Here is a 57,671-nt window from a genome sequence, read left to right as displayed (position 1 = left end):
TCTTCAGTTTTAAAAGCTTTTAACTCTATAGTTTGGTTACTTGTAAACTCCTTTATGCATTTGATTGTCACTTCATAATCATTCAAAGATATTTTCTTTTTCCCTTTTATCTCTATTTTATTTGGAGTAAAAGTAAAATAATCAGACTTTGTAAATTCCAAATAATCAGCCTCCTGTTGAATTTCTGCAAAAAAAGTGATCTTAACTTCTTTATCTTTTATAATGGACAACCATGGTATAAAATATTCTTCCGGAATATCTTTTCCAGTATTTTTATCTTTTTTCGTTTTCCATAAAATAGAGAAAGGATTATATTCTTTTTTAAGGTTATTAAACATTGTTTCATCAATCTTAAAATATCCCTTATATTTATTACCATCTTTTACTTTCGTAGTAAATTTAGCATCCTCATACTGATAAGCTATAATATCACTAAACTTTTGATCATTAAAAAGACTGGTATCACCTATTCTCATCCAATCAAACCCAAATTCTCCTTTCCACCCCTTATTAGGTCTGAACTGAACAATAAGTTGAATGGGCTGAGGAGCTAATGGAGGAGATTGTGGCGTATTATGACTCACTCCTTTATCATTACCCTTTTCAGAAATCCATTTCATGGCACGTGAAATAATACTCTCCTGAGAATACATATTATGATTTTCATGAGAGATTTTGTTGTAGGTGCCTTTTACAATTCTCGTTCTGCTCATAATTAATAGGCTTTAGATCTTTCTCCGCTGTTGTTTTGTACTTCTTGCTGGGCGTGTTTATTGATGGAAGCATTGGAGGTAATGTTAATTTCTTTTTCAGAAATTTCATTTCTTTCCTTCTTTGTTTCGCTGTATACATCTCCTTCAATAATTTCAGTAAGTTTACCCGTAATGAATGTACTTACATTTCCTATAACCGAAGTAAGTTTCATAGCGCCTACAGTCTCAGTATTATTTAATCCGATACTATCAGACTTATTCATTCCCACCGTCGTCGTCATATTCTCTCCTACATTAATATTCATATTCTTACAGTTCAGGGTCATGGTTTCCGGTGCCGTGATATTGATATTACTGCCCGTCGTATCCAGATGGATCTCATTGCCGCTTTTGTCTGTAATAATGATACTTTCATCTTCTGTGAAAACGATTCTGTGGCCGCTTCTTGTCTGAATAGATTTCACACGGTTGTCAGCTCCTCCACCAAGGCCTACTCCGCCATGAAACATTCCTCCCATTACAAATGGTCTGTCCGGATGACTGTGTACGAAATTAACCATCACCTGATCGCCTACCTCGGGAATAGCTACATAACCACGATTTTGAGTGATCTGATCGGTTCCTCCTGCATCGGGGCTCATTACTCTTACAAAGTGAGTGGTATCATTCATCTGCCAGTCGAATCTTACCTGAACTCTTCCCTGTCCTTCCGGATCAGTATTGGAAATTACCGTTGCAATCTGTGGCTGAGCAGCCGGTACCGTAAATTCCGGTTTGGGCAGAAAACCCGTGTCTGCTGCAATGGATTCGAAAGTTCCTGTGTAATGTCCGATCGTATCAATTTCATGAACGGCTTCTGTCACCATAACCTTCGTAAAATAAGATGTTTCACTGCTGTCCGGTTTTCTCATATGAATATCAGCAATACATCCGGGATGCAAAAAAGGAACGGTTGTAGATCCGGAAACCGAAAATACATTAACCGCTTCACTTCCTGACGCGCTTCTTTGAGAATGCTCCACATCCAGGTGTGTTGTTGCTTTAATAGGTGCAACCTGCAGTGCCGGAGTTTTATATATTTTATTGTTATGGCTATATGCTGTACGGGCCAGATCACTTAAATGGTCAACCGGAGTTTCCCCGGAAGTCAGTTTTTCATGTTTACTGCTGTTATAGCCATAATACTGAGGTTTTGTATGAACCGCTTTTAGTTCTACCCTGATATGATCCGCATTGCTCCCATATAATAATTTTATAGGTTTATTTTGTGGAGGAAGCTTTCCAAAATGCAAAACTTCGCCATCATAGTAAAATTGTTCTCCATAAGCTTCTGCCATTCTCGACAGATAATTATAATGGGTTTCGTTATACTGGCTGCTGTAAATGATCTGGGAATAATCATTGGTATCGACTCTTATATCAAACCGTTCTTTATCTATTCCCTGCTGTATTACTTCTTTGGCTATGATTCCCATATTAACGGGCTGGCTGCCGCCAAAGCTCTGGATATGCGGAGCACCGTCCAGCAGAATTGTCGGGCTGTATCCGGAAAGCACAATATTTCCCAGACTCATTTTTTCCTGACTGAATCCTACTTTGGTAATAACCCCAACAAAATTCCTTTCCGGACTTTTCTCAATATCTTTGTAGGAAATAACAGCTGTAAGACGTTTTCCCAGAAATTTATTGGCTTCCTCAAGGGTATGGCTCTGCCAGTCTCCCAAAGCATCGTGAGCAAGAATAAGGTTGAATTCGTGATGGTGACCCGCCTTCTGTTTAAGAGTGAAATGCTTATAGTACTTAATAATTTTACCTTCTACAACCAGTGATAATTTGACCAGCCGGTTGATCCCTGCGTGATGATTCGCGGATATCCCGTCTGCATTCTGAGATGGGCGGAAAGAAGATCCTTTGGTCTTTGATTCGGTTTTCATATGCTTTGTGTTTGTGTTTGGTATTAAAGATAACAAAATTTATGTAACAGACACTATATAAATATGTTATAAAATAAAATTCTCAGGTTATAATTTTTCTTTCAGGCAAAAAAAGACCGTCTTAAATAGGGACAGTCTTTCTTCTTATGAATGTTGATAATGTGTGTCAGTATTTAGCTGGATGGCCATAGCCCAGCGTATTGAGAAGTACCATAGTCTATTGTTTCAGCACTGATTACGAAGCTGATCAGCATACTGTTGCTGTCGATAGCATCGAAATCTACCTGATGCTGGATTACATATCCGTTCTGCCATTTCAGTGTAATCAATGTACCTTCTTCATGAGATTTGTTAAAAGTAATCTCTCCTACAGTCGGCTTATATTTACCGTTCAGCAAACTTTCAAGGATATCTGATTTTTCAGTAGCTTCTACTGTAACCTTGATTAATGCGTTGGAAGGATCTGATGCTACACGTCCTGAAACATCTGTAGATCTGGAAACGCTGTAATTCATTTTTAACAGCTTTTGCCCTTCTCCATTATTGAATTTTAAGATTCCTCTTGAATTTCTTTCAGCCATGATTAGTAAATTTAATCGTTAGTAATATTTTGTGATTTGGTGATTGTGTTAGCAAATATAGAGGCTCTTTTCCGCTAAAAAAAACTTTTCCCTATAAATCTGAGATTTTGTAGTAGTTCTACGATTTCTTGTCGTAATTCTACGACAATGGATTTATCAACCTTACGATAACAACCATAAATACAACGTTTTAAATTATTTCTCTTTTTTTAGATAAAAAATAATTTTACACATCAAAGAGAAATAATGAAGGTTCAAAGTTTAAAAATTTAAGATTTAAGGTTTGTTGATCTGTTTTTATACTACAAAAAAAAGCAGAAGTATGTACTCCTGCTTTTGATATAACAAAAAAATGTTTTTAATGCTTTGTGTATTCCGGTTGTTCTGTTGGAATTCTGGATGGTGTAAAATACTCATTAAGCCAGTAGAAAGTCTGCCCATTCTGCTGAATTTTTACAGCAGGGTTGTTTCTGTTGGCAAGCATTCTGTCCGCTAAGTTTTTATAGTGCTGGAAATAATTTTTTACCGTTTCACTAGGAACGACTTTTGATTTTTTCCAGCCTTTCAGCTTATATTTAGCCATCAATTCTTCTTCAGAAAGATCAAATCCGGTACTCATTCCGATCGCATAAGACATTGGCAGCTCATAAAGTGCTCCTTTATCCAAGAATTTTATCGTAGGATTGTACTTCTTCAGTAATTTAACATACTCTTTAATGGCTCTTCCCTGATTAAAATCTGCACGGTCTGCCTGAGTATTTCTGTATACTTCCGTGTAGAAAGCTTTTAAGTTATCATATTCCGATTCAGAAATAAGGATTCCCTTTTCTATTGCCGGAGTAAAATCTTTCAGATCTTTTGGAATATATCCTTTTACAAGGAATGGGCTTCCATAGTTGATCAGCTGTGCGGCAATTCCTGCAGAAACCGGATTGGTAAGTCCCGGATACAGGTATTTATATTTTAAATCCACATCTGTTCTACCTGCTCCTACGGATGAATGGAAGTATTCATTAAGAGATTTATCAATAGTCTGATTATCCAGAGTAACCTGTGCAATAAGGCTGTCAACAGATTTTTTCAGGAATCCCGGAGTCGTAATGTCTCCTTTCTTAGGGAAAATAACGAATCCCTGAGACATACTCTGTTTAGGGTAAGCTAAAGAGAAGAATCCTGTATCTCCTTCCACAAGGCTGAAATTATTCTTGGTAAGCACATCATTTTGGTTGATGATCTTTTGTTTTTTAAGTTCAGCAATATTTTTGGCTGTATTGGTAACCACATTTTCCGCCATCAATACAAAATCATTGTAGGTATCTGATGATCTTGCACTGGTCTGGAACATGATCAGTCTTGCCTGAGCCTGCGTAAGAGAACTGATTACACTGTACATATTTCCGCTTTGGTTGGCAGAAGTTCCTACAGTAACAACGATATTGGTTTCATCAGGAACGTTTGAAAGAAGGTTTCCTGCTGCCGTAAGAGCCTCTCCTACCGGCTGATAACCGCTATTGCTGGCACAGTTCATTTCATTCGTTTTCTGATCAATAAATGATGAAATCTTACTGTAATCTGTGCTTAAGCTGGATACAGAAACATTATCTCCGCAAGGATTGTTCTTGTATAAAACCGCTCCATATTTAACATTGCTAAAATAGGAAGGCTTTTCAAACCTAAGCTGAAGATCCTGTAACAATGATTTTACAATAGGTGCATAAGGCGCATTACCGGCACTTACATCCAATGCAAAAACAATATTAATGTTTTTATCTTTTTCCGTGATCTCTCTGTAACGGTCGAAATAAATCGGTTCACCCAGTACATTGGATACGAAATTCTTACTGTAATCTAAAATATTGGTGAAATATTTTGTCTTGGTATCAGGTGTTGGAGCTTCTTCTAAAGGAAGATTTACTGGGAAGATATTTTCCAGCTGTGTTCTCTTATTCACATCGGTAAGAAGAATAGCTGTTTTGTTGGACGCATCTGATGCTGATCCACCCGGATGTCCTTCATGAATTCCCAGCGTTGTATCGGTAATTCCTGTTGTATTTTTAAGTCTGATAGCGGAACGTTCTCCCCAGGTGGAGATTACATTGGAGCTTACCCAGCCGTAAAGTCCTTTATTGATACTGTCCATATCAACAGATGGTTTTTTACCTACCAGAAAACGTTTATTATTTTCGGCCATTTTGTACACATATACAATTTGTCCGTTAGGAATTTTTACATTGGCTGTTTCAATAAGGCTTGGTGAGTTGAACACCATAATAGAGTCGTTTTTATAGTATCTTTCAGCATTTCTGATGACTTCGCTGTTATTAGGTACTACTGCCACTCTTACAGGATAACCTGTCTTTTCACTTTTTAAAGCGTTATTCCAGAGAAGGAGATCAGACTCCTGAATCCAGCCATATGTTTTGATCGATTTTGACGAAACTTTCTTCATTAAAGCATCCGGAACATATTCCGCTACTTTTACCATTCCGTCTCTATGTTTTAAAACCATTAAAGGTTCAAGGAATTTTACTTCTTTGTAAGACTTCTCATCATCTTTATCCAGATAAGCCGTATTTCTTGACCGGTCTGAAATAACGATCCATGGCACTGACTTTTTCGGATATCCGTTAACGACAGGGGATGCATCCACCTGCCCATACTGTGAAGGCTCCGGGGTTTTCTTTGACGGCAGTTTTACCTGACAACTCGTCAATAATACTGTTAACCCTATATAATATGCTGCTAGAGGAAATTTATTTTTCATCCTATTTAATCTTTTTATGATTGGTACATCCGTAAGACCGGATGAAATTATTTGCTTTGATTAATATCTACTTTAGTTACACAGTTCTGTGTGTCGTCCAGGTTTACTTTTACCGTCTGAATCACTGTATTCTTGTCAAACTGAAGGCCTGCACAATACATGTAGAAGTTATTCACTTTGCTGTCATTTACTTTTACCACTGTATTTTCATTGTTACACAGATAGGTTTTCAGCAGGTAATTGTAGTGCATATTGAAACTGTTTCCGTTGGCAATCTGCTGCAGGTGATATTTAAAATCATTATCTACTTTGGCATAAGAGTCTTCCACTGAAACTTCATCTTCAGCAAGAGCATCATAAGCAGGAAGAATTTTAATACGGTGATAAATAGGATCCTGGCTTTGTTCTGTGTAAAGAGTCACCAGATACTCTCCAGGTTTTTTATAGGAATAGATGGTAAATTTGTCCTTAGCATCTGTATTTCCGGACTCACCGAATTTCCATGCAAACTGTTTTGCATCAGAAATAGCACGGAAGGTCACGTTTTCATTTTGCATTGCCTGACTTACGGCTTCGATCGTTGTTTTTGCCGTTGCAGTATCTTTTGGTTTCTGAACGCTTCTTGCGCTTACCATTACAGGGAAAGATTTCGTGTACTTGTTGTCGACGATCAAAATCACCTGATAATATCCCGGTTTATTATAGAAGTGAATACCACTGTTTTTATCTGAAGTTGTCCCATCTCCGAAATTCCATCTCTTGGTTTTGGCAAACTGGGTTTTATCTTCGAATAAAAGCGTGTCTCCTACCGCCAGTGAAGACGGATAAACCACCCCAACAATATCATCTGCTGAATGTATTACCTTTTTCTGCAGCCACAGAGCAACCAATGCTGCGATCAGCAAAGTTGCAATAACACCGATAATAATGTTTTTCTTGTTCTTTTGAAAATAATTCATAGTTAGTAATTGTGATGTGTTTTATGTATGTTCCTAGTATTTATTTGCTTACTGCATTCTTGCTTTCAGATCCTGCTCGCGCTGATAAAGCTTATTCTGCTTATCTTTAAATCCGATTCTGCATTCATCCACCTGTTTCTGGAAAATTTTAATGTCTTCAGAAGTTGTTGAAATGACTTTTTTGTCATCAAAATACATTTTATAGAATTTCGCGATCTGCGGATAGGCATCTTTACGGATATCCACAACATCGGTACTGTTGAAATAGCTGTTAAGGTCGTTAACACCCAGCTGGATATTGTTTTCGATAAAAGGCTGGGGTCCGTCATCAGTAAGCTTGGTGATCATGGTGTAGGTACTGTCCATGATGGGAAGAACAACTTTCTGGTGTTGTTCAAATTCGGCTTTCTGCTCAAGATTCTGAATGCCTCTTACATCTTCATCAGAAAAAGGGGATTCAAATCCTTTCAGAAAGATCACTCCCAAAAATAACATGGCAGTCACCAGCATCAGTATTAAATAAAAAAACTGATAATGCCTTTCTTTCTTCGATAATGTGATTTGTCCTTGCATATCTTTTCTTTTTATCTTCTTCTTCTACTTCCTGTGAAATTTCTCGTAGGGTCTTTCCGAAGTTCGTTGTTGGTTACTTTAATCTTGCCCATGCATTCATCAAGATCCCGTAAAACGGTTTTTTTCTGATACTCTACTTCGATGATCTTTGCTTTTAAAGTCATCATCGGTACAATCTGCTTCATCAGTACGGCATAATGTTTAAAGCTCTGCACACTGTCTTTACCCATAATATTTTTGGCATCTCTTACATTATCCATAATACTGGTTCTCAGAAATACCTCATTCTCCACCTTATTGATGCTAAGCTGGTTCATTTTGTCGTAAATATCATCAATGTGATCCTTAAGCACGTCGCTTCGAAGCATCAGTTCTTTATACGCTTCAGCTTCACGGCTAATTCCTTCCCGCTGTATATCATAACTCTTAAAAAAGAGAAATAAGCAAGCAAAAGATACAACCGACAAAACGACAAATGACAGAATAAACTTCCAAATGCCCGTTCTGACGTCAGATTTGTTTAATTTTTTTTCCCTGTTAGAAGACATAATTTGCGATTTGTTTGGCCTGTGAAAATATAAAAAAAAAAATTTATGCACAATACGTAATTTCCCCAACCCTGTTTCGTGAAAACCCTGATTAAATTAATATTAATTTTCACTTTGATAAGTTTTTCATAAATTAGACCTCTGAATTTTAAATATCATTCGCCAAATCGATATTAAGAATGAGTAAAATATTATCTAATACCGTACGTTTTTCCATTGCTGACAGTGATTTTTATTTTAAAAAAATAATGATCAAAACACTTATGGAAAATCCTTTCTATATGCTTCTGAATGATTGTAACAATGGGCATGAGCTGGTAAACAGAATCTACAGAAGACAGGAAGATGTGTTCATTATTGAACTCTTCATGCCGGTATTAAGTGGAATTGAAGCTATTAAGTACATCAGAAAAAACAATACTGAAACCCCTATTATTACGTATTCCGGCACTTATCAGGAAGATATGGCGGAAATCCTTTCGAAGATTCCCAATATCTATTACTGTCAGAAAAAAAGCACCATTATAAAGGATATTATTAAAGGAAGTATTGCCTCTGACGACTTCGACTATCAGGCTTATTCCAAAGAATGGGAACAGCAGCCGCTAGCCGTACAGGAATATATGGACAGGCAGAAAAAAGGACAGGAAGAGCTTTCCCCATCTGAAATACAGCTCATGAGGTTCTGCTATGAAGGATTCAGCAATAAAGAAATTGCAGAAAAACTCAATCTCAGTACCAGAACAATTGATACTTATATCAACAGACTTACAGAAAAGCTGGGATTGAAAACCAAACTTCATCTTATCCGCTTCTGCGTAGAAAACGGATATTATAATTCCAGTTTATAAAAAAATCTGATTTCAATTGAAAAATCCAATTTCGGGCGGATGGTCAAGGGCAGATAACGGATCTCAAAAATAGTATGCTAAAGACCATAAAATGCTGCCAGACCTGTTATAACCAGCATTTATTAAATTTTGTTCATCAATTTTTTGTACCTTTATCCGGTTACATTATTTTATTGTTAAATTATCACCATCCTGCCTTAATATAGTGTATACATAAAAAGTCCAACTCTTTGAATAAAAATATTTTGCCACTAATTTGCTAGTATTCAATTTTTTTAACTAAATTTGCACACCTAAAATTTAAAATTAAAATAAGGAAATGACAAAGGCAGAATTGGTAAACACCATCTCAAATAAGTTGGGAACAGAAAAGAATGAAACACAGAAAGTTGTAGAAGCTTTTATGCAGGAGATCAGAACTTCTATGTATAATGGGGATAACGTTTATCTAAGAGGTTTTGGATCTTTTATCATTAAAACAAGAGCTGCTAAAACAGGAAGAAATATTTCTAAAAACACTGCAATTGAGATTCCTGCTCATAACATTCCTGCTTTCAAACCTTCAAAATCTTTTGTTGAGAAAGTAAAAACTAAAGTTGCAGTAAAATAAGAACATTAACTGAATATTAACTAGTTACTAAAAAATTAAAATTATGCCAAGCGGAAAGAAAAGAAAAAGACACAAGGTTGCGACTCACAAAAGAAAGAAAAGAAGAAGAGCAAACAGACATAAGAAAAAATAATCTCTTTTTCTCGAGATTTACAATATAATAATATAGTTGGTGGATTTAAATTTTTAAAGTTCACTAACTATATTTTTGTTTGCAACTATAAGATTCCGCGGAAAACGGAGGGTTTCAAATATTATTTTAATAAAAATATAATGGTTTCCATTCAAAATCCTTATATTTAATAGATGAATTAATCGATAAAAAACATCCACTTCCTATAATCTTAACAATTTTATCTTATTAAAAAATGAAGAAAGAACTAATAGTTTCGCATGAAGATGATCTTACAAAGATTGCGCTGCTGGAAGACGGAAGACTATGTGAACTTCATGAGCAAGAAGACAAAAGCGATTTTATAGTTGGAGATCTGTTTATAGGAAAAGTAAAAAAACTTGCCCCAAACCTGAATGCAGCATTCGTCAATATCGGATATGACAAAGATGCATTTCTGCATTACCAGGATCTGGGACCTCAGTATCTTACGTACAGAAAGTTTTTAAAAGATACTATTTCTAAAAAACAAAGCACTTCGAGCTTAAAAAATTTCGAGATACAACCCGAAATAGACAAAAACGGAACGGTAGACAAAGTAATTGCCAAGGACGATCTTGTTCTGTTACAAATTACCAAAGAACCTATTTCTACCAAAGGTCCAAGAATTTCTACCCAGATTTCATTAACAGGACGTTTCCTTGTTTTAATTCCTTTTGACAATAAAGTTTCTATTTCCAAAAAAATCAGAAGCTCTGAGGAAAAAGAAAGACTGAGAACCCTTATCGACAGCATTAAGCCTGAAGGATTCGGAGTGATCATAAGAACGGTGGCAGAAGGAAAAAAAGTAGCCGACCTGCATAATGACATGAACCAGCTGGTTCAGAAATGGGAAAGTACTTTCAAAAACATCCAGAGAAATAAAGTTCCGTCTAAAGTTTTAAGCGAAGAAGACAAAGCTTCAGCTATTTTAAGAGACAATTTTAATCAGGACTTCGTCAATATCATTTGCGATGATGAGCAAATGGTGAACGAAATGAAAAATTACATTGAAGTAATTGCCCCTGAAAAGAAAAATATTGTCCAGTTTTATGATTCCCATATTCCACTTCTGGAATATTACAATGTTGAAAAACAGCTTAAACAGAGCTTCGGAAAACACGTCAACATTCCGAGTTCCAAAGGAGCCTATCTTGTTATTGAGCACACAGAAGCACTTCACGTAGTGGACGTCAACTCCGGAAACAATATTACAACCGGAGCAGCTGTCAACAAAGAGCATGCACTGAAAGTGAACAAAATGGCTGCTACAGAAATCGCAAGACAACTTCGCCTCCGCGATATGGGAGGGATCATCGTTATCGATTTCATAGATATGCCGAATTCTGATCACAGAAGAGATCTTTACGAGCATCTTAAAGAGGAAATGAAGCGCGACAAAGCACGCCACAAAATCCTTCCTCCAAGTAAATTTGGTCTGATCCAGATCACCAGACAGAGAAACCGTCCGGAAAAACAGATCGACACCAAAGAAGAAAACCCGAACAAAGACGGAGAAATTGTAGCTCCTATTGTTATCGTAGAAAGAATGGGTGAAACCTTAAGAAATATCCTGCAGAAAGAAAAAGGAAAAATCTACCTGCACGTACACCCATTTGTGGAAGCCTACCTTACAAAAGGCATTAAAAGTATCCAGATGAAATGGTTTATCAAATACAAAAAGTGGGTAACCATTGTTCCAAGGGATTCTTTTAAATATTTAGAATACAAAATCTACAATGCCAAAAAAGAAGAATTGATAGAATTCTCTAATTAAAAAATTTAAAACCTTCAGTTTTCTGGAGGTTTTTTTATTACCTTTCTTGCTATAAGTTTCGGCTAAAGCCAATAGATGTTTTTTGTTTATGTAGGCGGGCTAAAGCCCACCCCTATTGAATTTTAACAGCAAGATCTTTTATCTTTTATCTTTTATCTTTTATCTTTTATCTTTTATCTTTTATCTTTTATCTTTAAAATATGAAAAACCACCATTACAAAATGACCATCCAGTGGACGGGAAACCAGGGAACAGGAACCAGCGGTTACAGAGATTACGGGAGAAGCCATACTATTTCAGCAGAGAATAAAGTTGTAATTGAAGGATCATCTGATCCGGCATTCCGTGGCGACCGGACGAAATATAATCCTGAAGAAATGTTTTTATCTTCACTTTCTTCCTGTCACATGCTTTGGTACCTTCATTTCTGTTCTGAAGCAGGCATTATTGTTACAGATTACACTGACGAAGCAACGGGCATCATGGCAGAGACAGCCGGTGGCAGCGGCCACTTCACAGAAGTAACTTTACATCCTAAGGTAACTGTTGCAGCAGAATCCATGAAAGAAAAAGCAGAACAACTTCATCATAAAGCCAGCGAATATTGTTTCATTGCCAATTCCGTCAATTTTCCGGTACAACATCTCCCTGTTATTTCAGTTAAATAATTACCCTGTAAGATTAAGGGGGTTAAAGCTTTAAATCCTGATATTTCACAGGTTAATTAATGTTAAGGCATTTATTTCTTCGAGATATATTGCTAAATTTGAGCTATGGAAAATTTTGGAAAAGATTTATTGAGAAAAATAAAAAGCGTGGAACTTCCAGGTGAGCACGCCCATGGAGTATTTTCACCTCCCTACCGCCCCGTTTTTACGTATGATGAAGTATTGTCAAAGAATCCCAAATTTGCGGCGGTTAATATTGTTTTATATCTGAAAGACAACGAGTGGTATTTTCCATTGATCCAAAGGACAATTAATGAACACGACAGACACAGCGGACAGATATCTCTGCCCGGAGGAAAGCGTGAGGAAATGGACAGGGATTTTGCTGAAACGGCAGTTCGGGAAACCTCCGAAGAAATTGGAATAGATAAACATTATGTAAGAATCATCAGGGAAATGTCTCCGATTTATATTCCACCAAGCAATTTTTATGTCTATCCCTATATTTCTTATACAATAAAGAATCCTGCTTTCGTTCTTCAACAGACGGAAGCTGTGGAAACCATAGAATTTCCGATCACTTCCTTTTTAAACCTGTCGGACACCCCGGAAATCATGGCTTTGCCAAGTGCAGGCGGACATGAAGTGCCCGTGATTAATTTCAACGGATACATTATCTGGGGAGCTACAGCGATGATATTAAGTGAATTCAGTCAGTTGCTGAAAAAAATGTAACTTTGCACTACCGTGTTTAATTGAGAGATGGCGAAGAAAAATATTTTCACCGATGCATTCGGAACTCCTTATTTTTTGAAAAGGTTTATTATTTTTATTTTAGGAATTGTATCTTACAGAAGATTCAATGGCTTTAATAAGTTAAAAATAACCGGTACAGAACACCTTGTGGATCTTCCGGACTCTAACGTACTGTTTGTATCCAACCATCAGACCTATTTTGCAGATGTGGCGGCCATGTACCATGCCTTCTGTGCTGTGAACAACGGATATCTCAATACAATAAAAAACCCGATCTATCTTTTGAATCCGAAGATCGATTTTTACTATGTAGCAGCAGAGGAAACCATGAACAAAGGTATTCTTCCTAAAATTTTCAAAATTGCAGGAGCTGTAACGGTAAAAAGAACATGGAGATCTGAAGGGAAAAATGTCAACAGAATGGTAGACATGAGCGAGGTAGATAATATTATGAAAGCATTGGACAATGGCTGGGTAGCTACTTTCCCTCAAGGAACTACATCGGCTTTTGCACAGGGACGAAGAGGAACTGCCAAACTGGTAAAAAATCAGCGTCCTATTGTAATTCCAATCAAAATAAACGGATTCAGAAGAGCTTTTGATAAAAAAGGACTCCGCGTAAAGGTAACCGGTGTAAAACCTACGATGGAATTCAAAGCTCCTCTGGATATTGATTATGATAATGAAAAAGCACCGGAAATTTTATTGAAAATTATGACTGCCATTGAGCAGACAGAAGATTTCAATCTATTACACAGTTATGATGAAGAACTTAAAGCTAAAAAATTAGAACAAAAGGACTCAAATAATTAAAGTAAATAGAAAAATTATGAAAAAAATACTTGGAATATTATTCGCAATCATAGTATTAGTTTCATGCAACAGCCAGAAAGTATATTCGGATTTTGATATCAGTTATTCGAAAAGCGGAGGCTTTGCTCCTGTATATGAAAATCTTCTGATCAAAGGGAATAATGTACACTACTCTTTTGAAGGCCAGGGAAAAAAATATAAACAGGATTTTAAAATTTCAGATGAAGATTTAAAGAAACTGGATCAGGTTCTTTCTCAGAATAATTTCAGAAGAATACAGGAAGACCGTAAAAAATTGTACGACAATATTTCAACGTCCATCAATGTCAAGAAAGGTCCCAATGAGGGCAATAAATCGGATGCCAGTATGATCATTCCGAATTATCAGACCAACTGGAACAATATTCTTGAAGCTTTCCAGCAGATCATTAATATTAATGTTAAAAAACAGTAAATACAATTGAAAACCCACTTCATTGCCATTGGCGGAAGCGCCATGCATAATCTCGCCATCGCATTAAAAGACAAAGGATATCAGGTTACAGGTTCTGATGATGCTATTTTTGAGCCTTCAAAAACCCGTTTGGAAAAGAAAGGAATTCTGCCTCAGGAAATGGGCTGGTTCCCGGAAAAGATTACTCCGGATATTGATGCTGTTATTCTCGGGATGCATGCCCACCAGGATAATCCTGAGCTGGCAAGAGCAAAAGAACTGGGCCTGAAAATATATTCTTATCCTGAATTCCTGTACGAACAGTCTAAAAACAAGACAAGAGTTGTTATTGCAGGATCACATGGTAAAACAACCATTACGTCAATGATTCTCCACGTTTTGAATTTCCATCAGAAAGATGTGGACTTCATGGTAGGTGCGCAGCTTGAAGGTTTCGACTGTATGGTAAAACTGACTCAGGATAATGATTTCATGGTACTGGAAGGTGATGAATACCTTTCCTCTCCTATTGATCTACGTTCTAAGTTTTTACTGTATCAGCCGAATATTGCTTTAATGAGCGGCATTGCATGGGATCACATCAATGTATTCAAAACATTTGATGATTATATTGATCAGTTCAGAAAGTTTGTGGCAAGCATTACGGCAGGCGGAGTTCTTGTGTATAATGAAGAAGATCCGGAAGTAGTGAAAGTAGTGGAAAATGCAGAAAATTATTTCAGAAAAATCCCTTACAAAACTCCTGAATACGAAATCAATAATGGTAAAGTATATTTAAAAACTGAAATGGGAGATGTTCCGCTTTCTGTTTTTGGAGCACACAACCTGCTGAACCTTGAAGGTGCAAGACATATCTGCCAGCAATTGGGTATTATGGATGAGGATTTCTATGAGGCAATCATGAGTTTCAAAGGAGCTTCCAAGCGTCTGGAAAAAGTGGAAAGAGAAGATAAGGGAATCCTTTACAAAGATTTTGCCCATGCACCAAGTAAGGTAAAGGCTGCGGTAAAAGCCTTTGCAGAGCAATTTAAAAATAATAAGAAATACGGATTCCTGGAGCTTCATACCTATTCCAGTCTGAATCCGGCTTTCCTTGAGCAATATGATCATGCAATGGACGGTCTGGAGGAAGCTGTAGTTTTCTATTCTGAAGATGCCTTGAAGATCAAGAGAATGGAACCTATCTCTCCTGAATTTATCAAAGAAAAATTCAAGAATGAAAAGCTAAAGGTTTTCACGAATGCTGAAGATCTACACGCCTACTGGAATACATTGGATAAAACAGATGGTGTTTATCTCATGATGAGTTCCGGAAATTTTGGTGGATTAGACTTAACAAAATAAATAAAAAGCTTCAGAAATTCAATCTGAAGCTTTTTTATTACGTATACTAATTATCATTCAATTTTTTGTTATTGGTCAGTTCGATACTTTTTATGGAACCTATCGGAGCTATTTTTATCGTTTTATTTCCTTTAGCAAGATAAATATAATACATACTGTTGGATCCTATCAGATGTACCTGATCAAAGCTTTCATCTCCATAGTTTAATTTATAGTCATATTTAAGCTTATTCTCCTTGATCTTCCTGGTGAGCCCAAGACCTTCCCCCCATCCTATTCCTACAAAGAAAGACAATAACATCATGGCAAGAAATCTCACAAACATATTGGTAAAATGATTCTCAATAGCTTCTTTACTCATGTTTTCATGTTCTTTAAGAGATGCCATTTGTAATGCCCAACGTTTATTTTTATTAGCTTGTTTCGATAAAAAAGAGGGAAAAGCAAATGAAAATACAACAACCCCAATCAGGGCAATCAATATAATAGGATGAGCTGTTAAAGTAGCAATCGGACTTATCAGAATGTCCATGATTGTTGAATACTTGAGAATATTGATATTGATCTGATAGTAGAATACACTTTCTTTTAGTATTCCCATTATGACGAGAAAAAGATATCCGAATGGAAGTGATCTCTGAATTCCTTCTGAATATTTCATGGATATATTGGCTGGTTTTAGTTTTTATATTTCACGAAAATAGAAAATTACCAGCAAATGGAAAACATATGGATCTACATTTCACATTCTTTGATCAGTTTCTTTAAAATTTCCTCTGTAGACTGTTCGCTGTACTGGTGAATAGACTGTCCCACCCAGATTCCTGCAAACTCTGGATTTTGCAGAGCTTTAGCTGCTTTTCGTAAGGCATTGGTCAGTTTGTTCTGATAAGGATATGGTAAAATATATTCTGAATTTTCAACCGTTTCTATAAATTTGTTTTTCACTCCTCTTGCATACCGCCCGGAAAAGCTCTTCGTGAGAACAATTTCTTCTTCTCTTACCCTTTTCAATCTTTCTTTTTCAAAAGGCAATAAAGCGCTTTCCTGAGAAGCCAGCAAAAGATTACCCACCTGAAAACCCTGGGCACCTAAGTCTTTAACGGCTTGTAATGTTTTTGCTCCATAAATTCCTCCCGCATAGATCAAAGGAACATTTACCTGATCGTAGATCTGTGACAATAAAGATAATCCTCCGATCTGAGGAATATTTTCAGATTCAAAACTACCTCTGTGGCCACCAGCTTCTATTCCCTGCACACAAATAATATCAATACCGGATTTTTCAAGCAACAAAGCTTCCTTCACAGAAGTACAGGTACCAATAAGAGTCACTCCGTTTTCATGTAATTTCTGAATACTTTTATCATCAAGATTTCCGAATGTAAAGCTTACAATTTTACATCCTTCTTCAATAATGGCATCAACCTGTTCATGATAGCTGTTGACACTGATTTCTTCGATGTCGGGAAGATTTACTTCTATATTATTTTCTCTGGCCAGCTCTTCAATAAACTGCTTGGTTTTGCTATATTTTTCTTTTAAATCGTCCGTCACTTCAGGAATGTGATGGACAAATATATTGGCAGCAAACGGCTTATCAGTCAGTTCTTTTGTTTCCCTGATCAATTCCACAGAATGATCTGCCGAAAGATCAGCCAGTGCCAGTGATCCCAGACAGCCTGCTTTTGCAGCGGCAACAGCCATTTGTACAGTACTTACCCCAAACATCGGAGCCTGAATGAGAGGATATTGTATTCCTAGTTTTTTACTGATTGTATCGGGCCAGAACATAAAAAATTATTTTAATTAAAAGGTACAAAAAATAAGAGCACCTCATTTTCAACAGGATATGATATTCCTCACCCTGAATGAAAATACAATTCCCACAGATCACACGAATGTCACAGATCGTAATCTGAACTAGTGAAAACTGCGGGAATATTTTGATTCTTTATTTTTATTAAATATCTGCTACAGAATTTAGCATTTTTTGTTCCCATTCAGGATCTTTAGGATCAAAGAACAATCTTTTTCCAGTATCTAAAGAACGGACAACATTCATTTCATCTTCTGTCAGCTCAAAATCAAATACGTTAAAGTTTTCTTCAATTCTTGATGGTGTCACAGATTTTGGAATCACAACGAAACCTTCCTGAAGGTGCCATCTCAAGATTACCTGAGCTACGGTTTTACCATATTTTTCGGCAATAGCTTTCAGTTCAGGATTGCTTAAAAGATTAGCGTTACCATTTCCCAGCGGGCTCCATGGCTGTGTTATGATATTATTTTCTCTGTCATACACCTGCAGTTCTTTCTGCTGAAATACAGGATGCAGCTCAATCTGATTGATAACCGGTAAAACAGTTGAATTTGCTTTTAATTCTTCAAGTTTTTCGACGGTAAAATTACATACTCCAATTGCTTTGATCTTCCCCTCCTGATAAAGCTCTTCCAAAGCTTTCCATGTTCCCAGAAAATCTCCATACGGCCAGTGGATAAGATACATATCAAGATAATCCATCTGTAATCTGTCCAATGTTCTCTGAAAAGCGCTTTTCGCCTTTTCGTATCCATGATCCTGAACCCATACTTTGGAGGTGATAAACAGTTCGTCTCTGTTTACACCACTATTTTTTACGGCTGTACCTACTGCAGTTTCATTCTGATAAATAGCAGCGGTATCGATCATTCTATATCCTGTCTGAATAGCTTTGATTACTGCATTTTCACATTCTTTCAGATCTTCCATCTGCCATACTCCAAATCCTAAGGCCGGAATATCCACACCGTTATTTAATGTTACCACAGGTTGTCCTGTATAGGTTTTCTTTTGCATAAATCTTTATTTTAATGATTAATATAAAGTGATAAACAAATTTGCAATAAAAAATTGAAAATTCTGCCTACCATTTTTACTGTTTTTCTTCTAAGAAAGGTATTTTATTAGCCCCAGAATAGGTTAGAAAATGTAAAGGTGTAAAGTTGTTTATTTTGATTAATCAATTTTATCGAAGATAAAATCTTTGCGTCTTATCTATTACGTCTTTAGAAAGATTTCTTGCGTCTTTGCGTTAACCAAAACATTATATACCGAATTTTTAACTACCCCGTCTTTTTGCTTTGCAAAAATCCACCCCTTCAGAGAAGGGGAATAAAGTGGTCGATAAAACCAATCGTGCACACTTCTAACTTCCATCACCCAGCTTCCAGCCTCTAGCCTCTAGCCTCTAGCCTCTAGCCTCAAAATTCACCCTTCTCCTGGCATCTCACCTCTATTTTCCCTATTTTTGCTCAAAATTTAAAAATCATGTCACAACATATCAGATTGGCTACAGCAGAGGATTATCCGAGAATTATGGAAATATGGGAATCAGCAGTAAAAGCAACACACGATTTTCTTGCTGAGGAAGATTTCAATTATTTTAAAGAAGTCATTCCAAGAGACTATCTTCCTAATCTGGAAGTGTATTTAATTACTGAAGATCATGAAACTAAAGGATTTGCTTCCGTAGCAGAAGGCAACCTGGAAATGCTTTTCATCCACAACGATACACGTGGAAAAGGCTATGGTAAAACACTTTATCAGTTTATGAAAGAAAAAACCGGACTGACCAAAGTAGATGTCAATGAACAAAACCCTCAGGCTATCGGTTTTTATGAAAAAATGGGTTTCAAAAAAGTCGGAAGATCTGAAAAAGATGGTTCAGGAAAAGATTATCCACTTATTCATATGAGTCTGTAATGGAAGATTTCACTTTTCATCAATTAAATTCCGATTCGGAAATTCCCTATCATCTCCTGTTATTGGCGGATGAAACCAAGGAAGCGATTAATCAATATATTTTCAATTCCGATATTTATCTTTTGCATAACGGTACTGAAAACATTGCAGTGATGGCATTGTACAGAAAAAGTGATACTGAACTGGAAATTAAAAATGTTGCCGTCATTGAAAGCTACCGTAGCAAAGGAATCGGAAGTATCCTGATGAACAAGGCTAAAGAAATTGCCAAAGAAAACCACTATAAAATACTGACTGTCGGAACCTCGGATACGGGATTCCAACAGATCAGATTTTATGAGAAAAACGGATTCATCAGAAGTGGAATTCTGAAAGACTTTTTTATTAAAAATTATCCTGATCCAATCTATGAAAACGGTTTACAGATGCGCGATATGGTTGTCTTAAGCCATCACCTGGCGGAATAAACCTTTAATGTGTTCTATTTCAGCCTGGTAATTGGTTTTCTTACGACATCCGAAATACAGTGTGTTTTCCAGTTTCTTTTTTCCTTCCCAGATCAGCTGTACTTCACCGCTTTCGATATCATTCCTGCAAAGAAAATCAGGTACAACAGCTAATCCTGTTCCTCCCTTCAGACAGCGGATAATTGAATTCAGGTTGGGAACGATATAATTGGGGCGGAAATTCGGTTTATGACCAAAATTTAAGGTCCAGAACTGGAAAAGGTGTTCCATATCTCCGGTGGTTCCATACCATTTTTCATTCTTCAGCCACTCTTCAATCTGCTCTGCATCTTTTGTTTTCAGCACTTTATTGAAAGCTGCTTTATCTACATCTTTCCCTCCGACCAGAATAATTTGTTCCGAAGAGAAGGCTTCATGCTCGATATTGGGTGAAGACCCTTTTTTAGGAGTAATGATAAGATCGAGAATTCCTTTATCCAATTGATCCAGCATTTCAGGATATTCTCCAAAACTGATGATCAGATTAAAAGGTAATGAAGAAACATATTGCTCCAGAGTAGTCTGAAAAGTCTCAAAACACATCCCTACACTGATGGTAGGTGTATGTTTCTCTGTAGATTTCTGAAAATTCTTTTCTACATCTTCCAGCTTAGTGAGCGGTTCAGCAACTGCATTAAACAATACTTTACCACGCTCTGTCGGAATCATTTTTCTACCGGTCCTGTCAAACAGCTTGTAACCCACATAAGCTTCCAGTGAACTTAAGTGGAGGCTTACTCCCGGCTGTGATATGAATAAAGCATCAGCAGCACCCGTCAATGTCCCGGTTTTATAGATCGCCTTAAAAGTACGATACCATTCTAAATTAACCATGACTTAATTATTAATATTATAATGCAAAGTTACAAAATAATTATAATATTAATACATTTTCATTCTTAAGAAACGAAGCATAATAATCCGGAATCCCGCTTTCATGTATCTGTCGGACAGTTTCATCAATCGGATAAGATAACTGTACAATTTCAGGGGTGATTTTTTCTTCATCCAAAGTCAGTACCAGATAAGAAGCCAGTCTGTTTTCTTCTTTGGAGCGGCCTACAGAACCGCAATTAACGGCCCATGTATTATTTCCGAACTGTTTTTTAAATGATAAATGGGTATGTCCCATTACGATCAGATCGGCTTTTGCCCATTCCAGCATAGATGTAAAAACCTCATCATTTTCTGATTCATACAAATAAGTATCATTGCTTTCAAGACTGGAATGAACCAGCTGGATGTTCCAGTGCTTTTTACCTGTTTTGTAATTTAACTTTAAGTGAAAAGGCAGCCCGGAAAGAAATTTTTTATTCGGTTCTGTAATATGTTTTTTAGAATGATCTATCGCAATGAATCTGGCATTCGTCTCTTCTTCTGAATGCTTAGGCAAAGGAACAACAGGAATATCAAAAGCAATTCTTTCATCATGATTTCCCATCAGACATGGAATGTTCAGACTTCTTATTTTTTCTATTACTTCATTTCCCCAGGGCGCAAAATCTACCAGATCTCCCAGGCAGAATTTTTGGCTTATTCCCCTCTGCTCAATATCCTTTAATACCACTTCCAGTGCAGGAAGATTTCCATGCACATCACTAAAAACAGCTATCTGTATCATTGTCCTTCAATTTGTTAGGCAAATTTACCTGTCGGAAAATAATTCCGGTTCAGGGATTATATGATATTTTACCATGAAAGGGGAAATTGTCAATCGTCAATTTTTGCTTCGCAAAGTCAATAGTGAATGATTAACTGCTGATTAGAAATACCTGTATATACAAACAAATCGGCTGCACTTAATCCAGGACCACGTACCCCAAAACTCGTAAAAAATTCACAAGCGAAGCGTATTGACCATTGACCATTCACATATATAACCTTACCTCCAAACTATAATTTAAATAATAATTCCATATAATTTATATTATTTTTATTATACAATAATCTGATCTAACTTTGCAGAGTAAAATTTAAACAATCATAAAAAAATGAAAAAAGTACTAATCATCAACGGAGGACAGAATTTCGGACATTCCGGAGGAAAATATAATCAGACTATCGCAGACAATACATTAGCCGTTCTTAAAGAATTTGAAAATGTAGAAGTAAAGATAACGAATGTAAGTGAAAATTATGACAAACATGAAGAAGTGCAGAAGTTTGTCTGGGCAGATTACATCATTTACCACACTCCTATCTGGTGGTTCCAGCTTCCGAACGGATTGAAAAAATATATTGACGAAGTCTTCACGGCAGGTCATGCAAAAGGAATTTATATGAGCGACGGAAGAAAGGCTGAGAGTCCTGAAATCAACTATGGTACAGGAGGAATGCTTGGCGGGAGAAAATATATGTTAACAACAAGCTGGAATGCTCCTGCAACTGCTTTCACACTTCCCGGAGAATTCTTTAATGAAAAAAGCGTGGACGAAGGTCCTTTATTTGGATTCCACAGAATGAATGCCTTTGTTTCAATGGAAAAAATGGAAAGCTTCCACTTCCACGATGTGGAGAAAAACGCCAATATAGAACGCGATATGAAGCTTTACAAAGAACATGTGAGAAATGTTTTTGAAAAAGAATTAAGATCTGAACTGGTAACATGAAAAAAATACTGATCACAGGTATTACCGGCTATATAGGCGGAACTATCGCAAAAAAACTCCTCGACAGGAATTATGAAGTGACAGGACTAGTTCGTAATGAAACCCATGTGCAGGAACTGGAATCATTAGGAATCAAAACCATTGTGGGAAATATTCATGAGGAAGACCTCATCAGAACAGCGGTTTCTGATATTGATGCTGTGATCCATAATGCAGATTCAGCAGATGATGCGTATGCAGCAGATAACTTTATCAAAGCTCTGGAAGGAAGTCAGAAAACCTTTATATTCACTTCAGGCTCTGCCATTTTTGGTGGAAAAGAGAATGGTAAAAAAAGTGACTTTATATTCAGAGAAGATTTCCCTTTGCAGCCAAGACTGGAAATGGCATCAAGAGTATTGATCAACAATTACGTCCTGCAATCTGCCAGCAAAGGCATACGAAGTATTGTTATTGTTCCTACCATGGTTTACGGAGAAGGTTTAGGAATTAAAAAAGACAGCATTCAGATTCCGGCTCTTATCAACTTTTCTAAGGAGAAAGGGCATGGAGTTTATTTTGGTGAAGGTGAAAATATCTGGTCCAACTTACATATTGAAGATCTCGCAGATCTGTATGTACTCGCATTGGAAAAAGCAAAAGGAGGCTCTATCTATTATGCAGAAAACGGTTCATCTTCTCTGAAAAACATTGCAGAAAAGATCAGTAAAAAATATAACTTACAATCAGCTAAATCATTAAGCATACAGGATGCGGTTGACAAATTTGGTCCTGCAGGAGGTTATTTCGGTTTTGCATCCAACAGCAGATGCAGTTCAGATAAAGCTAAAGCAGAACTGGATTGGAAACCTATCTATAACTCTATTGAAAATTTTATTTAATTATGAAAATTCATCTTACAGCCATTATAAAATCCAAGGAAGAACATCAGGCAGAAGTACTGGAAGTTCTTCAGAATATGGTAAAAGAAACAAGAAAAGAAGAAGCTTGCGAGCTTTACAGCCTTCACCAGGGAATTGAAGACAAAAATGAATTTGTTTTCTACGAAATCTGGAAAAGTAAAGAAGGACTGGATCAGCACAATCAGCAGCCTTATATCCAGGCTTTCGGAGCTTTGGTTGAGGAGAAACTTCAGGAAAAACCACAGATTTATACCACCAATCTTATTTAACAATGAAAAAATTAGTGTTTTTAATGCTTGCGGTCTTTACGATAGGATTCGTACAGGCACAAACCAAAAAATCAAAGAATATGAAAAAGAAAATATTATTCGTCGTAACCAGTCATGACAAAAAAGGCAGTACAGGTGAAGATACAGGATATTATCTGGGTGAAGTTTCTCATCCGTGGGAAGTTCTTCACAAGGCAGGATATGAAATAGACTTTGTAAGTCCGAAAGGCGGAACTCCTCCGGTAGACGGCTTCGATTTGAAAGATCCTGTCAACAAAGAATTCTGGGAGAACAAGGAATATAAAAACAAAATTGATCACTCAATGACTCCGTCACAGGTCGATCCTAAAGAATATTCAACCATCTTTTATGCAGGAGGACACGGAGCAATGTGGGATTTTGCAGACAATAAGGAACTTTCAGATATCGCTTCCAAAATTTATGAAAACGGAGGTATTGTTGCCGGAGTATGTCATGGTCCCGCAGGTTTGGTGAATATCAAACTGAATAACGGGAAATATCTTGTAGACGGTAAAAAAATCAATGCTTTTACCAATGAAGAGGAATCTGAAGTAAAATTAACAAACGTTGTTCCATTCTTACTGGAAGATAAACTGAAAGAAAGAGGAGCAAAATTTGAAAAATCCGGGCTTTGGCAGAATCATGTGGTAACCGATCAGAGAGTGATCACAGGACAGAATCCACAGTCAGCAAAAAGCGTTGGAGAAGCTATCGTAAAGGAATTAAATAAGTAACAAACAATTTTTAACCACAAAAGTCACAACAGTTTTCAGTCACTTAAGTAAAAAAAGATGCTATTCAGAATACAGAGAAGAACACTTAAGTTCTTTTTAAATCCGAAAAGTTCTTAGAAGTGTCACTATTGAAACAGCGAGAATTCCCCTCCTCCGGAGGGGTGGCGAAAATTCAAAGAATTTTTGACGGGGTGGTTTAACACAACAACAATTTTTAAACAAACAAAAATGGAATATAGAAAATTAGGAAACACAGATTTAGAATTATCAACTATCACACACGGTGCTTTTGCTATTGGTGGAAATATGTGGGGCGGTAATGAAAAACAGGATTCTATCAATTCTATTCACGCATCATTAGATCATGGTGTAACTTCTATCGACACGGCTCCATTCTATGGTTTCGGACTGAGTGAAGAAATGATCGGTGAAGCTATCAAAGGAAAAGACCGTTCAAAAATTCAGCTTTTAACAAAATTTGGATTGGTATGGGACGGAAGCAACAACGGAAAAGGAGAATTTTTCTTTGATGCAGAAGATGAAGGAAAAACACTTCCGGTTTATAAGCTGGCTTCAAAAGAAAACATCATCAAAGAAGTTGAAGAGAGTTTAAAAAGATTAGGTACAGATTATATTGACCTTTTACAGCTTCACTGGCCGGACAGCACAACGCCTATCTCTGAAACTATGGAAGCAATGGAACTATTGATCCAGCAGGGAAAAATCCGTGCTGCTGGAGTAAGCAACTACAGCGTGGCTCAGATGGAAGAAGCTAACAGGACTTTAAACCTTGCCAGCAACCAGGTTTCTTACAGTATGCTAAACCGTGCAATCGAAAATGATCTTGTTCCGTATTCTCTGGAAAACAATTCTGGAATTATCGTGTACAGCCCGATGGAAAGAGGTCTTTTAACCGGTAAATATTTCAAGGAAACCCAATTGAAAGATAACGACCACAGAAACGGATATTTCTCTCAGTTTGATCTGAATAAGGTAAAAACTTTCTTAGAAAAAATTGAGCCTATTGCACAGGAAAAAGGAGCCAGCCTTTCTCAACTGGTATTAAGATGGACTACGTTACAACCAGCTATTACAGTTGTATTGGCAGGAGCAAGAAATGCACACCAAGCCATCGAAAACGCAAAGGCAATGTCTATCGACCTTTCACAGGAAGAATTGAACTTCATCAATTCAGCTTTAAGCGAAATATAATACAAAGCTGGAAGAAGGGGCAGGAAGATGGAAGTTCTATTAGTATATTGATAATTAGGAAGCTTCTATTGCACTATTTTGCAGGTAACAAAAGAGATTCCTCCTAAGTCGGAATGACGATTGAAGTTAAATTGCATTGATTATCCGACGTCAATAACTTCCCTCTTCCAGCTTCCAGCTTCCTTTCTTTTAACCTCAATCCTTATAAAAATGAAAAATAATCTGATCAGAATGTTCGGGTTAGCTACACTATTGACTATCAACAGCATTAATTTAAAAGCTCAGACACTCGTCAATCCTGAAGATAAATCATGGTATCCTTCGGCTTACGGTACGAAAGATGAGATTGGAGCAGCCAATCTGTTAACACCGGAAGTTGTAAAACAAGCACTAGGACTGGTAAAACAAGGTAAAACGTTAGCACTTGCCGTTCCTATTGATAAAAACCTGCCTGCTTTCAGACACAGAAGTTTTAATTTATACAATATCCAACCCGGAGAACAGGGCGGAAAAAGCATAGGTCCTAATAAATTCACCTTCAATGATGAATTAGTAAACGGATGGACCGGAGTTGGAACACAACTGAACGGTATCGGACACATTGGTATTGACAACACTTACTATAACGGGAACAAGGCAACAGATTTCGTAACCGTAGAAGGCGTAAAAAAACTGGGTGTTGAAAAAGTACCTCCTTTCGTTACCCGAGGTGTAGTGCTTGATATGACTGCTCATTATGGAAAATCAATTGTGCCGGGAGGAACAGAATTTACGGTTGAAGACATTAAATCCGTTTTAAAGAAACAAGGACTTACTCTGCGAAAAGGTGATATCGTTCTTTTCAACACCGGATGGCTTGAATTGATCGGTAAAAACAACCAGCAATTTCTGGAAACAGAACCCGGAATAGGAATGGATGCCGCAAAATGGCTTGCCGACCAGGGAATCGTAGCTTTTGGTGGCGACACCTGGGCTTCTGAAGTCTATCCTAACCCAAAAAGTAAGGAAGAATTTCCCATCAATCAGTTTATGCTGGCTAAAAAAGGAATTTATAACCTGGAGCTGATAGACAGCCGTCCTTTGGTAAAACAAAAAGTCTGGGAATTTCTATTTGTGCTGGGACAGCCTTTGTATGTAGGTTCTACTCAGGTGAATGTAAATCCTGTGGCGATTTATTAATTTAAATGCTTACAGTAGGTTGTTTAAAATTTTATATTTATTATTTTAACCACAAAAGGCACAAAAGTTTTTTCAGAACCAAGCCTCATACGTAATAAGTACACCTTAGTTTTGTGAAAATCTCTGATTTTCATCTTGTGTGAACTTTTCTGCAGTATCATTTCAAACTTACTTAAGTGAACTCAAGTGTTTTAAAATGAACCCTTTTGTGACTTTTGTGGTTTGGTAAAATTCAAACAACTTTTATATCCGAGAAACGAAGAGACAATGTAGTTCTGTTTAAAAAAATAAAATTAACCTTAGAATTTATTTTTAGAATTAATACCCAAACTGTGTTACATTGTCAATTTGAATTTTACATTAAAACGGCCTTTCAAAAATTTGAAAGGCCGTTTTTATAAAAAGTAAACATCCGTAATTACGCAGTCTTCATCAACTTCCATCTTTCTTCCATCACTCAACTTCCTGACTCCGTTATTTTGCAATTGGAATATGCGTGCTCACTGCAATTCTGTTCCAGGCATTGATGGTAATAATCGCCATAATAATCTGAGCGATCTGGTGATCATCAAAGAATTTTTTAGCCTTCTGGAAAGTTTCTTCTGATAATCCGTTTTGACTGATCAGTGTAATTTCCTCTGTCATTGCCAAAAGTACCTGCTCTTCTTCAGTGAAAAATTCTTTCGCTTCTGTCCATCCGTTCAGAATAAAGATTCTTTGAGGATTTTCACCGTATTTGATGGCATCTTTGGTGTGCATATCAAGGCAGAACGCACATTTATTGATCTGTGAAGCCCTGATTTTAATTAATTCCTTCTGAATATGGGTTAAAGAAGTGGTCTGTAAGTATGCTTCTAATCCCATCATTGCTTTGTAAGCTGCTGAATCTACTGTTGCAATATTTAATCTTGCGCTCATAATATGTATTATTTTTTGGTTAATTGATCTATACTTAAAGAATAATGCTGCTGTACCGCCAGTAAAAGAGCGGCTGCACTTCCCACCCATACAGAATAGTTTAGTGGGGCTTTGGAACCTGATGCAATGGTCATAGAGATGGCAAAAACGAGTAGCAGTGCACTGCTTCCATAGGCTGCAAACTTTGTTTTAAATCCAAAAATAAGCATCAAAGGAAAAAGAATTTCTAAAAAGGTTGCGGTATACGCTGAAACCGTACTCAAAGCTTCCGGAAGAAAAAAGGTAAGCTGTCTTGTGTATTCTTTAAAACGCTCCATGTTTCCCCATGAAGAATTTTCTTTGCTCCATAATCCGAACCTGTCTGCTACTGCAGAAAGCATCGTAACGGCGAGAGCCAGTCTTAAAAAAAGTTGCGGAAATTGATATTTTTGATCTGTCATTGCATTAACTTTTAATCACATGACAAATTTCCGTCTTCTGATCCGTAAAAAACTTAAACTGGTTTAAGATCGTAATTTTGCTCTGATTTCACTCAGATATTCCGGAGTAAGATTCAAAAATGAGGCAATCAGATATTGAGGAATCCTTTGAATAAACCACGGATACAATGTACTGAAATGCATATAAAGTTCTTCTCTGGACATCTCATATAAATAACGGATTCTGCGTTCCGCAGCAGCATATGCCCGCTGATAGATCATGCGGAAATACCTTTCCATAATAGGATGCTTTTGTAATAATTCTTCCTGGCGCTCCAGATCAATCACCAAAACGGAAGAAGGTTCTACCGCCTGTATAGAAAAGTTAGTTTGTATCTGCCTTTCGTAAGAAAATGTATCTGTAATCCACCAGTTTTCAATGGCAAATTCCGTCGTCTGCTCTACTCCTTTTTCATTGATAAAAAACTTTCTCAGACATCCTTTCACTACAAAATACATGGTTCGGCATACTTCACCTTCCAGCACCAGATTTTGCTTCTTTTTAACATCCATTACCTCAAAAAATGATACAATAGAAGTATATTCTTCGTCAGTTACCGTAATAAATTTGTTTAAATGTGATTTGAATGAATCCATTGTAAGATTTAATACTCAAACTTAACTTTATTTTTTTAGTTTTACAATGAGAAAAATATTGAATCATGGAAATCGTTGCTAAAATTCTGATCGCTGTCGTTGCACTGGAACACCTTTATATTCTTTGGATGGAAATGTTCGCATGGGAAACCAAAGGAAAAGAAGTTTTTAAAGCAGCTCTGCCTGCAGAAATGTTTAAACCAACGAAAGGACTTGCTGCCAACCAGGGACTTTACAATGGTTTCCTGGCTGCCGGACTGATCTGGTCATTCCTGATTAAAGATCCGCAATGGCAGACCAATGTGGCATTATTCTTTTTAGGATGTGTAGCTGTGGCCGGAATCTACGGAGCCCTTTCTGCCACTAAAAAAATATTTTTCGTTCAGGCATTACCTGCCATTCTTGCTATTATTGCCATTTTATTGAAATAATCTTACAGGTTATCTTTTAAAATAATTACCATATCCATCTCTCTTACCTTTAATGATAAGAGAAAATTCATCATGAAACCACCTCTTTAAAACTATATTGAAAATCAACAATTTACATAGGTAAAAATCCATTTAATATAAAATTCGTAAATTTGCACCGTCATAAAAAATTGATAGACAGTTTTTTGATGCTGGCAAGCATTTTGATGAAATGTAGCCATTCAAGTTGTTCAGTATACATATCTGTAATTACATCATCAGTAATTTAATTGTAGAATCTATGTAAAAGATCAGTTTCTTTTTACATAATACACTCTTTTTCTAGAGTATAATCTATTGAAATATTTAAAATAAACATAAGGCCAGCAGGTCTTTATGCTATTATTTTTTTGTTTAAAGCTTTTATCACCAAAGGCTTGGCAAATTATTTTATCCTATTACCAACAACAGAACAACGAAAGCTAAATGTATATAATGAATTGGTGTACAATTTTTTATATCAAATTATTAATTGAAAAATTCTGAATATGGAAAAAAATGAAAACACTCGAAAAGTAAAACTTAAAGTGGAAGACCTGACGATCATCTTTGGTAAAAACAAAGAAAAGGCACAGGAACTTCTGGACAAAGGTTTTTCCAAAAAGGAAATTCTTGAAAAAACAGGCTGTACCATAGGAATCAACAAAGCCAGTTTTGAAATCTATGAAGGAGAATTCTTTGTGATCATGGGACTTTCAGGAAGTGGAAAATCTACTTTACTGCGTTGTCTGAACAGACTGAATGAGCCCACATCAGGAAAAGTATTCATCAATGACGATGATATCACCGGAAAAAACAATAAAGAGCTGCTGGAAGTAAGAAGAACGGAAATGAGTATGGTTTTCCAGAAATTTGGATTACTTCCTCATCATACAATTCTTGACAATGCTGGTTTCGGATTAGAAATAAGAGGAGAAGACAAAGCTTCACGCGATAAAAAAGCACAGAAAGCGCTGGATATCGTTGGATTAACCGGTTTTGAAAATCAGTATCCTTCCCAACTTTCCGGAGGAATGCAGCAGAGAGTAGGATTGGCAAGAGCGTTGGCAAACGATCCAGAAGTTTTGCTTATGGATGAAGCATTCTCTGCATTGGATCCGCTGATAAAATCTGAAATGCAGGATCAGATGCTTGAACTGCAGAATACCTTACAAAAAACCATTGTCTTTATTACCCACGATCTGGATGAAGCCATTAAAATCGGAGACCGTATCGTCATCATGAAAGATGGTGTCATAGAACAGATAGGAACAGCTGAAGATATTCTGACCAATCCGGCAAGCGATTATGTAAAAGCGTTCGTAGAAAAAGTAGACCGTAAAACCATTATTACCGCAAGATCTTTAATGTTTGACAAAGCGACAGTTGTACGTTTCAGAAAAGACGGTCCTGAGGGAGCTTTAAGAAAAATGAGAGCCACGGGATTAGAAAACTTGCCGGTGGTAGATTTTCAAAATAAATTTCTGGGTTTTGTAACCCTTAATGATGTGGTTCGCATTGCCAGAAAGAAAGAACCTACGGTAGAATCTATTATCAACAGCAATGTTCCTTCGGTTTATCCTGAAGTAACTGTAGAAGAAATGCTGCCGCTGATCTCTGAAAATAAATCATCCATCGCTGTAATTGATGAAGACAATAAATTTTTAGGTCTTGTCACTCAGTTATCACTGGTCATAGAAGCGACCAAATTTAACGAAGAAGAGATTATTGAATTAAAAGAAATCGCAAACAACCAATAAGATGAATAAAACTATAGATATAGGTCAATATGTAGAAACTGCAATCAATTGGCTCACAGAAAACGGAAAACCTGTATTTGATGTCATAAAGCATCTGGGAAATTCCTCTATTATGGGGATTGAATGGGTTTTAACAAACACTCCTTTTTATGTAATCATTCTCTTTTTTACCCTGCTGGCACTATGGAAAGCCGGAAAAGGCATTGCTGTAGTAACGGCTGCCGGATTAAGTTTAATATTTTTAATGGGTCTATGGAAAGAAACCATGGAAACGCTGGCACTTATTTTTGTTTCCACCATTACCGCCCTTATTCTTTCTATTCCGCTTGGAATTTTAGCAGCGAAAAGCAAAATAGCTGACAAAATCATTCGTCCTTTACTGGATCTGATGCAGACTATGCCCGCATTTGTCTATCTGATCCCGGCTGTACTGTTTTTCAGTATCGGTAAAGTACCGGGTGCTTTTGCAACGATTATTTTCGCCATGCCGCCAGCAGTTCGATTAACGACACTGGGAATTGAAGCCGTTCCGAAAGATATTGTGGAGGCTGCCAGAGCTTTTGGTGCCACCAACCGTCAGATTCTGTTCAAAGTAGAGCTTCCTTTAGCGATGAAAACGATTTTAACAGGGATTAATCAAACCATATTGTTATCATTATCCATGGTCGTTATTGCAGGAATGATTGCTGCAGGCGGTTTAGGGGAGAAAGTACTGGAAGGAATTAATAATCTGGATATCGGATTAGGATTTGAAAGCGGATTATCCGTAGTGATATTGGCCATTATCCTCGACCGTATTACTCAGGGATTTGTAAAGAAAAAGCAATAAGATGAAACAACTTAAATATCTGTTTTTGCCCCTTTTAATGTTACTATTTACAGCATTAAGTTCGTGTGAAAACATAAAAAATTCTAAATATATTACCATAGGAATGGTAGACGGCTGGGCGGAAGATGTTGCAATGACGCACGTTGCTAAAGCTATTCTTGACCAGCAAGGTTATCATGTGATTATTCAAAAAGCTTCTACAGATATGATTCTGGCTTCGATGAATAATGAAGATACAGACCTTTTCATGGGAGTCTGGCTTCCTTACACTCATGCGAAAAAGCTTGCTAAATTTCCTGGGCTGACTCATCTTGGAACCAATTATGACAACGGTCGTATAGGATTAGTTGTACCTGAATACGTTCCTGTTAACTCCATTGAAGAGCTCAATCACAATAAAAATCAGTTCAATCAAAGAATCATTGGAATTGAAAAAGGAGCCGGATTAACCACCGGAACGGATAAAGCTATTGTTGACTATAACCTGGATTACCAACAGATCAATTCCTCTACGATTGCCATGATCACCGAATTACAGAATGCTATCCAACGTAAAGAATGGATAGTGGTAACCGGATGGCAGCCCCACTGGATGTTCGGAAAAATGAAGCTTAAATTTCTTGATGATCCTCAAAAGATATATGGTGAAGCAGAACAGATTAAAACTTACTCCAGAAAAAGCTTTGCAAAAGATCATCCTGAGTTGGCCAAATTCTTTTCAAAACTCCATTTTGATGATGAAAACATGTCTGATCTATTAATGAAAATGGAACTGAGTAAAAATAAAGAAGCCACCGCCAAAGAATGGGTGGAAGATCACTCTGAACTGGTACAGTCCTGGCTAGATAAAAATTAATAAACAGTTTGGTATTATTTAAAAATCCTCAACTCAACATGGGCTGAGGATTTTTTATCGACATAGATTAGTTGATTTTTTCTCTATGAAGCCATATTATTAGTAATCGCAAAGACGCAAAGAAATTTAATAATATACTGCTTTAAGGCGCAAGAACATTTCGACTTCGCTCAATGGGAGATTTTCAGCAAGTTTGTTTCAGTTAAAATTAACAGAATTAAATTTTATCAAAGATAAAATCCTTGCGCCTTAAGGCATATTTAAAAGAAAATTGTTGCGTCTTTGCGTTTTTCAATATCTCATAACGATCCCATTGATTCTTTGATTTTCTCACGATGAAGGATCCCCCAATTCACCAATGTTTCTGTGACCGGAAATACAGATTTCCCGTATTCGGTCACCGCATACGTTACCGTAATCGGCTTTGTATCCTGAATGGTTCTGGTGATCAGGAGATTCGTTTCCAGTTCTTTTAATTCTTTGCTTAACATTTTCGCAGAGATACCTTCTATACTGCGTTCCAACTTTTTAAAATGAATCATCTGATCCGGTCTGTTCGTCAGATACCGTAAAATCATCAGTTTCCATTTTCCTCCCAAAACGTCCAGACTGTCGCGCATCGCGAACAATTCCTCTGTGCAGCTGGCCTCTCTTTCAATGCCGTTTTCAATGATTTTTGCCATAATAGTTTCATAAAGGTAACTAGTTACCATTGGTTAACTAGTAGCAAATATAAACTATTCCCGCTTTACATTTGTGTATCAAATTTTAAAGTATGAAAACAGTTATTTTAAATAAAAACGGAAAGTTGGAAGACGGATTTGCAGAACAGCCAAAACCCAAAGGCAATGAAGTTTTAATTCAGATTAAAGCAAGTGGTTTCAACCCCATCGATTATCAGATGCTGGAAAATGAATTGGAACGGAAACTGATCAGTTCCCCGATATTAGGAAGAGAACTATCCGGAATTGTAGTGGATAAAGGTTCAGGAGTTAAAGAATTCAATATTGGAGATGAAGTCTATTGTGGCAGCGGTTCCATGGGAAGCAACGGCACTTACGCTGAATATATTGCAGTTCCTGAAGCCATTGTTTCCTTTAAACCAAAAAATATTTCTTTTGAACAGGCGGCTGCCATTCCTTCAGCAGGACTTACTTCTTTACAGATCTTTAACCGTTTAAAACTAAATCCGGAAAATACAGTTTTGGTAACAGGAGCAACCGGAGGAGTCGGTTCATTTTTGATCAAACTTTTATTAGCACATAATATTCGACAGATCACAACCACAGTGGGCAGTGAAGAAAACAGACAGATCCTTCTTAAACTGGGTTTAAAAGAACATCAGATCATCAACTATAAAGAAGAAAATCTTATCAGTAATATTCTAAAAGCCAATAACGACCAGCCTTTCGATTATGGAATTGATCTGGTTGGAAACTACATGTCGGAAGTGACTGCAGAAGTTTTGAAAATCAACGGAACCTATGTGGATGTCACGGCTTTGGTAACAAACGAAGCTCATGAAATACTGTTCAACAAAGGAACACTGATTATGAATATTTCCAATTACACTTACGGAATGATTAAAAAATATGAGTATTATAAAATTTCCACAGACTCCTAAAAATGGAACTTACTTCCGGTATGTCGTTGTTCCTCCCGATAAAAATTTAGGTATAGAATGGAAAAAGAATGAACCTCATCCAATGATGCATCAAACGCCAACACTGGATTATATCATTATTCTTTCCGGCGAACTTTACCTCATCATGGAGGAAGGAGAAACGCTTTTGAAACCTGGCGACATCGTCATTCAAAGAGGAACAAATCATGCTTGGAGCAACCGGTCTAATGAACCTTGCATTCAGCTGGCTGTTTTGATTGATGCAGAAATTTAATTTGTTGGAAAAACGCAAAGACGCAAGGATAAATAAATAATGTATTGTTTTTAAGGCGCAAGAAAATCAAAGATTTTCAGCAAGGATTAATGCATACAGTATTAGAATTAGACAATTTTATCGCAGATAAAATCCTTGCGCCTTACAGCATAATAATAGAAAATACTTTGCGCCCCTGCGCTTTCCAATAAAAACTCCCAATTTACAAAGCAGAAATCTCCAACAGTTTCTGCTTCATTTTTTCAGTCGTCATCTGCCCTTCCTGATAATACACCAGATTCTGATGCTTATCCAGAAATATCCACAAAGGATAAACAGGCTGATTTTTATTTTTTGACAATGCCAGCGCCAGCTCATGAATTCCGGAATTTCCATTCTGCAGATATTCAAACTCCTGATTCTGGAAATGAATTTTCTCCTTTGTCTTCTCTGACTCAAAGTTGATAAAATAAAAGTGATCATTGATCATACTCACCAGCTCTTTATCTTTATTCATACGGTAAGACTCAATCTTACAGACCGCACACCAATCTGTATATAGATGAATCACAACCGGTTTAGGATTTTCTTTCTGCTGAACCTCAAGATCAGAAAAAGTGCCTGTCTTCATCTGAGACAGATAAAAACAGGGCACTAACATTAAAAATAAAGCTATTTTTTTCATTTCAAAGTATATTTTACACCCAGAAATCCTCTGATTCCCTGCATCGGGGCGTAACCGTATGCCGTATCAAAAGTATAGTGATTAGGATTGTTGACAGGATCATCAACATATTTATCAAACGGGTCAAACGGTCTCATCAAAGGATCTTTAGGTCTGAAATTGAATAGGTTTTTTATTCCGCAATACACTTCAAATCCGGATTTAAAGCTCTTAGACACCTGAATATTGGCCAGAGAATAAAACGGTGAATATTCAGGGCGGTAGTCGTTTACCAGAACAGGAAGCCTCATGGGCCCGTAGAATTGTCCTGTAAAATCGATGGTCAGATTATTGGCGAACTTATATGTCAGATTATAAGTACCACTCCATTTCGGAGCATGCAATTGCTGTGTTTTTTGATTTTCATTATCAAATTTCTGATAGACATCCAGATACGTCACTCCCAGATTGACACTCAGAGGGAATTGAAAACTAAAATCCACATTCAGGGAAGCTCCCCGTGAAATTCCGTACCCATGAAGATTGTCATAAATAATTTTATCAGGGTCCGAATCAAAATCTCCCACGATTTTATTACTGAAATACGTATAAAATGCCGACGCATCAAGATTCACCATTCGGTTTCCTACAGGAATTTTCCAGATATAATTCAAGTTTCCGTTGATCGATCTTTCGGGCTTCAGGTCAGATTTTACCACCACTTCCCTTGAACCTGTCAAAGCAGCATGATCTTCCGTAAACAAATTCACTACTCGGAAGCCTGTTCCAAAGTTAAAACGTAAGGTATGGTATGGATTAGGATTAAATTTCCATGCAAACCTCGGTGAATGTACGGAATGATGCACTTTATCATAATCATATCTGTATCCAATCAGCAAAGTATTTTTATCATTGATTTCCCACTGATCCTGAATAAATGCTCCCCAGATCGGTGATTTCATAGGCGCATTAGTGATACCATCCGCAGCTAATGTTCCGGGAGTATTGTCATCGTAAAAAGTTCTTTTAAAAGTAAGTCCCGCAGTGATATCATGTTTTCCGAAACTCCTGTCCCAATAGGTCTGCACGAAAGCCACTTTTTGTGTCGCATTGAACGGATTGGAGCCATAAAATGAATTCTGATCATGGTAATTATAGGAAAACTGGGTCACAATATGTTCTTTCATGGGCCATTCATACAAACCAAAAATCTCTGCCCTGTTGGTATAGATACTTTCTCCGTACACCTCATCACTGCCACGGAAAGATTTATTCCACTGCATTTCACCACCAAAACGGTCTTCATACAGATATCTCATGGCAAAACTTGCCTGTCTGTTTTCCTTTCTTTTAAAATTCCACTTATTGAAAACCGAAATTCTGCTTTGTAAAGTAGCATCGGTGAAATTATCTTTATTCTGATCTATTCTTTCCTGAAAACTGAAATAGTTCAAACTTAATAATGAAGCTGCATTCTTTCCTACATTGAATTTAGTGGAAAGGTCCACATTATTTTCAAACCAGCTCGATGTCATCAGATCTACACTCAGCTTAGGAGCAGTCAAAGCATTTTTGGTGATAATATTGATAACCCCTCCCATCGCTTCAGAGCCATAGATAGAAGACGCAGGACCTTTTACAACTTCAATTCGATCTACCAGACTATTGGGGATTCCGCTTAATCCATATACGGTGGAAAGTGAACTTACAATCGGCATTCCGTCAATCAGGATCATGGTATAAGGCCCTTCCAGTCCGTTGATGTGAATATCTCCCGTATTGCACACAGAACAGTTCAGCTGAGGTTTTACTCCATTCACCATGGCAATGGCCTCAAAAATACTGGGAGTAGGATTTTTCTGGAAAAATTTCTGACTGTAAATCTCCACTGCCACAGGACTTTTCGACCTGCTCATCGGTTTTATGGTTCCGGTAACTACAACATCTTCAATGGTACTGGTCTTGAATTCCCTCTTAATAACGCTGGCAGAATCCTGACTTTTAGTCTGCTGCAAGCTCAAACTGTCCGTCTCCTGCGCAAAGCAATAGGTAGATAAAAAAGTAATAGAAAATAATATTCGCTTCATGAAATTAAAATTGTTAGACAAATCTAACAATTATTTTTCAAATACAAAACTTCTTCAAAAAAATATAGATGGATTGAATTCATGAAAAATGATTAAATTTGAGAAACTACATATGAAAGTAAAATGAGATATCATCAATCGGGAAATATCCCACCAAAAAGACACACGATCTTTAAGTCTCCTGAAGATAAATTTTACTATGAGCAGCTTTTCGGTACAGAAGGCTTCCATGGTATTTCTTCTCTGTTATATCATATCCACCGCCCTACACAAATCAAATCTATCGGTGAACCGAAAGATGTTACTCCAAAAATCGCTGTGGAAAAAAATGTGGCTCCGAGAATGTTTAAAGGAATGAACGTCACTCCTGAAGATGATTTTATGGACAGCCGAAAGATCCTTTTGATGAATAATGACCTGAAAATGGGACTGGCCAAGCCAAGAAAATCGATGGATTACTTCTACAAAAATGCAGAATGTGATGAACTTTTATATGTTCACCAAGGAAACGGAATCTTAAAAACATTTGTAGGTGATCTTGAATTCGTAACCGGAGATTATCTTATTATTCCGCGAGGAACTATCTATCAGGTAGAACTAAAGTCTGATGACATTGTGTTTTTCGTATTGGAAAGCCACTCTCCTATTTACACTCCGAAAAGATACAGAAACGAATTCGGGCAGCTTTTGGAACATTCTCCATTCTGCGAAAGAGATATAATTGCTCCTACTTACAGAGAACCCATCGATGAAAAGGGAGAATTCTTAATTAAAGTAAAAAAAGAAAACCAGATTACCGATTTCATCTACGCGACTCACCCGTTTGATGTAGTAGGCTGGGACGGATATTTTTATCCTTATAAATTCAACATTAAAAACTTCGAACCGATTACCGGAAGAATTCACCAACCACCACCTGTTCACCAGAATTTTGAGGGACACAATTTTGTAGTCTGCTCATTCTGTGCAAGAATGTATGATTATCACCCACAGGCGATTCCGGCACCTTACAACCACTCCAATATTGACTCTGATGAGGTATTATTCTATACGGAAGGAGACTTCATGAGCCGTAATCATATTGATTTGATGGACTTCACCCTTCACCCGGGAGGAATTGTACACGGACCTCATCCAGGTGCTATGGAAAGAAGTATCGGAAAAAAATTCACAGAAGAATATGCCGTAATGGTAGACCCTTTCCGCCCTTTGAAAATTACAGAAGAAGCTTTAAAAGTGGAAGATCCTTCTTATAAAACTTCATGGCTGGAATAGTCTACAAAGAATTAAAACAGTTTTAAACTTTACTATCAACCACAAAAGTCACAAAAGATATAAACGTTAAAAGTTTATAGGTGAATCTTTATTAATTATAAAGAACACAAAAGTTTTGAAAATCGAAGATTTTCCTCTAATGTGAACTTTATGCAGTATTAATACTGGCTTTTTCATTAAACAAAAGTATTTAACCAAGCTTTTGTGACTTTTGTGGTTAAAAATTCAAATAGATTTATTTTAATATTAAAAAAGTCTATTAAGTTCATATCAAAAAGTATTACTAAATACATACAAAAGACGCTTTAAATCCTTTATTTAAAGCGTCTTTTTTTGTAAATTTGTGAGGTATGGTTACCATATTGGCCATCATTATTTTTCATGACGCATCCTAAGTAATGGTGGTTTAAAACAAAATCAATATTACATGTTAGAAAGAATCAGATTAGAAAGTCTACGCGAAAAAGTAACTACCGCTGAAAACGCAGTAAAAATCATTAAAGACGGTATGACCATCGGGTCCAGCGGCTTTACGAAAGCAGGTGACAGCAAAGCCATTTTGCCGGCACTGGCAGAAAGAGGAAAAACCGAAGACCTTAAAGTCACTTTAATGACGGGAGCTTCACTAGGCCACGGTACCGATGGAAAGCTGGCTGAAGCCAATGTTCTGAAGAAAAGGATGCCTTTCCAGGTAGATCCTGTTTTAAGAAATAAAATTAACAATGGCGAAATTCTATTCATCGACCAGCATTTAAGTGAAAGTGCCGAACTCCTTCACACCAAAAATCTTCAGAGTATTGACGTAGCTATTATTGAAGCAGCCTATATTGAAAGAGACGGAAGTATTGTTCCTACTACATCTGTAGGAAATTCTGTGACATTTGCTGCTTTGGCTAAAAAAGTGATTATTGAAATCAATACCGAAGTTCCTGAAGAAGTTTATGGAATCCATGATATCTACCAGGCCGAAGATTATCCTTACAGAAATGTTATTCCTATCGTAGCGCCATGGAACAAAATCGGGAGAAAAAGCATTCCTGTAGATCCTGAAAAAATTGAAGCTATCGTATTTACCAACCGTAAAGACAGCCCGGCTGATATTGCAGAACCGGACGAAAAAACTACAGCTATTGCCAAACATCTTCTTGCTTTCTTTGAAAATGAAGTTCTTTTGGGACGACTTACCGACAGACTACTTCCTCTTCAGGCAGGTATTGGTAAAGTAGCCAACGCTGTTCTGACAGGTTTCAAAGACAGTAATTTTTATGATCTGACAATGTTTTCCGAAGTACTTCAGGACAGTACCTTCGATCTGATCGATTCCGGTAAGCTAAGCTTTGCCTCAGCATCTTCCATTACCGTTTCTCAGGAATGCTACGAAAGAGTATTAGGAAATCTTTCAAAATATAAAGACAAATTCGTTTTAAGACCTCAGAATATTTCCAATACACCGGGACTGATCCGAAGATTGGGAGTGATTGCCATCAATACCGCCATTGAATTTGATATCTATGGAAATGTAAACTCTACTCATATCGGAGGAACCAAAATCATGAACGGAATCGGAGGTTCCGGAGACTTCGCGAGAAATGCTTATTTAAGTATTTTCGTAACTCAGGCTGCTTCAAAAGGCAACAATATTTCTCACGTCCTTCCAATGGTTTCTCATACCGACCATACGGAACATGATGTTGATATTCTGGTAACAGATGTCGGATTGGCTGATTTAAGAGGTTTAGCTCCAAGAGAAAGGGCACAGAAAATCATTGACAACTGTGTTCACCCGGATTATAAAGAAGAATTACAATCTTATTTCGACAGAGCCTGCGAAAAAGGAGGTCATACTCCTCATTTATTACAGGAAGCCTTCAGCTGGCATTTACGATTTGCAGAAACCGGAAGTATGAAACAGAAAACAGCTGTAGAAGCCGCTAATTAAGATTTTCATCAAAGACCAAATAAAACAAAAAGGACTGAATGCCAATGCATTTGGTCCTTTTCCCGTTAATTGATATCCTGTTGATTCATATGACAAAAATCTGTACAATATCCTCAAAAAATTTATATGAACATAAAATTATAAAGATTATCTTTGAAAGAAGAGCGGTATTTTTATGAGATTTAAAATACGTTGAACACCCTTTTAAAAAAGACAAAATATGAATAATTACATCAGCGCAGAAGAAGCAATATATACAATAAAAAGCGGAAACCGTGTGTTCTTTCATGGCAGTGCATGTACCCCGAATTATCTGATTGACGAGCTGGCAAGACAGTCCGGCCGGTTGCAAAATGTGGAAATGGTTTCCATTACCCAGCAGGGAAATGTGGAAATTGCAAAACCACAATACAAAGACAGCTTTTTCATCAATTCTTTATTTGTTTCCACACCTGTGCGTGATGCAGTGAATTCTGACCGCGGAGACTTTGTTCCTGTTTTCTTAAGTGAAATTCCTATTTTATTCAGAAAAAACATCCTGCCACTGGATGTGGCAATTGTCACCGTTTCTCCACCAGACCAACATGGTTTTTGTACGTTGGGAACTTCAGTGGATATTGCGAGAGCCGCTGTAGATACGGCAAAAATCATTGTGGCCATCGTAAACCCAAGAATGCCAAGAACCCACGGGGACGGAATGATCCACATCAGCAGAATCCACAAGCTGGTATGGCATGAAGAAGAGCTTCCAACAGTAGATTATGGCTCAAAAGTAGGCCCTGAAGAAATGCTGGTAGGAAAAAATGTTGCGGAGCTTATTGAAGACAGATCGACCCTCCAGATGGGTATCGGAACCATTCCTGATGCGGTTCTGAAATGCCTTACCAATCACAAAGATCTGGGAATTCACACAGAAATGCTGAGCGACGGTGTTATCGATCTGATTCAGGATGATGTGATCAATAATAAATACAAAGGCTACAACGATAACAAAACCATCACAAGTTTCTGTTTCGGAACCCGGAAACTCTATGATTATGTGGATGATAACACCGTTTTTGCTTTCAGAGACGTAAGCGAGGTTAATTTTCCAATCAATATCATGAGAAACAAAAAGATGGTTGCCATCAATTCTGCTATTGAAATAGACCTTACAGGACAGGTATGTGCCGACTCTATCGGAACGCTCCAGTACAGTGGAATCGGAGGACAAATGGATTTTATGCGCGGTGCTGCTTTAAGTGATGACGGAAAACCTATCATAGCCATTACCGCAAGAACCAAAAAAGGAATTTCCAGAATCGTTCCCTTTCTTAAGCAAGGCGCTGGTGTAGTTACTACAAGAGGGCATATTCATTATGTAGTAACTGAATACGGAACAGCTTATCTGTACGGAAAAAACCTTCGCCAGAGAGCACAGGAACTTATCAGCATTGCCCATCCGGATGACAGAGAAATGCTGGAAAGAGCTGCTTTTGAAAGATTTAAACATTGATAATCAAACCATAAAGTTTTCAAAACTATTTTTGCTATAAAAAATTAAAACAAATTTTGAATTTAACATCATAGAATCATATGAAAATATTAATTTTTTGGCAGTATATTTGATAAAATTCATTCAAAAACAAGGAAATTGAAAACTATATATAATTCGATACGAGACGAAGTTATAAAACATTCCAAGGTAAGGAATTCTGTTTTGGGGAATGTGAATGAATGGAAGAGAAGCCATTATATTATTCTTTCCGAAATCATCAAAGATGAACTCTCTGAGGCTGAAGAACTGAAGGGAGGAAAAAAATTTGAAATCGGAAATACCATTTCCCATGTTACCCTTCAACGTTTTTTTGAAAACGATTATCAGGATAAAACCCACAGTGATCTCAGATTTTTAAAAACACTGGATAAAATCTGTATCTTTTTAGGATATAAAGATCTTAATGATTACATCCTTACGGTAAGGTACAGAAAAGAGAATGATGAGGGAACAGATGACCAATCCTATCTTACACAGATGGTATATGATTACTGTGCTGCCGTTTTTGAATTTTATAAGCTGTTTCCGAGTCACAATACCGAACTTTTAAAAGGTCTGGTATTTGACAACTCTCCTTTTCTGGAAAGAGCTTCACAGTTTAGTAAAGAGTTGTGTGATAAAGATTTTCACCTGGTTACAAAAAACAACAGATCCAATTATGAAGTATTTGATATTCACGTTGTCACAGACGAACCGGACAAAAAAATACTGGAGTCTCAGGAATTCTGGAATCTTCTGTTCAAAGTGGGAGAAACCGGCGAAGAACATTTCGTGAATCAACTCAGTACCCAGATCTATTTTATCCGAAAAATAAATGATACCTGGAAGATATGGGATAATTATAATCCCGACGCAGGAATGCTCAACCGAAAAATTGAAACAATCTAAAATAAAAAGCCGCAGAGAAATCTACGGCTTTCATGTTTCGAAATATTTTTTTTTCACTTGTCTTTTTGTATAACAAATGTAGGCAGACGATTTTAAACTTATGAAACTTAAATATACTTAAGTAAACTCTTCTTTAACGTTATGTTAAATATATTCAATGAATCCGGGGGAATATTTTCGCAATGTCTAAGAATTTTGTAATTTGCATACCAATAAAATAAAAGTAAAAGAGAAAATATGTCAACACTTACATTTGCCGAGAAAATAGCTCAAGCAGAAAATTTCTTACCAATTAATGGTACAGATTATATTGAGTTTTATGTAGGAAATGCAAAACAGGCTGCCCATTATTACAAAACCGCTTTCGGTTTTCAGTCTGTAGCTTATGCGGGTCCTGAAACAGGAGTAAGAGACCGTGCATCTTATGTGCTTCAACAAGGAAAAATCAGATTGGTATTAACAACAGGACTTAAATCTGACTCTCCTATCAGTGAGCACGTAAAAAAACATGGTGACGGAGTAAAAATTTTGGCACTTTGGGTAGATGACGCTTATGCAGCTTTCGAAGAAACAACTAAAAGAGGAGGAAAACCTTATTTAGAGCCTGTAACGTTAACTGATGAGCAGGGTGAGGTAAGAATGTCCGGTATCTACACCTATGGAGAAACCGTTCACATGTTTGTGGAAAGAAAAAATTATAACGGTGCTTTTATGCCTGGTTATGAAAAGTGGGAAAGCGATTATAAGCCTGAAGAAGCAGGTTTATTATACGTAGACCACTGTGTAGGAAATGTTGACTGGAACAGAATGATCCCAACCGTAGAATGGTATGAAAAAGTAATGGGATTTGTAAACATCCTTTCTTTTGATGATAAGCAGATCAACACAGAATATTCTGCACTGATGTCTAAAGTAATGTCAAACGGAAACGGATATGCAAAATTCCCGATCAACGAACCTGCAGAAGGGAAAAAGAAATCTCAGGTAGAAGAATATCTTGATTTCTATGAAGGAGAAGGGGTACAGCACATTGCTGTAGCGACGAAAGATATCATCCATACCGTAACTGAATTGAAGAAGCGTGGTGTTGAATTCCTTTCTGCTCCACCGGAAGCTTATTACGACATGGTTCCTGAAAGAGTAGGTCATATTGATGAAGATCTTAAAAAACTTCAGGAGTTAGGTATACTTATTGATCATGATGAAGAAGGGTATTTATTACAGATCTTTACGAAGCCTGTAGAAGACCGCCCTACTCTATTCTTCGAAATTATTGAAAGACATGGTGCGCAAAGTTTTGGTGCCGGAAATTTCAAGGCGTTATTCGAAGCATTAGAAAGAGAACAGGAAAGAAGAGGTAATCTTTAATTTTACAATAAAATATAAGTTTTGTCAGAATACTGTATTCTGGCAAAACTTTTTTATAAAACACAGTATATGAGAAAACTTTTTATCGGGATTTTCCTTCTGGGAACCTTAGGGCTTAAAGCTCAATATGGAACTTTGAATGAAATCCTTAACCGACTTGAACAAAGAAAAGGCATCAATCAGCATCTTGAAAATGTAAATATTGATAACAAAAAGTTTGTTTTCATTAAAGATGAAGCCGATCATACGGAACGGGACTTTATTATCATCAAAGGAAATAATGCCACGTATGTAGAAGTTTTCGATGATAAAGCAACTGGAGAAAGCAGTTCCAATGTTTTTACCGGTGATATCATCAGGAAAAAAAATATTATTTCTTTACGGGCAGACATGCTTGAAAACAAAAAAATCCCAATGCCTGTCACGAAGACTTTACTGCTGACACAACAGGACAATATTTTATACCTCATCGATGTCAATACCAGAGACAGATGGATTGATGAAGCCTCTTATTCAAAAAAGACCAAATAAATGTTCCGGGGAATTCTCCGGATGATATTGAATCTAACTAAAATCTAAACTTATGAAATCATTTGTAGACTATTCCTCAAATTCGGATTTTTCTATACACAATATTCCTTTCGGAGTCGCAGTTTTTAACAAAGAATATATCGGATGCTGTACAAGAATCGGAGATCAGGTCATTGATCTTGCTACCTTGTACGATCTTGGATATTTTGAAGATATTGAAGGATTAGACGACAATGTTTTTGAAGCGTATACCATTAATGAATTTATCGAGCTGGGTAAGCCTGTTACCAATGCTGTTCGTACCAAAATCCAAACCTTATTGCAGGAAGGATCCACTTTATCAAAAGATCAGAAAACCATTGAAGAAGCTTTTTATGATCTGGATAAGGTAAAAATGATGATGCCTGTTCACATCCCGAACTATACTGATTTCTACAGCAGCATCGAACATGCTACCAACGTAGGAAAAATGTTCCGTGACCCGGCAAACGCTTTATTACCCAACTGGAAACACCTACCGGTAGGTTACCACGGAAGAGCATCCTCTATCGTAGTTTCCGGAACGGAGATCAATCGTCCGAAAGGTCAGACAAAACCTGCAGATGCAGATAAACCGGTTTTCGGACCATCTAAACAACTGGATTTCGAACTGGAAATGGCTTTCATCATCAATAAAAATACAGAGATGGGAGAAAGTATTTCTACTAAAGACGCTGAGGATGCCATCTTCGGAATGGTCGTTTTCAACGATTGGTCTGCAAGAGATATCCAATCCTGGGAATACGTTCCGCTAGGGCCTTTCCTTGCGAAAAACTTCGGTTCATCCATTTCTCCATGGGTAGTTACCCTTGAAGCTCTGGAGCCGTTCAGAACCGCTTCCCCGGTGCAGGATCCTGAGGTTTTAGACTATTTAAAATTTGAAGGTGATAAAAATTACGATATCAACCTTGAAGTATATATCCAACCTGAAAACGGAGATCAAAACCTGATCTGCGAAAGCAACTACAAACACATGTACTGGAATATGACCCAGCAACTGGCACATCATACGGTAAACGGATGTAATGTGGAAGTAGGTGATCTATATGCCAGCGGTACCATCTCAGGAAGTGATCCGAAATCTTTCGGTTCTATGCTCGAACTGACATGGAGAGGACAAAATCCTTTATCATTAAGCAACGGAGAAGAAAGAAAATTCATTGAAGACAATGATACGGTTACCATGAAAGCTTGGGCTGAAAAAGACGGTGTGAGAGTAGGTTTCGGTGAAGTTTCCGGTAAAATTATTCCAGCACTTTAATTTTTATCTAAATTTTAGCTCTGCACAATACTACTATTAAACCTTATAGGTTTTGAAAACCTATAAGGTTTGGTGGATGACATCGCTAGAAATATACTGCTTAACAGTTAGTATTCGAAATGTCATGCTGAGCGGAGTCGAAGCATCTTTTAAAGTAAAAACATGAAAACAGTAATCCCCTCCGAGATAACCTCCGTACAACTACAGACCATCATGCAGACCGCCGTTTCACCACGTCCCATTGCATTGGCTTCTACGGTAGATAAAGACGGTAATAATAACTTATCTCCTTTCAGTTTTTTTAATATGTTCAGTACGGTTCCTCCGATTTTGATTTTTTCACCATCGAGAAGGGTTCGTGACAATACTACAAAACATACGCTGGAAAATGTTCTTGAAGTACCTGAAGTAGTCATCGGAACAGTCAATTTTCCGATTGTACAACAGATCTCTTTAGCATCTACAGAATACGAAACCGGAGTGAATGAGTTTATCAAATCCGGTCTTACCATGAAAGATGCAGATCTTGTACAGCCTAAACTTATTGAAGAGTGTCCTGTTAACTTTGAATGCAAAGTTTTAGAAGTAAAATCATTGGGTGATCAGGGCGGTGCAGGAAATCTAGTGATCTGTGAAGTTCAGAAAATTCATATCAGGGAAGAATATCTGAATGAAGCCGGAAATCTGGATCAGAAAAAACTGGATATGGTAGCCCGTTTAGGCAGCAACTGGTATTCCAGAAGCAATGAAAACAGTCTTTTTGAAGTACCTAAACCTTTGGTAACAAAAGGAATCGGTTTTGATCTGCTGCCAGATTCTATCAAATACAGTAAAGTCTTTACAGGAAATGACCTTGGAATGCTTGCCAATACGGAAGTATTGCCTGAAGGTGACTTTCATGCTGATGAAAATATTCATCTCGACGCACAGAAATTACTTCTGGAAAGCAAAGTGGAAGAAGCGTGGGTTTTGCTCACTATTAAATAAAAAAATAAGCCTGAAATTTCAGGCTTATTTTTTTATGCTGGAAGTAAGAAGCTGGAAGTATATAAAGTCTTATGAATAGATTATTGTCCAAATTAATACCCTTTGGAAAATAGTTCCATTTTGATTTCAATAGATACTGAATACTATTATCTTCCAGCTTCTTGTTTACTTTCTTATTTTGCTTTCAGTGATTCTGAGACCGTAATTTTCCCTTTTTCAGCAAATTCTGTTATCTTGCCGTTTTTATCTATGGAAACGTTCAGATTATCATTTTTAGCATCGTAATAAATGCTTGTCGCGTATCCCGTACAATCGTGCTGTTTACATCCTGTCAGTTTGTAGATTCCATTTTCTGATACAACAGGACTTTCCACATTGAAATTCTTTACCATCTCATCATACTGAGCACCAGTAAGTTTTTTAAGTCTTTCTGAAATACCTTTATCTTCAAAGAATTTAATATCATGAGGATATTTCCCAACGTTTTTGGTAATAACATTATCCGGAGCAGGGGCAGAAGGAGCTGCAGTTGCTGCTGAATCTGTTTTTGGAGTTGTTGCAGAATCCTTAGGCATTACCGTTGCCAAAGTATCACTGCTTACAGATGATTCTGTTTTTGTTTCTTTTTTACATGAAACAACACATAATGAAAGCGCAAATGCGCCTGCAATAATTTTTTTCATAAATATATTTTATGGTGGTTACTATATAATAACGTAGTTTTAAATGTTTTATTTCAATTTTTCTTTGATAAATTCAATGCATTTTTCAGTTACAGTATGGAGATCTTTTGGTAAATCATTTCCTTCCCATGGTTCTTTTGTCCCGAAAGTATGATTGGCATTTTCGATTAAAAACAGTTCGGAATTCGGGTGAAGAATATGAAGATGTTCTGCCTGCTTCACCTCTACCGCTTCATCTTCTGTTCCATGAATAATCAGCATATGAGCTTTAGCCATTTCTGTAGCTCGTTCTACATCAAAACGGTGAATATCCTTTTCATAGTCTTCATAAAACTGATAATAATGAGGCATTTCTTGTTTTGTACGGCCGTTCAGCGCATAATACACTCCATTATTTTTCCAGTTCTCAAAGGCTTCTCCTTTTGGAAAACGATCTAAAGTATCCACACTGGCCACCGTAATCAACCCGTTAATCCTTTCATCTTCAAAAGTTTTAACAATAGAAATTCCTCCTCCTCTGCTGTGCCCGATCAGCACAATCTTTTCATCATCCACATGGGGATCTTTACTAAAGTGATCAATCACTACGCCAAGATCTGAAAGTTCTTTAGAATAATTATTATTTCCAAAAGCTTCAAGATCTCCGAAGTTGAGCGGATCATCGGTTGTTGTCCCGTTATGTGAAAAATTAAACTTGACAAAGAAAAAGCCTGCTTCCGCAAACTTTTCAGCCATCAGGTTCCAGGCTCCCCAATCTTTATACCCTTTATATCCGTGAACAAATATGATCAGGGGAAGTTTTTTTTGACTGTCTTTATAAAAAGCATCAGCAAGAAAACCTTTTGTTTCTTTATTTTCTAAGTATATATTCTTTTCTATAATCAAATTCATAAAACAAATGGGTTTTACTTAATATTATTTATATTTATAGGATGAATTCAAACTGAAATTTATGAAAAAAACTCTACTTTTTTTATCTTTAATTACATTTTCTTTCATCCTGAGCCAGACGACCAAAAGGGTATTCTTTATTGGAAACAGTTATACTTATGTTAACAATTTACCTGGCCTTATTCAAAGCATTGCTGCATCTAATGGTGATGTATTCGAGCATCACAGCCAGACTCCGGGAGGTGCTACCCTGCAGGATCATGCCAACAATCCGAATGTCACTACAGACATTAATCAGGGAAACTGGGATTACGTGGTATTGCAGGAACAGAGCCAGCTTCCTTCGTTTCCTGATTCGCAGGTACAAAACCAGGTGTATCCTTATGCGCTTCAGCTTTCCAATTTAATTAAAACAGCCAATCCTTGTGGAAATGTTATTTTCTATATGACCTGGGGCCGTAAAAACGGAGATGCTACGAACTGTCCCGGGCTTCCGGCTGTCTGTACCTATCAGGGAATGGACACGCAAATTTATAACCGATACATGGAGATGGCTATGAACAATGAAGGCATTGTCTCTCCTGTAGGTAAAGTCTGGAGAACAATCAGAGAACAAAACCCGGCCATTGAATTGTATGATCAGGACGAATCACACCCGAGCTACATTGGTTCTATGGCGGCTGCGTATACATTTTATACCATTATTTTCAAAAAAGATCCGACCCAGATTCCTTTTAATGGAAATCTTACTCCGGCACAGGCTCAGTTGATCAAAGAAATTGTGAAAACAGAGGTCTATGACCAGCCTGGTCAATGGTATGTAACCAACAATGATGTTCACAGCAGATTCACTTATCAGCTTACCGGAGCAGGAACCGTTCAGTTTACTAATACAACACAGAATGCAGCTTCTTATTTATGGGATTTTGGTGATGGTACAACATCTACTTTGGAAAATCCGACGCATACCTATACTGCAGTAGGAAATTATAATGTTAAACTGACAACCGATGCCTGCGGAGCAACTACAACGAAAACAAAACTGGTTGTTGTAAGCACATTACATACAGCGGAAACAAGTATAGAAAATGGAATTCAAATCTATCCAAATCCTGTTCAAAACCTTATTAACATTGTTTCTAAAAAGAAATTTGAAGTAATTTCCCTTACAGAAGCTTCAGGAAAAATCATTCCTTATCATTTGAATAAAACAGAGACTGGCTACAGTATTTCACTTCAGCATCTGACCAGCGGAGTTTATTTCCTGCAATATAAAACAGGTGAAAAGGAATTCACTAAAAAAATTATTAAAAAATAAGCTTATTTTTGCTGCATGCAGAATTTAAGAACTGTAACCGTGATGCGTTACATTCTGCCCCTGAGAGAAGGAGGATCTCTTCCGGCTCTGGCAGAAGCTGATGATGATTTCAAATATGTATTAAAATTCCGTGGTGCAGGCCATGGGGTAAAAATGCTGATCTCCGAACTTTTGGGCGGGAAAATTACCGAAGCTTTGGGACTTAAAATTCCTGAACTTGTTTTCGTTAATCTTGACGCCGATTTCGGAAGAACGGAAGCCGATGAGGAAATACAGGATCTTCTTAAGTTTTCCGAAGGACTGAATCTTGGGCTGCATTATCTTTCCGGTTCTATCACCTATGACCCGGGAGTAAGTGTTGACCCGCTTCTGGCGTCAAAAATAGTATGGCTGGATGCATTCATTACCAACATCGACCGTACTTTTAAAAATACGAATATGCTGATGTGGCATAAAGAACTTTGGATCATCGATAATGGTGCTTCGTTCTACTTCCACCACTCCTGGCAGAATTTTGATGCAGCGGCTAAAACGCCTTTCAAATATGTGAAAGATCATGTGCTTCTTCCTAAGGCCAAAATGCTTGACGAAGCGGATAAATTTGCTCATGAAGTTTTGAATGATACTCTTTTCAGAGACATTGTGAATATGATTCCTGGAGACTGGCTGCACTGGAATGATGCCGACGAAACACCGGAAGAAATCCGTGAGATCTATTTTCAGTTTATGAAAACCAGATTAGAAAATTCTCAAATCTTTGTAAACGAAGCGAAAAATGCAAGAGGATAAAATATATGAATATGCGGTAATACGCCTGGTACCTAAAGTTGAAAGAGAAGAATTTTTCAATATCGGGCTGGTGATGTTTTCCAAAAAGGAAAAATTCATCAGAGTGGAATTCTATTTGTGTCCGGACAAATTCAAACTGATGCATAGCAAACTGGATTACAATGATATCATCCACAATCTTGAAAGCTTTCAAAAAATTGCTAACGGTGAGAAAGATGGCGGTCCTATTGCTTTTCTTGATATTCCGGAACGTTTCCGATGGCTGACAGCGGTAAGAAGTTCTGTAGTCCAGACCTCAAGACCTCATCCGGGAAAATCAAAGGATCTGAATGCCACTTTTGGTAAGCTTTTTGAGGAGTTAGTAAAATAACACTCCTTAAAAATTTATTATGAAATTACACATCAACAACATATCAACATACAGGTTTTTCACAAACCTGTTTTTTATTTTATTTTTAAGCTTTACAAATTTATTTTTTTCACAAGACCTACCATTAAGACCAAACAAACCTTCTGCTGTAAAAAGTACATTACTTCCTGAAATTGCAACAGTTTCCGAAGATATCGTGTACAAAACAAACAGAAAGGGCAAACCTCTCGCTCTTGATCTCTATACACCCAAGAATGCCACCACTGAAAAACTTCCGGTATTGATCTACGTTCATGGAGGCGGATGGGTAGAAGGTGACAAAGTGGTAAATGCAGATAATTATCTTGAAACAACTGTAAAAAAACTAATAGACAAACAGTATGCGGTGATCAGTATCAATTATACGCTTTTAAGTGACAGCATTCATTTTCCTCTGCCGTTGGAAGATACCAAAGATGCCATAAGATGGGTAAGAAAAAATGCTGAAAAATATAACCTTGACACCAACAATATCGGACTTTTCGGGGCTTCAGCCGGAGCCCATCTTTCTCTGATGGCAGCCTATACACCAGACAATACTTATCTGGGTAATCCTGAACTTTCCTCTTATTCGGCTAAAGTGAATTATGTGATTGATCATTATGGCCCTGCAGACCTCAACAAACTTTTCCATACAAGATTAGGAACAATTCCGGTGGGAATGATAGGATTAATGTCTAAAAAAATTGTCGGTTTACAGGAAAATCTTGTCAAAGGAATTTCCGGATATAATATCAGAAAAGATCAGGACAGCGCTATTGACTATCTTAAAACGATTTCCCCTGTCTATTTTGTTTCCGGAGGAGTTCCAACTTTAATTGTCCAGGGGAATAATGATAAAATTGTTCCTTTAAGCCAGTCTAAAAAGCTCCACCGAAAATTAAACAGAGCCAAAATACAGAACTCCCTGATCGTCGTTGATGGCGGAGTGCATGGCTTTGGCACTACTGATAAAGCTTATCTGGACCAACTTACAGATAAGATGGTAGATTTTGTTCTTTCACAAAAGAAATAAGATATATATTTATCTATCAGAGCACAACACAAAATCCTATAAATCAAATTAATAACATAAAGAACAAATACAAATTTGCTAGATTGATATACATATTATTACTTTTTCATTGAGAATTAATTACCTTGGCTATTGTTTAAATTATTAACAACAAAAACACCAATAGTTTAATTTTTTATCAACAAAAATAAGCAGTATGGAATCTTTAAACAATATCAATGCACTTACACTCATCTTTGTATCTGTTCTTCTTTTTGCGATAGCTTACCGTTTTTACGGTATTTTCATTGCCAATAAAGTTCTCCGGCTTAATGACGGGAATACAACACCTGCTGTAGAATTTGCAGATGGTAAAGATTATGTGGCTACCAATAAAAATGTACTTTTCGGGCATCATTTTGCAGCTATTGCAGCTGCGGGACCTTTGGTAGGCCCTGTTTTGGCGGCACAATTCGGGTATCTTCCCGGCGCATTATGGATATTGATAGGATGCGTACTGGGAGGCGGAGTGCATGACATGATCGTTCTTTTTGCTTCAGTGAGGCATAAAGGGCAAAGTCTAGCCACGATTGCTTCCAAAGAAATCGGGAAAGCAACGGGTACGGTAGCAGGTTTTGCGATCCTCTTCATTTTGATTCTTACACTGGCAGGTCTATCTTTAGCTTGCATCAACGCGATGCATGAAGCTTCATGGTCTCTTTTTACCGTTGTGATTACGATGCCTATTGCGATCATTATGGGTCTGATTATGCGTTATAAAAAGAATAGTGTCCTGTTTGCAAGTATTTTGGGAGGTATTCTTTTGGTTGCAGGAATTATCGGAGGACATACCCTCATGCAGAATCCTACGATGAATGGTTTATTTTCCTGGGATATTAAAACCATTTCTATTGCCATTCCTCTGTATGGTTTTATTGCTTCGGTATTACCCGTATGGCTTCTTTTGGTTCCCAGGGATTATCTATCGACTTATTTAAAGATCGGAACGATTATCATGCTGGCTATAGGGGTAATCGTTATCCATCCAACGATACAGATGCCGGCTATCACAGCATTTGTTAATGGCGGCGGCCCTATTATTGGCGGTCCGGTACTTCCTTTTATCTTCATTGTAATTGCCTGCGGAGCGATTTCCGGGTTCCATGCGGTGATTGCTACGGGAACCACTCCGAAAATGCTTAATAAAGAAAGAGAAATTCTTTTTGTTGGTTACGGAGCCATGCTGGTAGAAGGTTTTGTCGCATTAATGGCGCTTATCGCAGCCTGTACACTGATGCCGGGTGATTATTTTGCCATCAACACGCCCAAAGAAGCTTATGATTCTTTTCTTGCAGCACATCCTTCCCTGCACGGTGTAGACATTGATTATTATTCGCAGAAAATAGGTATTGATCTTTACGGAAGAACTGGAGGCGCTGTATCTCTGGCCGTGGGAATGGCCCATATCTTTAATAAAATCCCTTATATGGACCAGCTGACAGCTTACTGGTATAATTTCGCGATTATGTTTGAAGCGGTATTTATTCTTACAGCTATTGATGCCGGAACCAGAGTCGGACGCTTCTTCTTACAGGAAATGCTGGGGTCCGTAGTTCCAAAGTTTAATGATAAAAACTGGATTCCGGGAATCATTATCAGCAGTCTTCTTTTCACTTTTGCCTGGGGATATCTGGTATATACAGGAAATGTAAACAGTATCTGGCCGTTATTCGGAATCAGTAACCAATTGCTGGCAGCCTGCGGGCTTATTGTCTGTACAACGATGCTGATCAGAATGAACAGGGGAAAATATGCTTTATGCTCGGCTATTCCGGGTGTATTCATGGCTGGAATTACCTTCTGGGCGGGTTATATTCAGGTGACCGCCATTTACATTCCTAAAGGACAGTATTTACTGGCCGCTTTAGCGGTGACAGCCATGGTTCTGATGCTTGTTGTATTTGCAGGAGCTTTCAGAAAGTGGTATCAGCTTCTTCAAATCAAAACAACTGAAATTGACCATTATGGTGAACCAGTGAAAGAACTGGTAGAAAGATAAGATTCAAATTTTTTAAAGAAAAGCCATTAAGGAGGATTGAAGAAATAAAGTATAGTTAAGGTAAATCATTTTGATTCTTAAGCTTAAAGCGAAGCTTATCTTAATACTCTTAAACTCTTATTATATCTTAATGGTTCAAAAATAAAAGTTTAATTCATATTATATAAAGAAAAAACAGTTCAGGATTTCCGAACTGTTTTTTTTTAAGCATTATCTTTTGTTTTATTTAAAAATTGAAATTCAATCTTGCAAAAACATATCTTCCATTCTGCCCAAACTGTGAAGTAGATCTTGAATAGATGAATTGGTCATTATTGGTAGAAGCGGTAAGGTTTTTCGTTGGATAGATATCAAACAAATTGTTTACTCCTAAAGTCAGTCCTACATTTTTAGTAAACTGATAAGCAGCAGATAAATCCGTAATGATCTTATCTCCGATCTGCTGATGTTCGTTAAAATCAATGATTCCGTCTCCGTTTACATCAATAATATCAGCACCTGTTACTTTTCCGAAATAGGTATTTCTGAGATATAAACTTGCATTCTTCCATGAAAGGGTGTGAGAAAGACTCGCTTTTACTCTAGGCACAGCCTCTTCAAGATATACTCTTGATTTTTCAGAAAAATAAATCTTTTCAAGCGAAGGAGACTGCAGCAGCCCGGCCGAATGAATTTCTCCTACCTGTTTGGTTTGGTTCAGATTAATCGCAAAGTTATTGTCCAGTTTAAATCCTGAAAACCTTGCATTATGTGAAATTACCACATCTAAACCTTTTGTTTCTGTATCGATAGCATTTGTGAAGAACTGGGCACCATTCACATTTAATTTATCATATTCTTTTTGTGCATCTGAAGGTACATCTTTTCTTAAAAACTGATCAGTAAGAATGATACGGTTATCAATTCTCGTAAAATATCCGTCCGCGGTAAAGCTAAGCCCGGCCGAAGGAATTCTGTAAGTAAATCCTACACTTGCTGATTTGGAAGTTTCCTGCTTCAGTTTTGGCATACCCAGCAGTCCTGCCAGCTGAGAATCATTACTGAAAGTTCCTACTTCCAACAGTTGATTATTGGTGAACAACGTAGAGGTTACATTATAATAGATCTGGTGGATAGATGGTGCTCTGAATCCTGTAGATCCCGCAAATCTTACATTGAAATTAGGAGCTACTTTGATTCTTGAAGCCAGTTTATAATTGAATGTAGATCCAAAATCCGAATAGTTTTCATATCTCGCCGCTGCATCTACCAATAACCAATTGGTAAAGTTGAATTCAACATCTGCATACGCTGCTACCGACTGTCTGTTTTTATCGACTGCATTTCCAGGCCTGAATCCGTTGAATACCTGAGAACCTCCCGGCAAGGGTTGTCCAAAAAAGTCTGTGGCTCTCTGGCTTGGATCTCCGTTCCAGATATTTCCAAACTGGTCATATGTCTGATAGGAAGCTTCTTCTCCTTGGGTAATTTTAAAATTCTCATAACGGTGCTCACCTCCAAAGGCTACATTAATTCCTTCCCATACATCATATTTCTTAGAAAAATCTAAATTGATCGTATTTTGAGAAAATCTTAAACCACCTGCATTAAACTCCCTTGGTGAAGCAAAACGCAAAGAGGTATTTCCTGTATTCTGAATATTATAGGTAAATGAATTCTGTCCGTACGTATTACTGAAATCAATATTCCAGCCTTCCCATTTTCCTTTGATTCCCGCTGCCAATGAGATATCCTGAATATCTGTTCCGATCTGTGGAAGATAACCGTTAGGATACAATCCCGTAAACGTTCTGCTTTCTCTCGGTCTTCTGTAAAATCCTCCGGAAGTTCCATGTCTTAAACTGTATCCTCCAAAAGTATATACTTTCCAGTTATCACTTACAGGAATTTCAGCATTCACAAAAAGCTGGTGATTGTTAAGTTTAGACTGTCCTACCTGCATATTAAAATCCTTTCTGACCTGTCCTCTGTAAGCCAGTTCCTGATCTGTCACATCGGCACTCAATAAAGACCAAAGTCCTTTCTGAAGAACATTTCCTGAAGCATCCGTAATGTCTTTAAATGTATTTGCATTTTGTATGTCAGAGAGCTGAGTTGCACTAAAATAGTTCACTCCCTGAGCATACTGATGTACATAATCAATAATCTGCTGTGAATTGGGAGTATTATTTATATTGGTAAAAAGAGAAGAAAGATTGACTCCGTCATTCAAGGCACGTTGTTCTATCGCATTATAAGCATTGTAGATTTTTCCACTTTCAGTACCGGCGCGGTAGGTAGGATTTCTGAATTGTGAAGACCAGGTAATATTAAAGAACCCTCCTTTGGTTCCGATTTTATTTCCATAGTTCAAATCCAGCTGAATATTCTGACCGTCAAAATCTCCGGTATGATCATTAGCCGTTGGCGTAAGGTTTCCTCCATAGCTTATCTGTCCTGCCAGTTTTCCTGTATCTCTTTTCAGGTCAAGGTTGATAACACCGGCAATGGCATCAGATCCGTATTGTGCGGCAGCTCCGTCTCTTAATACTTCAATCCTGTTCAAAGCGAAAGATGGAATGGCATTCAAATCGGTTCCTACGGTACCTCTTCCAGGTGTTCCGTTGACGTTCACCAATGCTGAAGTATGTCTTCTTTTTCCATTCACCAAAACCAAAACCTGGTCTGGCCCCAAGCCTCTCAGCTGTGCAGGATCCAGGTGATCTGTTCCATCTGAATTCGTTTGAATGGTAGAAGTAAATGAAGGAGCAACCGCATTCAGAATCTGCCCGATATTGGTTTGCGGGAGTATAACTGAAGATTCTTTAACATTAAATACATCTACAGGAACCGGACTATCTGTTTTGGATCTCGCCCCGGCTCTGGAACCCAGTACGACTACTTCTTCTACATTATTGGTTTTTATGGTGTCTTTATTTGCTTTTATGCTGTCTTTTTCCTGTCCATAAGTAAATACACCGAGGAAAAATAAAACAGAGGCCGAAAGAATAGTTTTCTTATTTTTCATAGTTTAGAATTTTGATAACATTTATGTTTTTACAGGGTGCAAATGTAAAATTTATTTATTAGTCTACAAAACAGATAGACTTTGTTTTTATAAAAAATAGTTATCGTTTCTTTCTATCCCTTATTTAAAGTTATGATAATTTAAGAACATTTCAATAAAAAAACATTGTTTTATAGAAGGTTAACAGTAAAATAAATTTTGAAAAAACGCTATGTGCGCTAAGAAATTCTTACTTAGTGATTATTTTTACGATCGCAACGGCACCTCCGTTCAGCAATAAAAATCATCTCTGCTAAGTGAAACGCCCTTGCGAAAAAAAAAAATAGCAGATCCAGATAATCACATTGCGAACTTTGTATTTAAAAATAAAAACGGATCCAAAAATTGAATCCGTTTCTTTGTATCTTTATTTTTAAATTTAAATCTTAGTCAGTTTAGCATATTTCAGGATCAGATTTTTTTCTCCTTCATGCATGAAAACTACTTTTGCTTTGATATTCTGAGGAT

Annotated in this window: 57 protein-coding genes (2 of these 57 only partly in view); 35 read left to right on the top strand and 22 right to left on the bottom strand. The window is 37.2% G+C overall.

Going from position 1 to position 57,671, the window contains the following annotated elements; genetic code table 11:
* The 7 genes from AC59HC_RS03640 to tssO form a co-directional block, all read right to left on the bottom strand.
* A protein-coding gene (locus AC59HC_RS03640; protein ID WP_238349697.1) for a hypothetical protein crosses the window boundary here: on the bottom strand, positions 1 to 653 show its 5' portion. 676 nt of this gene lie to the left of the window's left edge; only the first 653 of its 1,329 coding nucleotides appear in the window; it begins with the start codon at positions 651 to 653; the stop codon falls past the left edge of the window.
* Positions 654 to 715: 62 nt separating this feature from the next.
* Complete coding sequence (locus AC59HC_RS03635; RefSeq protein WP_496558014.1) at positions 716 to 2,647, bottom strand: type VI secretion system Vgr family protein; 1,932 nt, start codon at positions 2,645 to 2,647, stop codon at positions 716 to 718.
* A 173-nt stretch (positions 2,648 to 2,820) separates the two neighbouring features.
* Positions 2,821 to 3,228: a type VI secretion system tube protein TssD gene (gene tssD / locus AC59HC_RS03630; protein WP_062675339.1), complete on the bottom strand. Its 408-nt coding sequence runs from the start codon at positions 3,226 to 3,228 to the stop codon at positions 2,821 to 2,823.
* Positions 3,229 to 3,586: 358 nt separating this feature from the next.
* Positions 3,587 to 5,992: a type VI secretion system protein TssR domain-containing protein gene (gene tssR / locus AC59HC_RS03625; protein ID WP_496558013.1), complete on the bottom strand. Its 2,406-nt coding sequence runs from the start codon at positions 5,990 to 5,992 to the stop codon at positions 3,587 to 3,589.
* Positions 5,993 to 6,039: 47 nt separating this feature from the next.
* Entirely contained in the window at positions 6,040 to 6,951 is a 912-nt protein-coding gene (locus tag AC59HC_RS03620; protein WP_110011661.1) for a PKD domain-containing protein, read from the bottom strand.
* Between the two features lie 48 nt (positions 6,952 to 6,999).
* Positions 7,000 to 7,524, bottom strand: a complete 525-nt coding sequence (locus tag AC59HC_RS03615) for a type VI secretion system transmembrane protein TssO (RefSeq protein WP_110011660.1) — start codon at positions 7,522 to 7,524, stop codon at positions 7,000 to 7,002.
* A gap of 11 nt (positions 7,525 to 7,535) precedes the next feature.
* Positions 7,536 to 8,072, bottom strand: a complete 537-nt coding sequence (gene tssO, locus AC59HC_RS03610) for a type VI secretion system TssO (protein ID WP_395972643.1) — start codon at positions 8,070 to 8,072, stop codon at positions 7,536 to 7,538.
* Between the two features lie 179 nt (positions 8,073 to 8,251).
* Between tssO and AC59HC_RS03605 the strand changes: the two genes are divergently transcribed.
* The 8 genes from AC59HC_RS03605 to AC59HC_RS03570 all read left to right on the top strand — a co-directional run bounded on the left by AC59HC_RS03605 (position 8,252) and on the right by AC59HC_RS03570 (position 15,496).
* The gene (locus tag AC59HC_RS03605; RefSeq protein WP_047429454.1) at positions 8,252 to 8,923 is read left to right on the top strand and encodes a response regulator transcription factor; all 672 of its coding nucleotides are present in this window, start codon (positions 8,252 to 8,254) and stop codon (positions 8,921 to 8,923) included.
* 319 nt (positions 8,924 to 9,242) lie between these two features.
* Positions 9,243 to 9,533 (top strand): HU family DNA-binding protein, encoded by a 291-nt coding sequence (locus tag AC59HC_RS03600; RefSeq protein ID WP_002984212.1) that lies wholly within the window; start codon positions 9,243 to 9,245, stop codon positions 9,531 to 9,533.
* Between the two features lie 368 nt (positions 9,534 to 9,901).
* A complete protein-coding gene (locus AC59HC_RS03595; protein ID WP_110011658.1) occupies positions 9,902 to 11,461 on the top strand; it encodes an Rne/Rng family ribonuclease in 1,560 nt (519 codons plus the stop codon).
* 200 nt (positions 11,462 to 11,661) lie between these two features.
* A complete protein-coding gene (locus AC59HC_RS03590) occupies positions 11,662 to 12,129 on the top strand; it encodes an OsmC family protein (RefSeq protein ID WP_411414269.1) in 468 nt (155 codons plus the stop codon).
* Between the two features lie 105 nt (positions 12,130 to 12,234).
* On the top strand, positions 12,235 to 12,864 hold the full coding sequence (locus tag AC59HC_RS03585) for an NUDIX hydrolase (RefSeq protein ID WP_110011656.1): 630 nt from the start codon (positions 12,235 to 12,237) through the stop codon (positions 12,862 to 12,864).
* 27 nt (positions 12,865 to 12,891) lie between these two features.
* Complete coding sequence (locus AC59HC_RS03580; protein WP_062675350.1) at positions 12,892 to 13,698, top strand: lysophospholipid acyltransferase family protein; 807 nt, start codon at positions 12,892 to 12,894, stop codon at positions 13,696 to 13,698.
* 16 nt (positions 13,699 to 13,714) lie between these two features.
* Positions 13,715 to 14,152: a hypothetical protein gene (locus AC59HC_RS03575; protein ID WP_496558012.1), complete on the top strand. Its 438-nt coding sequence runs from the start codon at positions 13,715 to 13,717 to the stop codon at positions 14,150 to 14,152.
* A gap of 6 nt (positions 14,153 to 14,158) precedes the next feature.
* Positions 14,159 to 15,496 carry a UDP-N-acetylmuramate--L-alanine ligase gene (locus AC59HC_RS03570; RefSeq protein WP_343641527.1) on the top strand — a complete coding sequence of 446 codons (1,338 nt, stop codon included), beginning with the start codon at positions 14,159 to 14,161 and terminating at the stop codon, positions 15,494 to 15,496.
* 46 nt (positions 15,497 to 15,542) lie between these two features.
* Here AC59HC_RS03570 and AC59HC_RS03565 read toward each other — a convergent pair whose 3' ends face one another.
* The 3 genes from AC59HC_RS03565 to AC59HC_RS03555 all read right to left on the bottom strand — a co-directional run bounded on the left by AC59HC_RS03565 (position 15,543) and on the right by AC59HC_RS03555 (position 18,335).
* On the bottom strand, positions 15,543 to 16,157 hold the full coding sequence (locus tag AC59HC_RS03565) for a hypothetical protein (RefSeq protein WP_202843230.1): 615 nt from the start codon (positions 16,155 to 16,157) through the stop codon (positions 15,543 to 15,545).
* Positions 16,158 to 16,231: 74 nt separating this feature from the next.
* Positions 16,232 to 17,290, bottom strand: coding sequence for an NAD(P)H-dependent flavin oxidoreductase (locus AC59HC_RS03560; RefSeq protein WP_202843232.1), 1,059 nt, complete (start codon positions 17,288 to 17,290; stop codon positions 16,232 to 16,234).
* A gap of 169 nt (positions 17,291 to 17,459) precedes the next feature.
* Positions 17,460 to 18,335, bottom strand: coding sequence for an aldo/keto reductase (locus AC59HC_RS03555; RefSeq protein WP_202843234.1), 876 nt, complete (start codon positions 18,333 to 18,335; stop codon positions 17,460 to 17,462).
* 471 nt (positions 18,336 to 18,806) lie between these two features.
* On the opposite strand from AC59HC_RS03555, the gene AC59HC_RS03550 reads away from it, so the two are divergent.
* Both AC59HC_RS03550 and AC59HC_RS03545 read left to right on the top strand, forming a co-directional pair.
* A complete protein-coding gene (locus AC59HC_RS03550) occupies positions 18,807 to 19,241 on the top strand; it encodes a GNAT family N-acetyltransferase (RefSeq protein WP_202843236.1) in 435 nt (144 codons plus the stop codon).
* Positions 19,241 to 19,708: a GNAT family N-acetyltransferase gene (locus AC59HC_RS03545; protein WP_202843238.1), complete on the top strand. Its 468-nt coding sequence runs from the start codon at positions 19,241 to 19,243 to the stop codon at positions 19,706 to 19,708. The genes AC59HC_RS03550 and AC59HC_RS03545 overlap by 1 nt, the downstream gene beginning before the upstream one ends.
* Here AC59HC_RS03545 and AC59HC_RS03540 read toward each other — a convergent pair.
* Both AC59HC_RS03540 and AC59HC_RS03535 read right to left on the bottom strand, forming a co-directional pair.
* Entirely contained in the window at positions 19,685 to 20,581 is an 897-nt protein-coding gene (locus AC59HC_RS03540) for a LysR family transcriptional regulator (protein ID WP_202843240.1), read from the bottom strand. The genes AC59HC_RS03545 and AC59HC_RS03540 overlap by 24 nt on opposite strands.
* Before the next feature lie 40 nt (positions 20,582 to 20,621).
* On the bottom strand, positions 20,622 to 21,368 hold the full coding sequence (locus AC59HC_RS03535) for a metallophosphoesterase family protein (protein WP_429816327.1): 747 nt from the start codon (positions 21,366 to 21,368) through the stop codon (positions 20,622 to 20,624).
* 370 nt (positions 21,369 to 21,738) lie between these two features.
* On the opposite strand from AC59HC_RS03535, the gene AC59HC_RS03530 reads away from it, so the two are divergent.
* From AC59HC_RS03530 to AC59HC_RS03505, 6 genes are all read left to right on the top strand, one after another.
* On the top strand, positions 21,739 to 22,356 hold the full coding sequence (locus AC59HC_RS03530; protein WP_496558011.1) for an NAD(P)H-dependent oxidoreductase: 618 nt from the start codon (positions 21,739 to 21,741) through the stop codon (positions 22,354 to 22,356).
* Positions 22,353 to 23,237: an NAD-dependent epimerase/dehydratase family protein gene (locus AC59HC_RS03525; protein WP_202843246.1), complete on the top strand. Its 885-nt coding sequence runs from the start codon at positions 22,353 to 22,355 to the stop codon at positions 23,235 to 23,237. Before AC59HC_RS03530 ends, AC59HC_RS03525 begins: the two co-directional genes overlap by 4 nt.
* A 2-nt stretch (positions 23,238 to 23,239) precedes the next feature.
* Entirely contained in the window at positions 23,240 to 23,527 is a 288-nt protein-coding gene (locus AC59HC_RS03520) for a putative quinol monooxygenase (protein ID WP_110010915.1), read from the top strand.
* A gap of 2 nt (positions 23,528 to 23,529) precedes the next feature.
* Positions 23,530 to 24,282 (top strand): type 1 glutamine amidotransferase domain-containing protein, encoded by a 753-nt coding sequence (locus tag AC59HC_RS03515; RefSeq protein WP_202843248.1) that lies wholly within the window; start codon positions 23,530 to 23,532, stop codon positions 24,280 to 24,282.
* A 228-nt stretch (positions 24,283 to 24,510) separates the two neighbouring features.
* Positions 24,511 to 25,494 (top strand): aldo/keto reductase, encoded by a 984-nt coding sequence (locus AC59HC_RS03510; protein WP_429816334.1) that lies wholly within the window; start codon positions 24,511 to 24,513, stop codon positions 25,492 to 25,494.
* Between the two features lie 210 nt (positions 25,495 to 25,704).
* Positions 25,705 to 26,673, top strand: coding sequence for a cyclase family protein (locus AC59HC_RS03505; RefSeq protein ID WP_202843252.1), 969 nt, complete (start codon positions 25,705 to 25,707; stop codon positions 26,671 to 26,673).
* A 474-nt stretch (positions 26,674 to 27,147) separates the two neighbouring features.
* Here the strand turns inward: AC59HC_RS03505 and AC59HC_RS03500 are convergent, their stop codons facing one another.
* The 3 genes from AC59HC_RS03500 to AC59HC_RS03490 all read right to left on the bottom strand — a co-directional run bounded on the left by AC59HC_RS03500 (position 27,148) and on the right by AC59HC_RS03490 (position 28,667).
* Positions 27,148 to 27,591 carry a carboxymuconolactone decarboxylase family protein gene (locus AC59HC_RS03500; RefSeq protein ID WP_202843254.1) on the bottom strand — a complete coding sequence of 148 codons (444 nt, stop codon included), beginning with the start codon at positions 27,589 to 27,591 and terminating at the stop codon, positions 27,148 to 27,150.
* Positions 27,592 to 27,599: 8 nt separating this feature from the next.
* The gene (locus tag AC59HC_RS03495; RefSeq protein WP_202843256.1) at positions 27,600 to 28,031 is read right to left on the bottom strand and encodes a DoxX family protein; all 432 of its coding nucleotides are present in this window, start codon (positions 28,029 to 28,031) and stop codon (positions 27,600 to 27,602) included.
* 63 nt (positions 28,032 to 28,094) lie between these two features.
* Positions 28,095 to 28,667, bottom strand: a complete 573-nt coding sequence (locus tag AC59HC_RS03490; RefSeq protein ID WP_062675366.1) for a Crp/Fnr family transcriptional regulator — start codon at positions 28,665 to 28,667, stop codon at positions 28,095 to 28,097.
* A 65-nt stretch (positions 28,668 to 28,732) separates the two neighbouring features.
* Between AC59HC_RS03490 and AC59HC_RS03485 the strand changes: the two genes are divergently transcribed.
* From AC59HC_RS03485 to AC59HC_RS03470, 4 genes are all read left to right on the top strand, one after another.
* Positions 28,733 to 29,098 carry a DUF1304 domain-containing protein gene (locus tag AC59HC_RS03485; protein WP_429816339.1) on the top strand — a complete coding sequence of 122 codons (366 nt, stop codon included), beginning with the start codon at positions 28,733 to 28,735 and terminating at the stop codon, positions 29,096 to 29,098.
* Positions 29,099 to 29,625: 527 nt separating this feature from the next.
* A complete protein-coding gene (locus AC59HC_RS03480; RefSeq protein ID WP_429816342.1) occupies positions 29,626 to 30,876 on the top strand; it encodes a quaternary amine ABC transporter ATP-binding protein in 1,251 nt (416 codons plus the stop codon).
* Position 30,877: 1 nt separating this feature from the next.
* Positions 30,878 to 31,705: an ABC transporter permease gene (locus AC59HC_RS03475; RefSeq protein WP_110367868.1), complete on the top strand. Its 828-nt coding sequence runs from the start codon at positions 30,878 to 30,880 to the stop codon at positions 31,703 to 31,705.
* A 1-nt stretch (position 31,706) separates the two neighbouring features.
* Positions 31,707 to 32,561 carry a glycine betaine ABC transporter substrate-binding protein gene (locus AC59HC_RS03470; protein WP_496558010.1) on the top strand — a complete coding sequence of 285 codons (855 nt, stop codon included), beginning with the start codon at positions 31,707 to 31,709 and terminating at the stop codon, positions 32,559 to 32,561.
* 299 nt (positions 32,562 to 32,860) lie between these two features.
* Here AC59HC_RS03470 and AC59HC_RS03465 read toward each other — a convergent pair whose 3' ends face one another.
* Positions 32,861 to 33,244 carry a winged helix-turn-helix transcriptional regulator gene (locus tag AC59HC_RS03465; RefSeq protein WP_202843266.1) on the bottom strand — a complete coding sequence of 128 codons (384 nt, stop codon included), beginning with the start codon at positions 33,242 to 33,244 and terminating at the stop codon, positions 32,861 to 32,863.
* Between the two features lie 92 nt (positions 33,245 to 33,336).
* Between AC59HC_RS03465 and AC59HC_RS03460 the strand changes: the two genes are divergently transcribed.
* Together AC59HC_RS03460 and AC59HC_RS03455 are read left to right on the top strand one after the other, a co-directional pair.
* A complete protein-coding gene (locus AC59HC_RS03460; RefSeq protein ID WP_496558009.1) occupies positions 33,337 to 34,185 on the top strand; it encodes an NADP-dependent oxidoreductase in 849 nt (282 codons plus the stop codon).
* The gene (locus AC59HC_RS03455) at positions 34,154 to 34,459 is read left to right on the top strand and encodes a cupin domain-containing protein (protein WP_496558008.1); all 306 of its coding nucleotides are present in this window, start codon (positions 34,154 to 34,156) and stop codon (positions 34,457 to 34,459) included. The genes AC59HC_RS03460 and AC59HC_RS03455 overlap by 32 nt, the downstream gene beginning before the upstream one ends.
* A 202-nt stretch (positions 34,460 to 34,661) precedes the next feature.
* Here AC59HC_RS03455 and AC59HC_RS03450 read toward each other — a convergent pair whose 3' ends face one another.
* Together AC59HC_RS03450 and AC59HC_RS03445 are read right to left on the bottom strand one after the other, a co-directional pair.
* Positions 34,662 to 35,123: a thioredoxin fold domain-containing protein gene (locus AC59HC_RS03450; RefSeq protein ID WP_395972608.1), complete on the bottom strand. Its 462-nt coding sequence runs from the start codon at positions 35,121 to 35,123 to the stop codon at positions 34,662 to 34,664.
* Positions 35,120 to 37,189, bottom strand: coding sequence for a TonB-dependent receptor plug domain-containing protein (locus tag AC59HC_RS03445; RefSeq protein ID WP_496558007.1), 2,070 nt, complete (start codon positions 37,187 to 37,189; stop codon positions 35,120 to 35,122). Before AC59HC_RS03445 ends, AC59HC_RS03450 begins: the two co-directional genes overlap by 4 nt.
* A 123-nt stretch (positions 37,190 to 37,312) precedes the next feature.
* On the opposite strand from AC59HC_RS03445, the gene AC59HC_RS03440 reads away from it, so the two are divergent.
* From AC59HC_RS03440 to AC59HC_RS03405, 8 genes are all read left to right on the top strand, one after another.
* Positions 37,313 to 38,464 (top strand): homogentisate 1,2-dioxygenase, encoded by a 1,152-nt coding sequence (locus tag AC59HC_RS03440; RefSeq protein ID WP_343641575.1) that lies wholly within the window; start codon positions 37,313 to 37,315, stop codon positions 38,462 to 38,464.
* A 427-nt stretch (positions 38,465 to 38,891) separates the two neighbouring features.
* Positions 38,892 to 40,403: a succinyl-CoA:acetate CoA-transferase ScpC gene (gene scpC, locus AC59HC_RS03435; RefSeq protein WP_202843290.1), complete on the top strand. Its 1,512-nt coding sequence runs from the start codon at positions 38,892 to 38,894 to the stop codon at positions 40,401 to 40,403.
* 220 nt (positions 40,404 to 40,623) lie between these two features.
* On the top strand, positions 40,624 to 41,898 hold the full coding sequence (locus tag AC59HC_RS03430; protein WP_110010900.1) for an acetyl-CoA hydrolase/transferase family protein: 1,275 nt from the start codon (positions 40,624 to 40,626) through the stop codon (positions 41,896 to 41,898).
* A 138-nt stretch (positions 41,899 to 42,036) separates the two neighbouring features.
* The gene (locus AC59HC_RS03425; protein ID WP_343641580.1) at positions 42,037 to 42,828 is read left to right on the top strand and encodes a hypothetical protein; all 792 of its coding nucleotides are present in this window, start codon (positions 42,037 to 42,039) and stop codon (positions 42,826 to 42,828) included.
* Positions 42,829 to 43,065: 237 nt separating this feature from the next.
* Positions 43,066 to 44,196 (top strand): 4-hydroxyphenylpyruvate dioxygenase, encoded by a 1,131-nt coding sequence (gene hppD, locus AC59HC_RS03420; RefSeq protein ID WP_202843296.1) that lies wholly within the window; start codon positions 43,066 to 43,068, stop codon positions 44,194 to 44,196.
* Positions 44,197 to 44,265: 69 nt separating this feature from the next.
* Positions 44,266 to 44,727 (top strand): hypothetical protein, encoded by a 462-nt coding sequence (locus AC59HC_RS03415; RefSeq protein ID WP_137905145.1) that lies wholly within the window; start codon positions 44,266 to 44,268, stop codon positions 44,725 to 44,727.
* 52 nt (positions 44,728 to 44,779) lie between these two features.
* On the top strand, positions 44,780 to 46,027 hold the full coding sequence (fahA, locus tag AC59HC_RS03410) for a fumarylacetoacetase (RefSeq protein WP_330745417.1): 1,248 nt from the start codon (positions 44,780 to 44,782) through the stop codon (positions 46,025 to 46,027).
* 162 nt (positions 46,028 to 46,189) lie between these two features.
* Positions 46,190 to 47,014 carry a flavin reductase family protein gene (locus tag AC59HC_RS03405; protein ID WP_411414283.1) on the top strand — a complete coding sequence of 275 codons (825 nt, stop codon included), beginning with the start codon at positions 46,190 to 46,192 and terminating at the stop codon, positions 47,012 to 47,014.
* A 173-nt stretch (positions 47,015 to 47,187) separates the two neighbouring features.
* On the opposite strand, the gene AC59HC_RS03400 is transcribed toward AC59HC_RS03405, so the two are convergent.
* Positions 47,188 to 47,697 (bottom strand): Ivy family c-type lysozyme inhibitor, encoded by a 510-nt coding sequence (locus tag AC59HC_RS03400; RefSeq protein ID WP_496558006.1) that lies wholly within the window; start codon positions 47,695 to 47,697, stop codon positions 47,188 to 47,190.
* A gap of 48 nt (positions 47,698 to 47,745) precedes the next feature.
* Positions 47,746 to 48,588: an alpha/beta hydrolase family protein gene (locus tag AC59HC_RS03395; RefSeq protein WP_496558005.1), complete on the bottom strand. Its 843-nt coding sequence runs from the start codon at positions 48,586 to 48,588 to the stop codon at positions 47,746 to 47,748.
* A gap of 61 nt (positions 48,589 to 48,649) precedes the next feature.
* Here AC59HC_RS03395 and AC59HC_RS03390 point away from each other — a divergent pair, with 61 nt between their 5' ends.
* The 5 genes from AC59HC_RS03390 to AC59HC_RS03370 all read left to right on the top strand — a co-directional run bounded on the left by AC59HC_RS03390 (position 48,650) and on the right by AC59HC_RS03370 (position 54,157).
* The gene (locus AC59HC_RS03390; RefSeq protein ID WP_496558004.1) at positions 48,650 to 49,906 is read left to right on the top strand and encodes a T9SS type A sorting domain-containing protein; all 1,257 of its coding nucleotides are present in this window, start codon (positions 48,650 to 48,652) and stop codon (positions 49,904 to 49,906) included.
* Positions 49,907 to 49,921: 15 nt separating this feature from the next.
* Positions 49,922 to 50,695: a HipA family kinase gene (locus tag AC59HC_RS03385; protein ID WP_202843319.1), complete on the top strand. Its 774-nt coding sequence runs from the start codon at positions 49,922 to 49,924 to the stop codon at positions 50,693 to 50,695.
* The gene (locus AC59HC_RS03380) at positions 50,682 to 51,065 is read left to right on the top strand and encodes a DUF3037 domain-containing protein (RefSeq protein WP_202843321.1); all 384 of its coding nucleotides are present in this window, start codon (positions 50,682 to 50,684) and stop codon (positions 51,063 to 51,065) included. The genes AC59HC_RS03385 and AC59HC_RS03380 overlap by 14 nt, the downstream gene beginning before the upstream one ends.
* Positions 51,066 to 51,084: 19 nt before the next feature.
* Complete coding sequence (locus tag AC59HC_RS03375) at positions 51,085 to 52,119, top strand: alpha/beta hydrolase (RefSeq protein ID WP_202843323.1); 1,035 nt, start codon at positions 51,085 to 51,087, stop codon at positions 52,117 to 52,119.
* Between the two features lie 196 nt (positions 52,120 to 52,315).
* A complete protein-coding gene (locus AC59HC_RS03370) occupies positions 52,316 to 54,157 on the top strand; it encodes a carbon starvation CstA family protein (protein ID WP_343641599.1) in 1,842 nt (613 codons plus the stop codon).
* Positions 54,158 to 54,383: 226 nt separating this feature from the next.
* Here the strand turns inward: AC59HC_RS03370 and AC59HC_RS03365 are convergent, their stop codons facing one another.
* The gene (locus AC59HC_RS03365) at positions 54,384 to 57,164 is read right to left on the bottom strand and encodes a TonB-dependent receptor plug domain-containing protein (RefSeq protein ID WP_411414288.1); all 2,781 of its coding nucleotides are present in this window, start codon (positions 57,162 to 57,164) and stop codon (positions 54,384 to 54,386) included.
* Between the two features lie 418 nt (positions 57,165 to 57,582).
* Positions 57,583 to 57,671 carry the 3' portion of an ATP-dependent helicase gene (locus AC59HC_RS03360; RefSeq protein ID WP_202843329.1) on the bottom strand. The gene runs 2,242 nt beyond the window's last position, so only the last 89 of its 2,331 coding nucleotides appear in the window; its start codon lies beyond the right edge, outside the window; the stop codon is at positions 57,583 to 57,585.

The organism is Chryseobacterium sp. DZ-32 (assembly GCF_059587025.1).
This window is presented reverse-complemented; position numbering and strand designations above follow the sequence as displayed.

What these genes read in the sequence shown, in the direction of transcription:
- AC59HC_RS03635 (WP_496558014.1), bottom strand. Translation starts at nt 2,647, where the DNA reads ATGAAAACCGAATCAAAGACCAAAGGATCTTCTTTCCGCCCATCTCAG.
- tssD (WP_062675339.1), bottom strand. Translation starts at nt 3,228, where the DNA reads ATGGCTGAAAGAAATTCAAGAGGAATCTTAAAATTCAATAATGGAGAA.
- tssR (WP_496558013.1), bottom strand. Translation starts at nt 5,992, where the DNA reads ATGAAAAATAAATTTCCTCTAGCAGCATATTATATAGGGTTAACAGTA.
- AC59HC_RS03620 (WP_110011661.1), bottom strand. Translation starts at nt 6,951, where the DNA reads ATGAATTATTTTCAAAAGAACAAGAAAAACATTATTATCGGTGTTATT.
- AC59HC_RS03615 (WP_110011660.1), bottom strand. Translation starts at nt 7,524, where the DNA reads ATGCAAGGACAAATCACATTATCGAAGAAAGAAAGGCATTATCAGTTT.
- tssO (WP_395972643.1), bottom strand. Translation starts at nt 8,072, where the DNA reads ATGTCTTCTAACAGGGAAAAAAAATTAAACAAATCTGACGTCAGAACG.
- AC59HC_RS03605 (WP_047429454.1), top strand. Translation starts at nt 8,252, where the DNA reads ATGAGTAAAATATTATCTAATACCGTACGTTTTTCCATTGCTGACAGT.
- AC59HC_RS03600 (WP_002984212.1), top strand. Translation starts at nt 9,243, where the DNA reads ATGACAAAGGCAGAATTGGTAAACACCATCTCAAATAAGTTGGGAACA.
- AC59HC_RS03595 (WP_110011658.1), top strand. Translation starts at nt 9,902, where the DNA reads ATGAAGAAAGAACTAATAGTTTCGCATGAAGATGATCTTACAAAGATT.
- AC59HC_RS03590 (WP_411414269.1), top strand. Translation starts at nt 11,662, where the DNA reads ATGAAAAACCACCATTACAAAATGACCATCCAGTGGACGGGAAACCAG.
- AC59HC_RS03585 (WP_110011656.1), top strand. Translation starts at nt 12,235, where the DNA reads ATGGAAAATTTTGGAAAAGATTTATTGAGAAAAATAAAAAGCGTGGAA.
- AC59HC_RS03580 (WP_062675350.1), top strand. Translation starts at nt 12,892, where the DNA reads ATGGCGAAGAAAAATATTTTCACCGATGCATTCGGAACTCCTTATTTT.
- AC59HC_RS03575 (WP_496558012.1), top strand. Translation starts at nt 13,715, where the DNA reads ATGAAAAAAATACTTGGAATATTATTCGCAATCATAGTATTAGTTTCA.
- AC59HC_RS03565 (WP_202843230.1), bottom strand. Translation starts at nt 16,157, where the DNA reads ATGAAATATTCAGAAGGAATTCAGAGATCACTTCCATTCGGATATCTT.
- AC59HC_RS03560 (WP_202843232.1), bottom strand. Translation starts at nt 17,290, where the DNA reads ATGTTCTGGCCCGATACAATCAGTAAAAAACTAGGAATACAATATCCT.
- AC59HC_RS03555 (WP_202843234.1), bottom strand. Translation starts at nt 18,335, where the DNA reads ATGCAAAAGAAAACCTATACAGGACAACCTGTGGTAACATTAAATAAC.
- AC59HC_RS03550 (WP_202843236.1), top strand. Translation starts at nt 18,807, where the DNA reads ATGTCACAACATATCAGATTGGCTACAGCAGAGGATTATCCGAGAATT.
- AC59HC_RS03545 (WP_202843238.1), top strand. Translation starts at nt 19,241, where the DNA reads ATGGAAGATTTCACTTTTCATCAATTAAATTCCGATTCGGAAATTCCC.
- AC59HC_RS03540 (WP_202843240.1), bottom strand. Translation starts at nt 20,581, where the DNA reads ATGGTTAATTTAGAATGGTATCGTACTTTTAAGGCGATCTATAAAACC.
- AC59HC_RS03535 (WP_429816327.1), bottom strand. Translation starts at nt 21,368, where the DNA reads ATGATACAGATAGCTGTTTTTAGTGATGTGCATGGAAATCTTCCTGCA.
- AC59HC_RS03530 (WP_496558011.1), top strand. Translation starts at nt 21,739, where the DNA reads ATGAAAAAAGTACTAATCATCAACGGAGGACAGAATTTCGGACATTCC.
- AC59HC_RS03525 (WP_202843246.1), top strand. Translation starts at nt 22,353, where the DNA reads ATGAAAAAAATACTGATCACAGGTATTACCGGCTATATAGGCGGAACT.
- AC59HC_RS03520 (WP_110010915.1), top strand. Translation starts at nt 23,240, where the DNA reads ATGAAAATTCATCTTACAGCCATTATAAAATCCAAGGAAGAACATCAG.
- AC59HC_RS03515 (WP_202843248.1), top strand. Translation starts at nt 23,530, where the DNA reads ATGAAAAAATTAGTGTTTTTAATGCTTGCGGTCTTTACGATAGGATTC.
- AC59HC_RS03510 (WP_429816334.1), top strand. Translation starts at nt 24,511, where the DNA reads ATGGAATATAGAAAATTAGGAAACACAGATTTAGAATTATCAACTATC.
- AC59HC_RS03505 (WP_202843252.1), top strand. Translation starts at nt 25,705, where the DNA reads ATGAAAAATAATCTGATCAGAATGTTCGGGTTAGCTACACTATTGACT.
- AC59HC_RS03500 (WP_202843254.1), bottom strand. Translation starts at nt 27,591, where the DNA reads ATGAGCGCAAGATTAAATATTGCAACAGTAGATTCAGCAGCTTACAAA.
- AC59HC_RS03495 (WP_202843256.1), bottom strand. Translation starts at nt 28,031, where the DNA reads ATGACAGATCAAAAATATCAATTTCCGCAACTTTTTTTAAGACTGGCT.
- AC59HC_RS03490 (WP_062675366.1), bottom strand. Translation starts at nt 28,667, where the DNA reads ATGGATTCATTCAAATCACATTTAAACAAATTTATTACGGTAACTGAC.
- AC59HC_RS03485 (WP_429816339.1), top strand. Translation starts at nt 28,733, where the DNA reads ATGGAAATCGTTGCTAAAATTCTGATCGCTGTCGTTGCACTGGAACAC.
- AC59HC_RS03480 (WP_429816342.1), top strand. Translation starts at nt 29,626, where the DNA reads ATGGAAAAAAATGAAAACACTCGAAAAGTAAAACTTAAAGTGGAAGAC.
- AC59HC_RS03475 (WP_110367868.1), top strand. Translation starts at nt 30,878, where the DNA reads ATGAATAAAACTATAGATATAGGTCAATATGTAGAAACTGCAATCAAT.
- AC59HC_RS03470 (WP_496558010.1), top strand. Translation starts at nt 31,707, where the DNA reads ATGAAACAACTTAAATATCTGTTTTTGCCCCTTTTAATGTTACTATTT.
- AC59HC_RS03465 (WP_202843266.1), bottom strand. Translation starts at nt 33,244, where the DNA reads ATGGCAAAAATCATTGAAAACGGCATTGAAAGAGAGGCCAGCTGCACA.
- AC59HC_RS03460 (WP_496558009.1), top strand. Translation starts at nt 33,337, where the DNA reads ATGAAAACAGTTATTTTAAATAAAAACGGAAAGTTGGAAGACGGATTT.
- AC59HC_RS03455 (WP_496558008.1), top strand. Translation starts at nt 34,154, where the DNA reads ATGAGTATTATAAAATTTCCACAGACTCCTAAAAATGGAACTTACTTC.
- AC59HC_RS03450 (WP_395972608.1), bottom strand. Translation starts at nt 35,123, where the DNA reads ATGAAAAAAATAGCTTTATTTTTAATGTTAGTGCCCTGTTTTTATCTG.
- AC59HC_RS03445 (WP_496558007.1), bottom strand. Translation starts at nt 37,189, where the DNA reads ATGAAGCGAATATTATTTTCTATTACTTTTTTATCTACCTATTGCTTT.
- AC59HC_RS03440 (WP_343641575.1), top strand. Translation starts at nt 37,313, where the DNA reads ATGAGATATCATCAATCGGGAAATATCCCACCAAAAAGACACACGATC.
- scpC (WP_202843290.1), top strand. Translation starts at nt 38,892, where the DNA reads ATGTTAGAAAGAATCAGATTAGAAAGTCTACGCGAAAAAGTAACTACC.
- AC59HC_RS03430 (WP_110010900.1), top strand. Translation starts at nt 40,624, where the DNA reads ATGAATAATTACATCAGCGCAGAAGAAGCAATATATACAATAAAAAGC.
- hppD (WP_202843296.1), top strand. Translation starts at nt 43,066, where the DNA reads ATGTCAACACTTACATTTGCCGAGAAAATAGCTCAAGCAGAAAATTTC.
- AC59HC_RS03415 (WP_137905145.1), top strand. Translation starts at nt 44,266, where the DNA reads ATGAGAAAACTTTTTATCGGGATTTTCCTTCTGGGAACCTTAGGGCTT.
- fahA (WP_330745417.1), top strand. Translation starts at nt 44,780, where the DNA reads ATGAAATCATTTGTAGACTATTCCTCAAATTCGGATTTTTCTATACAC.
- AC59HC_RS03405 (WP_411414283.1), top strand. Translation starts at nt 46,190, where the DNA reads ATGAAAACAGTAATCCCCTCCGAGATAACCTCCGTACAACTACAGACC.
- AC59HC_RS03400 (WP_496558006.1), bottom strand. Translation starts at nt 47,697, where the DNA reads ATGAAAAAAATTATTGCAGGCGCATTTGCGCTTTCATTATGTGTTGTT.
- AC59HC_RS03395 (WP_496558005.1), bottom strand. Translation starts at nt 48,588, where the DNA reads ATGAATTTGATTATAGAAAAGAATATATACTTAGAAAATAAAGAAACA.
- AC59HC_RS03390 (WP_496558004.1), top strand. Translation starts at nt 48,650, where the DNA reads ATGAAAAAAACTCTACTTTTTTTATCTTTAATTACATTTTCTTTCATC.
- AC59HC_RS03385 (WP_202843319.1), top strand. Translation starts at nt 49,922, where the DNA reads ATGCAGAATTTAAGAACTGTAACCGTGATGCGTTACATTCTGCCCCTG.
- AC59HC_RS03380 (WP_202843321.1), top strand. Translation starts at nt 50,682, where the DNA reads ATGCAAGAGGATAAAATATATGAATATGCGGTAATACGCCTGGTACCT.
- AC59HC_RS03375 (WP_202843323.1), top strand. Translation starts at nt 51,085, where the DNA reads ATGAAATTACACATCAACAACATATCAACATACAGGTTTTTCACAAAC.
- AC59HC_RS03370 (WP_343641599.1), top strand. Translation starts at nt 52,316, where the DNA reads ATGGAATCTTTAAACAATATCAATGCACTTACACTCATCTTTGTATCT.
- AC59HC_RS03365 (WP_411414288.1), bottom strand. Translation starts at nt 57,164, where the DNA reads ATGAAAAATAAGAAAACTATTCTTTCGGCCTCTGTTTTATTTTTCCTC.